Source organism: Nostoc sp. 'Peltigera membranacea cyanobiont' 210A, assembly GCF_002246015.1.
In the GTDB taxonomy this organism is placed as follows: Bacteria; Cyanobacteriota; Cyanobacteriia; order Cyanobacteriales; family Nostocaceae; genus Nostoc.
The window spans coordinates 57,672-115,116 of record NZ_NOLJ01000012.1 but is presented as its reverse complement, the minus strand read 5'-3'; the positions used below and the strand labels follow the sequence as shown (position 1 = coordinate 115,116).

Annotated in this window: 59 protein-coding genes, 1 tRNA gene and 2 pseudogenes (2 of these 62 only partly in view); 35 read left to right on the top strand and 27 right to left on the bottom strand. The window is 41.3% G+C overall.

What is annotated here, in order from left to right:
• The 9 genes from CDG76_RS30680 to CDG76_RS37855 form a co-directional block, all read right to left on the bottom strand.
• A protein-coding gene (locus CDG76_RS30680) for a hypothetical protein (protein WP_223265454.1) crosses the window boundary here: on the bottom strand, positions 1-1,189 show its 5' portion. The gene continues 902 nt to the left of window position 1, outside the view; only the first 1,189 of its 2,091 coding nucleotides appear in the window; it begins with the start codon at positions 1,187-1,189; its stop codon lies off the left edge, out of view.
• A gap of 4 nt (positions 1,190-1,193) precedes the next feature.
• Complete coding sequence (locus tag CDG76_RS30675) at positions 1,194-1,610, bottom strand: hypothetical protein (protein ID WP_094352620.1); 417 nt, start codon at positions 1,608-1,610, stop codon at positions 1,194-1,196.
• Positions 1,610-1,939 carry a hypothetical protein gene (locus CDG76_RS30670; protein ID WP_094352619.1) on the bottom strand — a complete coding sequence of 110 codons (330 nt, stop codon included), beginning with the start codon at positions 1,937-1,939 and terminating at the stop codon, positions 1,610-1,612. Before CDG76_RS30670 ends, CDG76_RS30675 begins: the two co-directional genes overlap by 1 nt.
• A 363-nt stretch (positions 1,940-2,302) precedes the next feature.
• On the bottom strand, positions 2,303-2,449 hold the full coding sequence (locus tag CDG76_RS37860; protein WP_190241034.1) for a hypothetical protein: 147 nt from the start codon (positions 2,447-2,449) through the stop codon (positions 2,303-2,305).
• Between the two features lie 32 nt (positions 2,450-2,481).
• Complete coding sequence (locus CDG76_RS30665; RefSeq protein ID WP_094352618.1) at positions 2,482-5,088, bottom strand: AAA family ATPase; 2,607 nt, start codon at positions 5,086-5,088, stop codon at positions 2,482-2,484.
• 165 nt (positions 5,089-5,253) lie between these two features.
• Positions 5,254-5,592, bottom strand: coding sequence for a hypothetical protein (locus tag CDG76_RS30660; protein ID WP_094352617.1), 339 nt, complete (start codon positions 5,590-5,592; stop codon positions 5,254-5,256).
• Positions 5,589-5,801 (bottom strand): hypothetical protein, encoded by a 213-nt coding sequence (locus CDG76_RS30655; protein WP_094352616.1) that lies wholly within the window; start codon positions 5,799-5,801, stop codon positions 5,589-5,591. The genes CDG76_RS30660 and CDG76_RS30655 overlap by 4 nt, the downstream gene beginning before the upstream one ends.
• Positions 5,798-6,031: a hypothetical protein gene (locus CDG76_RS36680; protein WP_143854197.1), complete on the bottom strand. Its 234-nt coding sequence runs from the start codon at positions 6,029-6,031 to the stop codon at positions 5,798-5,800. Before CDG76_RS36680 ends, CDG76_RS30655 begins: the two co-directional genes overlap by 4 nt.
• A gap of 6 nt (positions 6,032-6,037) precedes the next feature.
• The gene (locus CDG76_RS37855) at positions 6,038-6,205 is read right to left on the bottom strand and encodes a hypothetical protein (protein ID WP_190241033.1); all 168 of its coding nucleotides are present in this window, start codon (positions 6,203-6,205) and stop codon (positions 6,038-6,040) included.
• 50 nt (positions 6,206-6,255) lie between these two features.
• Here CDG76_RS37855 and CDG76_RS30650 point away from each other — a divergent pair, with 50 nt between their 5' ends.
• On the top strand, positions 6,256-7,368 hold the full coding sequence (locus CDG76_RS30650) for an IS630 family transposase (protein ID WP_094347467.1): 1,113 nt from the start codon (positions 6,256-6,258) through the stop codon (positions 7,366-7,368).
• 186 nt (positions 7,369-7,554) lie between these two features.
• On the opposite strand, the gene CDG76_RS30645 is transcribed toward CDG76_RS30650, so the two are convergent.
• Complete coding sequence (locus CDG76_RS30645; protein WP_094352615.1) at positions 7,555-8,067, bottom strand: hypothetical protein; 513 nt, start codon at positions 8,065-8,067, stop codon at positions 7,555-7,557.
• Positions 8,068-8,382: 315 nt separating this feature from the next.
• On the opposite strand from CDG76_RS30645, the gene CDG76_RS30640 reads away from it, so the two are divergent.
• From CDG76_RS30640 to CDG76_RS30590, 13 genes are all read left to right on the top strand, one after another.
• Complete coding sequence (locus CDG76_RS30640) at positions 8,383-8,637, top strand: helix-turn-helix domain-containing protein (RefSeq protein ID WP_094352614.1); 255 nt, start codon at positions 8,383-8,385, stop codon at positions 8,635-8,637.
• A gap of 441 nt (positions 8,638-9,078) precedes the next feature.
• Positions 9,079-9,381, top strand: a complete 303-nt coding sequence (locus tag CDG76_RS30635; RefSeq protein WP_094352613.1) for a hypothetical protein — start codon at positions 9,079-9,081, stop codon at positions 9,379-9,381.
• 95 nt (positions 9,382-9,476) lie between these two features.
• Complete coding sequence (locus tag CDG76_RS30630; RefSeq protein WP_094352612.1) at positions 9,477-9,845, top strand: hypothetical protein; 369 nt, start codon at positions 9,477-9,479, stop codon at positions 9,843-9,845.
• An 88-nt stretch (positions 9,846-9,933) separates the two neighbouring features.
• Positions 9,934-10,164 carry a hypothetical protein gene (locus CDG76_RS30625; protein ID WP_094352611.1) on the top strand — a complete coding sequence of 77 codons (231 nt, stop codon included), beginning with the start codon at positions 9,934-9,936 and terminating at the stop codon, positions 10,162-10,164.
• A complete protein-coding gene (locus CDG76_RS30620) occupies positions 10,157-10,348 on the top strand; it encodes a hypothetical protein (protein WP_094352610.1) in 192 nt (63 codons plus the stop codon). Before CDG76_RS30625 ends, CDG76_RS30620 begins: the two co-directional genes overlap by 8 nt.
• Positions 10,338-10,499, top strand: coding sequence for a hypothetical protein (locus tag CDG76_RS37850; RefSeq protein ID WP_190241032.1), 162 nt, complete (start codon positions 10,338-10,340; stop codon positions 10,497-10,499). The genes CDG76_RS30620 and CDG76_RS37850 overlap by 11 nt, the downstream gene beginning before the upstream one ends.
• Positions 10,496-10,618, top strand: coding sequence for a hypothetical protein (locus tag CDG76_RS39270; protein WP_262984377.1), 123 nt, complete (start codon positions 10,496-10,498; stop codon positions 10,616-10,618). The genes CDG76_RS37850 and CDG76_RS39270 overlap by 4 nt, the downstream gene beginning before the upstream one ends.
• Entirely contained in the window at positions 10,608-10,970 is a 363-nt protein-coding gene (locus CDG76_RS30615) for a hypothetical protein (protein WP_094352609.1), read from the top strand. Before CDG76_RS39270 ends, CDG76_RS30615 begins: the two co-directional genes overlap by 11 nt.
• The gene (locus CDG76_RS30610; RefSeq protein ID WP_094352608.1) at positions 10,967-12,217 is read left to right on the top strand and encodes a hypothetical protein; all 1,251 of its coding nucleotides are present in this window, start codon (positions 10,967-10,969) and stop codon (positions 12,215-12,217) included. Before CDG76_RS30615 ends, CDG76_RS30610 begins: the two co-directional genes overlap by 4 nt.
• Positions 12,183-12,401 carry a hypothetical protein gene (locus tag CDG76_RS30605; protein WP_094352607.1) on the top strand — a complete coding sequence of 73 codons (219 nt, stop codon included), beginning with the start codon at positions 12,183-12,185 and terminating at the stop codon, positions 12,399-12,401. The genes CDG76_RS30610 and CDG76_RS30605 overlap by 35 nt, the downstream gene beginning before the upstream one ends.
• Before the next feature lie 77 nt (positions 12,402-12,478).
• Positions 12,479-12,760: a hypothetical protein gene (locus CDG76_RS30600; protein WP_094352606.1), complete on the top strand. Its 282-nt coding sequence runs from the start codon at positions 12,479-12,481 to the stop codon at positions 12,758-12,760.
• 7 nt (positions 12,761-12,767) lie between these two features.
• Complete coding sequence (locus CDG76_RS30595; RefSeq protein WP_094352605.1) at positions 12,768-13,385, top strand: hypothetical protein; 618 nt, start codon at positions 12,768-12,770, stop codon at positions 13,383-13,385.
• Positions 13,376-14,524, top strand: coding sequence for a tyrosine-type recombinase/integrase (locus tag CDG76_RS30590; protein WP_094352604.1), 1,149 nt, complete (start codon positions 13,376-13,378; stop codon positions 14,522-14,524). The genes CDG76_RS30595 and CDG76_RS30590 overlap by 10 nt, the downstream gene beginning before the upstream one ends.
• Before the next feature lie 45 nt (positions 14,525-14,569).
• Here CDG76_RS30590 and ylqF read toward each other — a convergent pair whose 3' ends face one another.
• The 3 genes from ylqF to CDG76_RS30575 form a co-directional block, all read right to left on the bottom strand.
• The gene (gene ylqF / locus CDG76_RS30585) at positions 14,570-15,451 is read right to left on the bottom strand and encodes a ribosome biogenesis GTPase YlqF (RefSeq protein WP_094352603.1); all 882 of its coding nucleotides are present in this window, start codon (positions 15,449-15,451) and stop codon (positions 14,570-14,572) included.
• A gap of 31 nt (positions 15,452-15,482) precedes the next feature.
• Positions 15,483-15,866, bottom strand: coding sequence for a glyoxalase (locus tag CDG76_RS30580; RefSeq protein WP_094352602.1), 384 nt, complete (start codon positions 15,864-15,866; stop codon positions 15,483-15,485).
• A 177-nt stretch (positions 15,867-16,043) separates the two neighbouring features.
• Positions 16,044-16,622: a Uma2 family endonuclease gene (locus CDG76_RS30575; RefSeq protein ID WP_094352601.1), complete on the bottom strand. Its 579-nt coding sequence runs from the start codon at positions 16,620-16,622 to the stop codon at positions 16,044-16,046.
• 634 nt (positions 16,623-17,256) lie between these two features.
• On the opposite strand from CDG76_RS30575, the gene CDG76_RS30570 reads away from it, so the two are divergent.
• A complete protein-coding gene (locus CDG76_RS30570) occupies positions 17,257-17,640 on the top strand; it encodes a hypothetical protein (RefSeq protein WP_190241031.1) in 384 nt (127 codons plus the stop codon).
• A 152-nt stretch (positions 17,641-17,792) separates the two neighbouring features.
• Here CDG76_RS30570 and CDG76_RS30565 read toward each other — a convergent pair whose 3' ends face one another.
• The 3 genes from CDG76_RS30565 to CDG76_RS30555 all read right to left on the bottom strand — a co-directional run bounded on the left by CDG76_RS30565 (position 17,793) and on the right by CDG76_RS30555 (position 22,169).
• Positions 17,793-20,327, bottom strand: coding sequence for a GUN4 domain-containing protein (locus CDG76_RS30565; RefSeq protein WP_094352600.1), 2,535 nt, complete (start codon positions 20,325-20,327; stop codon positions 17,793-17,795).
• 537 nt (positions 20,328-20,864) lie between these two features.
• A tRNA-Arg gene (locus CDG76_RS30560) sits at positions 20,865-20,937 on the bottom strand.
• A 44-nt stretch (positions 20,938-20,981) separates the two neighbouring features.
• Complete coding sequence (locus CDG76_RS30555) at positions 20,982-22,169, bottom strand: murein hydrolase activator EnvC family protein (protein ID WP_094352599.1); 1,188 nt, start codon at positions 22,167-22,169, stop codon at positions 20,982-20,984.
• Between the two features lie 159 nt (positions 22,170-22,328).
• Between CDG76_RS30555 and CDG76_RS30550 the strand changes: the two genes are divergently transcribed.
• Positions 22,329-22,637, top strand: a complete 309-nt coding sequence (locus tag CDG76_RS30550; RefSeq protein ID WP_094352598.1) for a hypothetical protein — start codon at positions 22,329-22,331, stop codon at positions 22,635-22,637.
• Between the two features lie 326 nt (positions 22,638-22,963).
• Entirely contained in the window at positions 22,964-23,608 is a 645-nt protein-coding gene (locus CDG76_RS30545) for a DUF4439 domain-containing protein (protein ID WP_094352597.1), read from the top strand.
• 72 nt (positions 23,609-23,680) lie between these two features.
• On the opposite strand, the gene trmFO is transcribed toward CDG76_RS30545, so the two are convergent.
• Positions 23,681-24,997, bottom strand: coding sequence for an FADH(2)-oxidizing methylenetetrahydrofolate--tRNA-(uracil(54)-C(5))-methyltransferase TrmFO (gene trmFO, locus CDG76_RS30540; RefSeq protein WP_094352596.1), 1,317 nt, complete (start codon positions 24,995-24,997; stop codon positions 23,681-23,683).
• Positions 24,998-25,382: 385 nt separating this feature from the next.
• Here trmFO and CDG76_RS30535 point away from each other — a divergent pair, with 385 nt between their 5' ends.
• Positions 25,383-25,637: a hypothetical protein gene (locus tag CDG76_RS30535; protein ID WP_094352595.1), complete on the top strand. Its 255-nt coding sequence runs from the start codon at positions 25,383-25,385 to the stop codon at positions 25,635-25,637.
• Positions 25,638-25,970: 333 nt separating this feature from the next.
• Entirely contained in the window at positions 25,971-27,242 is a 1,272-nt protein-coding gene (locus tag CDG76_RS30530; RefSeq protein WP_094352594.1) for a ribulose bisphosphate carboxylase small subunit, read from the top strand.
• Between the two features lie 487 nt (positions 27,243-27,729).
• Here the strand turns inward: CDG76_RS30530 and CDG76_RS30525 are convergent, their stop codons facing one another.
• From CDG76_RS30525 to CDG76_RS30515, 3 genes are all read right to left on the bottom strand, one after another.
• Complete coding sequence (locus CDG76_RS30525; protein ID WP_094352593.1) at positions 27,730-28,479, bottom strand: hypothetical protein; 750 nt, start codon at positions 28,477-28,479, stop codon at positions 27,730-27,732.
• Positions 28,480-28,841: 362 nt separating this feature from the next.
• The gene (locus CDG76_RS30520; protein WP_094352592.1) at positions 28,842-29,237 is read right to left on the bottom strand and encodes a hypothetical protein; all 396 of its coding nucleotides are present in this window, start codon (positions 29,235-29,237) and stop codon (positions 28,842-28,844) included.
• A gap of 1,224 nt (positions 29,238-30,461) precedes the next feature.
• Positions 30,462-30,746, bottom strand: coding sequence for a hypothetical protein (locus CDG76_RS30515; RefSeq protein ID WP_094352591.1), 285 nt, complete (start codon positions 30,744-30,746; stop codon positions 30,462-30,464).
• Positions 30,747-31,056: 310 nt separating this feature from the next.
• On the opposite strand from CDG76_RS30515, the gene CDG76_RS30510 reads away from it, so the two are divergent.
• The 5 genes from CDG76_RS30510 (at position 31,057) to CDG76_RS30490 (ending at position 33,910) form a co-directional block, all read left to right on the top strand.
• Positions 31,057-31,362, top strand: coding sequence for a hypothetical protein (locus tag CDG76_RS30510; RefSeq protein ID WP_094352590.1), 306 nt, complete (start codon positions 31,057-31,059; stop codon positions 31,360-31,362).
• Between the two features lie 2 nt (positions 31,363-31,364).
• Entirely contained in the window at positions 31,365-31,583 is a 219-nt protein-coding gene (locus tag CDG76_RS30505) for a hypothetical protein (protein ID WP_094352589.1), read from the top strand.
• A 692-nt stretch (positions 31,584-32,275) separates the two neighbouring features.
• Positions 32,276-33,373, top strand: coding sequence for a Gfo/Idh/MocA family protein (locus CDG76_RS30500; protein WP_094352588.1), 1,098 nt, complete (start codon positions 32,276-32,278; stop codon positions 33,371-33,373).
• Between the two features lie 7 nt (positions 33,374-33,380).
• Positions 33,381-33,626, top strand: coding sequence for an HNH endonuclease (locus tag CDG76_RS30495; protein WP_094352587.1), 246 nt, complete (start codon positions 33,381-33,383; stop codon positions 33,624-33,626).
• A gap of 38 nt (positions 33,627-33,664) precedes the next feature.
• Positions 33,665-33,910, top strand: a complete 246-nt coding sequence (locus tag CDG76_RS30490) for a hypothetical protein (RefSeq protein WP_094352586.1) — start codon at positions 33,665-33,667, stop codon at positions 33,908-33,910.
• A gap of 297 nt (positions 33,911-34,207) precedes the next feature.
• On the opposite strand, the gene CDG76_RS30485 is transcribed toward CDG76_RS30490, so the two are convergent.
• Positions 34,208-36,925: a DUF3536 domain-containing protein gene (locus tag CDG76_RS30485; protein WP_094352585.1), complete on the bottom strand. Its 2,718-nt coding sequence runs from the start codon at positions 36,923-36,925 to the stop codon at positions 34,208-34,210.
• Between the two features lie 534 nt (positions 36,926-37,459).
• Here CDG76_RS30485 and cax point away from each other — a divergent pair.
• The 3 genes from cax to CDG76_RS30470 all read left to right on the top strand — a co-directional run bounded on the left by cax (position 37,460) and on the right by CDG76_RS30470 (position 41,176).
• Positions 37,460-38,551 (top strand): calcium/proton exchanger, encoded by a 1,092-nt coding sequence (gene cax / locus CDG76_RS30480; RefSeq protein WP_094352584.1) that lies wholly within the window; start codon positions 37,460-37,462, stop codon positions 38,549-38,551.
• A 307-nt stretch (positions 38,552-38,858) separates the two neighbouring features.
• Positions 38,859-40,007, top strand: coding sequence for a serine/threonine-protein kinase (locus tag CDG76_RS30475; protein WP_094352583.1), 1,149 nt, complete (start codon positions 38,859-38,861; stop codon positions 40,005-40,007).
• Entirely contained in the window at positions 40,004-41,176 is a 1,173-nt protein-coding gene (locus CDG76_RS30470) for a DarT ssDNA thymidine ADP-ribosyltransferase family protein (RefSeq protein ID WP_094352582.1), read from the top strand. Before CDG76_RS30475 ends, CDG76_RS30470 begins: the two co-directional genes overlap by 4 nt.
• A 246-nt stretch (positions 41,177-41,422) precedes the next feature.
• On the opposite strand, the gene gndA is transcribed toward CDG76_RS30470, so the two are convergent.
• Positions 41,423-42,853 carry an NADP-dependent phosphogluconate dehydrogenase gene (gndA, locus tag CDG76_RS30465; protein ID WP_094352581.1) on the bottom strand — a complete coding sequence of 477 codons (1,431 nt, stop codon included), beginning with the start codon at positions 42,851-42,853 and terminating at the stop codon, positions 41,423-41,425.
• Between the two features lie 216 nt (positions 42,854-43,069).
• On the opposite strand from gndA, the gene CDG76_RS30460 reads away from it, so the two are divergent.
• On the top strand, positions 43,070-43,807 hold the full coding sequence (locus CDG76_RS30460) for a Ycf66 family protein (protein WP_094352580.1): 738 nt from the start codon (positions 43,070-43,072) through the stop codon (positions 43,805-43,807).
• Positions 43,808-43,860: 53 nt separating this feature from the next.
• Here CDG76_RS30460 and CDG76_RS38745 read toward each other — a convergent pair.
• From CDG76_RS38745 to CDG76_RS30450, 3 genes and pseudogenes are all read right to left on the bottom strand, one after another.
• Positions 43,861-43,965: pseudogene (locus tag CDG76_RS38745) on the bottom strand (retroviral-like aspartic protease); the annotation flags it as partial.
• Between the two features lie 307 nt (positions 43,966-44,272).
• A complete protein-coding gene (locus CDG76_RS30455; RefSeq protein ID WP_094352579.1) occupies positions 44,273-45,298 on the bottom strand; it encodes a GGDEF domain-containing protein in 1,026 nt (341 codons plus the stop codon).
• Positions 45,299-46,253: 955 nt separating this feature from the next.
• Entirely contained in the window at positions 46,254-46,454 is a 201-nt protein-coding gene (locus tag CDG76_RS30450; protein ID WP_069067838.1) for a heavy-metal-associated domain-containing protein, read from the bottom strand.
• A gap of 244 nt (positions 46,455-46,698) precedes the next feature.
• Between CDG76_RS30450 and alaS the strand changes: the two genes are divergently transcribed.
• From alaS to CDG76_RS30415, 7 genes are all read left to right on the top strand, one after another.
• Positions 46,699-49,341 carry an alanine--tRNA ligase gene (gene alaS, locus CDG76_RS30445; protein ID WP_094352578.1) on the top strand — a complete coding sequence of 881 codons (2,643 nt, stop codon included), beginning with the start codon at positions 46,699-46,701 and terminating at the stop codon, positions 49,339-49,341.
• A 567-nt stretch (positions 49,342-49,908) separates the two neighbouring features.
• Complete coding sequence (gene trpB, locus CDG76_RS30440; RefSeq protein WP_094352577.1) at positions 49,909-51,144, top strand: tryptophan synthase subunit beta; 1,236 nt, start codon at positions 49,909-49,911, stop codon at positions 51,142-51,144.
• 31 nt (positions 51,145-51,175) lie between these two features.
• The gene (locus CDG76_RS30435) at positions 51,176-52,333 is read left to right on the top strand and encodes a class I SAM-dependent methyltransferase (protein WP_094352576.1); all 1,158 of its coding nucleotides are present in this window, start codon (positions 51,176-51,178) and stop codon (positions 52,331-52,333) included.
• Between the two features lie 134 nt (positions 52,334-52,467).
• Positions 52,468-52,755 carry a hypothetical protein gene (locus tag CDG76_RS30430; RefSeq protein ID WP_094352575.1) on the top strand — a complete coding sequence of 96 codons (288 nt, stop codon included), beginning with the start codon at positions 52,468-52,470 and terminating at the stop codon, positions 52,753-52,755.
• 427 nt (positions 52,756-53,182) lie between these two features.
• Positions 53,183-53,710: a CAP domain-containing protein gene (locus tag CDG76_RS30425; protein ID WP_094352574.1), complete on the top strand. Its 528-nt coding sequence runs from the start codon at positions 53,183-53,185 to the stop codon at positions 53,708-53,710.
• A gap of 432 nt (positions 53,711-54,142) precedes the next feature.
• Positions 54,143-54,691, top strand: coding sequence for a CAP domain-containing protein (locus tag CDG76_RS30420; protein ID WP_094352573.1), 549 nt, complete (start codon positions 54,143-54,145; stop codon positions 54,689-54,691).
• Between the two features lie 89 nt (positions 54,692-54,780).
• Positions 54,781-55,410 (top strand): ribonuclease D, encoded by a 630-nt coding sequence (locus tag CDG76_RS30415; protein WP_094352572.1) that lies wholly within the window; start codon positions 54,781-54,783, stop codon positions 55,408-55,410.
• A 516-nt stretch (positions 55,411-55,926) separates the two neighbouring features.
• Here the strand turns inward: CDG76_RS30415 and CDG76_RS30410 are convergent.
• Together CDG76_RS30410 and CDG76_RS37845 are read right to left on the bottom strand one after the other, a co-directional pair.
• Positions 55,927-56,373, bottom strand: a pseudogene (locus CDG76_RS30410) (rhodanese-like domain-containing protein); the annotation flags it as partial.
• A gap of 966 nt (positions 56,374-57,339) precedes the next feature.
• Positions 57,340-57,445, bottom strand: the 3' portion of a protein-coding gene (locus CDG76_RS37845; protein WP_190241030.1) for a hypothetical protein. It continues 71 nt past the right edge of the window; only the last 106 of its 177 coding nucleotides appear in the window; its start codon lies off the right edge, out of view; it ends in the stop codon at positions 57,340-57,342.

Sequence of the window (57,445 nt, the reverse complement as noted above, 5' to 3'; positions counted from 1 at the left end):
AAGCACTTTCTGCAATGCCTTGCGCCCTAGCAGATGTCACCTGCGCTGCTCCTGCTTGCAATTTAGCCGCTTCGCCTATACCTTTGGCATCAAGGGCAATATTTTTCACTTGTGCTGTGAGAGCTTCATTAGCACCGATACGGTTTTGAAATCCCAACAACTTACCGAGAACACGGGACAGGTCGCTACCTAATGCCACTACAGCGTTTTCTACAGCATCAATGCGCTCACCAAGCACGATCCTTGTTGCCATGCCATCAAGAATCGTGAAAATTGTACCGATGACATTGAAAATCTGTAGCACTTGTCCCGCAAGTCTTCCGGTAGCGGCTAGTGCTCCTTTGGAGATACCGACCGCTTCCGCAGCTGTCACTAGCGCATCACCCACGGCTTTTTCAAGTGTTGCAACAGCGCGTCCAAAAGCGTTTAGTTTCGCGCCGAAACCATTCACTACTCCTCGTAAACCAGATATCTCTGTTGATAGATTCAGTGCGTCCCTACCAGCAGTGGCAGCTTTGGTGCTTGCGGTTATGGATTCAGTTACAGCTTCCGCTGATTTACTAATAGCTTGATTAGATAAGCCCTTCGCTAGTTCCGCCTCTCTCTTGGCAGCAATAGCGGTGTCCTCTAAAGCTTTGAACTTCCCCGCATTCTTGCGCTCTATGGTCGCCAGTCGTTCGGCTTCGCGGGTATTTTTTGTGTTTAACTCCCTAAGTTCTGTGTCAGCTAGCTCAAGGGATTTATTCACACGATTTAATCGTGCTTGCTCCCCTTTTGCTGCTGTCAATTCCTGTTGGGCTAGCCTCATCTGTCGAGCATATTCGGCAGCATTCCTCTCCGCCCTGGTAGCGGTTTCACTTACTCCTCTTTGTTCAATCTCTAGTAATTTTTGTTTTTTCGTGTTCTCCACTGCTTCCAGAAAAGCGTCGGATGCCGTTTTTCTAATGGCTTCCACCTGTGGTTGTAATTTGTTGGTAATCACTACACCAGCAGCAGCTACAGCAGTAAATAAATCTGGTTGTAGTGAAGCTTTTATTGATGTTTTCAGAGCATTTTCATCAATATTTTTAACACTTGAAAGTCGAGCATTGATAGCATTTATTTGCTGCTGTAATTTATCACAGCAATCACATTTACCAGCACAATTCAAGGCTGATTGCATACTTCCAATTATGCTGGAGGTACTCATATATTTAGTTGCAGCTTCTATTCTTTAATTGATTTGATAATCCTTGAATTTGCGCCCAATCGCTATTAGAAATACATTTACCGCTGCATCCAATTCCACAAGCGACTTCGCATTCTTCAAGCGTGGTATAAATACCTGGAGTGGAATAAACAGAAGCCATAATGCAAGCCCCATTGATGCAATCATGGGGTGTTGCTACTGGAGTAAAATTTTTTAAACTGAAAGAAGGAGTTACATTTGCCCCAACCCAATTTGGGTACATCACCCTCCCGTCAGCGGCGCTTAATATGCTCCATTGATTGTTATTAAGAGCAAAATAAGGATTATCGTCGCTGTAGCCCACAAGATTTGTGCTATCAGGCGAGAATACCGCAGGGGAATAAACAACAGTAATAGCCCAGGTTCCTGATTGTCTTGGCATTAGTAATTATCAGGATCGACTTCCGTGTCGGTGTCCAGCGCGGACATAGAAACTACAAGTTGCTTGGTTCTGTAATCCACATTTTGCGTCCCCCGCGTAACAGAGGATGAGTAACCCTTCAAAATTGTTAAACTTTGGTCGAGATTTGAGTCAAAGCTTTCTTGAGTCAAGTTTGACTGAGCTTTTAGCAAAATTCCTATCAACAAGCTTTCAGGAGTATTGTTTGCGGATGGTGTTAAACGGGGTAAATCCGCCTTAAGAATTGTCAATGTTGTGGCGGTTTGAGTTGCGCCTTGTCCAAGAACTTCTACTAAAGTTGCCTTCACCATAGAAACGGATTTATTTATGAAGTGAATAAATCCGTTGTATGCCTTAATAAAAAAATCGTAAATGTTCCACTTTTATGTAATTTCGGAACATCTTCACGCAACAAACATATTGCTATGCCTGAATTCTAGAAAGATTACTGTTTTTCTTCATTTAAAATATACCGGTTTAACCATTGAGCAGGGTTAAACCGGAAGTCATACCCCCAAAAAGATTTCTAACAGCCTGAGTAGCTGTACTGATTTTGATAGGAAAATAATTTATTCAAATCTTTAAACTAGGGCGAATTTGATGAAAAGTTTGCCAAGAGTTCAGTATTATCCGCGATCGCAATCCTCTACGTTCACTCACAAAGCGATCGCGTTTTACTTTGTCTGAGCGTCAGCCTTCGCAATATTTTGTAGAGCCTGTTTAGCAATCTGGCTCAATTTCTTACTCTCATCAAAGAAATTGTCGGCGGCGGCAATTTCTACCAATGCCTGATACATGATCTGAAAAACTGATTGTTCCATTGTCTGCGATCGCTCTCTGCCAGATTATAATGTCAGGCTTTGTCAGGTTTGCTTAGTTTACTGGGTTTGACGTAGTAGGTTCGATTGGCACTGGTTTCTATTTGATATTGTCTTTTCCCGGAATCGTACCCCACTACCATGACCAACTCTCCGCCATACATAGCAGGTTGAGTTAACATCGGCTGCCAAGTTAATACTGTGAGGTCGGATAGCTTCACGCAAATTACATCTATATCGCCAGCAAGAATTACTTTAGCCTCTCCTTTGGTGACAATTATTTCCTGGATTTTGGCTTTCTTGTTGTGAAGAGAGCAGTGGCAGATATCACCGCTCTGGAAGCTGGTAAAGCTACGGGTGTTTTTTGATGGAGAGCATTTCTCGAATTCACCGATCGCAAAAAATAATCCAGATTTAGTCCTAATGGATTTATCAGACATTCGTGCAATGGTTTCTTCTCGCCCAATCAGTTCTGGTCTGCCGGAGCAAGCAGTAATACGGATTGTGTCTTTAAGTTTAAAACCCAGTTCTGATAGTTTTTGCTGATGTAGTACACCACTGTTGTCATCGAGGCGATCGCGTTCACCTCGGATCACCTCGTGATCACCTTGCGATCGCCTTACCGGATCACCTTCTGGATTGCTTACTGCCTCTGCGTTTGCGGCGAAGGTGATCAGGTGATCTGTCTGAACATCGATTTTTTCTTCTGATTCGGGATTTGATAAAATTGCAATTTCTGATGTACTTAGATGATCACCTTCCAAATTCTCTGGCAAGTTTTGAGTTGAAACGCTTTCTGTAGAATGGTTGGTATTGTGGTTGGTAAGGTGATCCGCCGAGGTGATCATAGAGGTGATCACAGGTGATCCATCGTTTTTATACACATCATTGATTTCACTGTTCGACTCAGCCTGATAAGCATTTGAGTCATTTTCAGAGGTGATCCGCGTAGACGATGTTATTGTTACGCTTGGTAACGATTTTTCTGTACTACAATTTTCGGTATCACGAGCGATGTAATACAGCTTCTTCGTACCACTAAGGCTTCTCTCGTCAAGGTTTACTAGTCCATCTCTGGCTAATTGCGATAAACACCGCCGTGCGTTACCAGAGGTAGTGCTGATATAGTGAGCTACTTCTTCAGCTTCAAATTTCTTGTTGGCGTGTTCCTGCAAAAATTTGATGATCCGGTCTTTAGTGGAATTGTCCGGCGAACCTAATTCTTGTCCCACTTCCTCTAACAGGGAGAAGCTAAAGTCTTCTTCGTTGAAGAACAGGCGATAGCTTGTGGGGAAGCGGCGCGATCGCGATTTCTCGATCGTGAGAATTTTCTCTTGGGGGTTGGCGCTGGGGTTGGGGTCTTTCTCCAGTTTGATAACTTCTGAGACAGCATTTCTAACTGCTGTCGTCCCCCTAGACCCTCCGTTTTTGTTGGTGTGGTGAACAATGACTACGGTTATCCCTGTTTCTGCCGCGAACTTGTTTAGCTCCAGGACGGGGCGGGAATATTCTGTTCTGTTTTCGTCGTAAAGGGAGTAGCGATTAACAAAGGTCAAGGAGTCAATCATCACGATCGCAGGTTTAAATTCGGCGGCATCTTCGTACAGAGTCGGCATGGCGTCTGTGTTCCAGCCAAATCTGACTCCTGTTTTGTTACGAACTTGGGTTCCTGGTTTAAAGCCGCGCTTGTTGAGCGCCTGGAGCATATCGTGTTTGGATTCATCTCCCTGGTAGATAAGAACGCGGCGGCTGTCGGCGGTGGCAGGAAATCCATTCCAGTTTTTACCCTCGGCTATGCAGTGCAGTAAATCATAAAGAAATTTGGTTTTACCAACGCCACCATCGGCGATTACTAGTGCTGTGGTTGCCTGTGGAAGTATTCCGCCCAAAAGCCACTTTCTTCCCTGTGTGCCTACTTCCTCCTCAAGTTCATCTAAGGTTTTTCGTGACTCAACTGTGGCACACAGCGATTTCATGTAGAGGTCTTCGAGGTCTTTAACTCTTCTGCCAGGACTAGCATTAGCTAATTCTTGAAGCTTGTATAGTTTCAGACCAGGATTAGAGGTTTTGAGGTAGATGTTTTCTAGTTCACTAATTAGCTGGTTGTAGTGCCAGAGTTGATTTTCTTCTTTTGTTGGCGCTACTGGTGCTGAGAAAAGGTCTTTAATTTTATTTTCAAATGCTACAGAAACATCTGCCCATTCTGTCTGGGTATCGTAAGCCAATTGTTCGAGTTCATTAGCATCTATTATTGCTTTTCTACGCCAAGCATTTTCAATAACTAAAAACGCTAAACTATCAATGTTGACTGCACTAACAGTTCTATCGAAAAGGCTAGCTAGCTTATTTCTGCCACCAATTCTTGCTAGCAATTCATGGTCTGATAGCCAGCTAGTAACGTGCAACAAGTCTGTTGGCTGCCCTCTCTTGCAAAGTCTTAGGCAGGCTTGGTAAATATCCTTGTGTGCGCCGATAAAAAAGTGTTCTGGCTTTAATCTATCTTTGATTCTATAGATTGCATTCGGGTCAAGAAGTATTCCACCTAATATCCCTTCTTCTGCTTCAATGTTGCATGGTGGAAGCCTGTTATTATCAGGTTTAAAGTTTGGTTCTTCAGTGTATGTATAGGGAACTACTACCATCGTTCTGTCCCCCGATTAGCTAGCTTTGAATTATTTAATGTGGTAGAATGTGAGAAAGTAACGGTTATTTGACCGCTTAATCTTATTAAGTATTTGTTCATTTTTTATTGTTTATTTTGGTTTTGATTCATCAACTTCTAAGTTGGTGAATTTTTTTTTCGAGAATTAAAACGGGTCGATCGCAATTTGAAGGCAGCCATCAATCCACTGGTTAATCCCGCTAACGCTAGAAATTGAATTAGCTGATTGTCGCAGCGATGCTAGCTCGGCAGGAAATCCGCCGGTGGCATCCCAGCAAGGGGCGTTGATGTAATGCTGGCAATATTCGGCGATTAAGCTGATTTCTTCGGGGGAGAGTTGGTGAGATCCAAAAAATCTGAAAACTGCATGGGGCAATTCTCCTGATGTTTCGTCCTTCCAGTTCAGGGGGAAGCCCATCGGTGGGCGGTAAACATTAGGAATTCGCTTTGGCTGGTAGATAGTTACTCTGATTTCGTCGCTCATTGGTCATTAGTTACTGGGGTATCGGTTAGTTGCAGGTAAAGGAGAAAGTTATCTAATTCGTCCTCGGTCAGCAGGAGGCGCGATCGCACTCCGTAATGTTTCTCCAAATGCTCTCGACCTTGAGCTTTTGTCCAGCCCAATCGCTGCATTTGAGCGTCTGTCTGGGTTATTAGGTTGTCAAAGTTTGGGTATGTTGGTTTCTCGGTCATTTAATTGGGTGGAGAGAACTGATGATGTTGTATTCAGCAAGGATTCTGGTACACGTGCCATCCTCCGAGGGGACGCGTCCTTTGGCTGATGCTAGCTCGGTGGACAAAATATAAGTTAGCTCCAGGGTGGACAACAGGTGATGGTGCAAAGCGTTGACTGTGCGTTCTAATTTCTCAATTCTCTGTTGGGTTGGATCTTTCCTTTTGGTAGTCGGTTGGGTGTTAGTCATTGGTCATTAGTTAAGAGTTGGGCTTTGGGGATTCCGTTTTTTGCCCTTGATATGTGCCGCCGCTTCTCTGAACCGATTTACTAGCAAGGGGTTCTCTTGGAATAGCTCTGGCAAGCTATGCAATGTAATTGCTGCTAGGAATGTGGCTTCATCTGGTGTTAAGCTGTTCCACATTTAAATTGCATAAATGGTAAAATAGATATATCCGTGTCTATAGCGTTATCATGCCTGCTAAAGGGTTTCTAGCTCAATCTCAAAAAGACAATTTACAAAAAGCTTTAAAAGATAGCGATCGCTCTCAATTTATACAGAGAATATTGATGTTACTTCTGATGAATGATGGAAAAACTTATCAGGAGATAAGTGAATTTTTAGGCTGTTCATGTAGAAGTGTAGCATATTGGTGTGTTCATGGTGATCCAGACAATTTAGAAAGTCTAAAAGATGGCAGGAGAAAAGGAAATTACCAGAAAGCAACAAATGAATATATTGAATTATTAATGGAAGTTATTGACAAAGAACCAAGTGAATTAGGCTATGAATTTGGACGATGGACAACAGCAAGATTAGCTACATATTTAGACAAAAGAACTGATATTAAGTTAAGCGGAGAACAAGTCAGGAGAATATTAAAGCAAAAAAAGTATGCTTACCTTTGGGCAAAATACAGTCTAGAGGATAAGCAAGATCCGATAAAAAGAGAGGTCTTTAAAGAAAAACTGCTTGGATATCTAGAAGCTTCAAAGTCTTGCCCTGAAAGGTTACAAGTCTGGTTTTGGGATGAGAGTGGTTTTAGTCTCAGGGTAATTAGACGTAAAAATTGGAGCAAAAAAGGTTCGAGTAAAAAAGTAACAGGTCAGAGGAGTCGCGGGCGTGTAAATATAATGGGAGGAGTAAGATATCACGACAGCAAGAGAATGTGTTATTTCATTGAGAAAGGGAATGGTGAAATTTTTTATGCGCAGTTAAAAAAATTAAATGAATTTGTGAAAAAAGAATGGGTTTTAGCAGGAAATCTAGAATCTAATTTTTCCGAGAATGGCCCAGTAATTTTAATTATTCTGGATAACGCTAGTTACCATAAAAAGAAAGTAATTATAGAGGCAATTGAGAAAGAGTTGCCAAACATTCAACTATATTTTCTGCCGGCATATAGCCCAGATATGAATTTAGTAGAATTGGTATGGCATTCAGCTAAAGAATATGTAGCCCACAGGTTATTTAAATCAGTCGATGAACTAAAAAATTTACTTGATAAGCTGTTAAATCAAGGAGAATTAATTATTAAATGGGGAAGAAAAATTAAGAATAAGGGTAATATTACTATTGCAACTTAAATGTGGAATAGCTTAAGCCTGCGTCAACAGTGCGGATGTAGTCGATTAATTTGTCTAGCGCAGTAATGGCTAGAATCCTTGTGTCAACGTCCTTTGCTGAGATTTTGTATTTTTTAGTCATTCGTCATTCGGTATTCAGCATTCAGCGATCGCAGCAGAAGTAAGAAGTGCGATCGCTTTGGTTAATCAAGCACGCCGATCACGTTTTAAATCGCCAATAACTTTTTCTAAAATCCAGTTATCTAATCTGTCTGGGTTTAATTGCTGCTGACGTGTAATTAACCGATTAGCAGTTTCTTCGTTGCCATTGAGTAAATTAAGAAATTCTTTGTACATTGGACTATTCTTGGATACTCCTTTTGGCTTGCTAGCCTGTCTTTTCGTTGTTTTCAGGTCTGGCAATGTAAATTGTGGTGGAGGTGGGGGTACTAGTTGTCGAATAGGTTCACCCTTGGGCTTTGATTTATCTATGCCGTGTTCTTTGAGTAGCAATTCGCACCCTGCTAAGTCTTGTTCATAAAGCTCTATAGCTTGCTGGTATTTGGCTATAGCTTCCTGGTAGCCTTCTACCGCTTCCTGGTATTGGTCTACAGCCTGTGTAAACAGTATTGTAGATTGTGCATATTTCCCTAAAGCCTTCTCTTGTCTAAGCAGCCAGAAGAATGCAACAAATAAAGCAATCGTGAGTAGAATTTCCATAGTGAATTGAGTTGGTTCTCAATCCACCATGCGGGTATTCTCCAGACGAAAGCATCGGAGGATACCCGCATCTTTGTTAATTTTGCTTATTTGTCCGGTCATAGTATTTTTTACTCGTTTTACTAATTGGCACGATTGAATGAGCCAAACCTCACTGTAGTAAGCGGTCGCTGAAATATAGGCATCGCCGTCTCTGATTTGTTGTGAGATTCTAGAAAATGAGCGGCGATATTGACCGCTCATGTTGTTTATGGAATTGGCGCTTTTCTCAACAGGTTTTAAAGACCGCTTGATTTGAGCGCCTGTTATGATATTATGACTGTAGAACAAAAAAAGCAACAACTGCCACCTAAATCAGTGTTAAAAGCGCTTAGAGAAAATGCAGGATTGTCACAGGAGCAACTCGCTGTCTACCTTGGTATCGCTGTTTCCACTCTCCGAAGATGGGAAAACGAAGGGATGGAACCCTCAATGACTAGAAACCAATGGCAACTTTTTTGTCAGAGCGTTGGCGTATCGTTTGACGCACTGCCTCAAAATTTAGCTGCTCCTGCTGAAGCTACGGCCTAAGTAAAAGGAAGAAACCTAAAGTAGACCGATACAAGGCTAGTCAGGGCATACTCCCTGAAATATTGTCCTGCGAATTTCCGCTTCCTAGATTCAAACCGACAGAGATAGCAGCCTGTAGCCAATGAGGCAATGAAAGACCTGCTAGGGGGAACGGACAACCGACAACTTACAAAGGACAACCAAAAACTTACAACACGTAGCTTCCATCCATGCTGAATGTTTCTTTTGCAACTGTCTTTACCCGTAAGTCGTAGCGTCGCTGGGTTAGCAGAACACGTAGCTTCCATCCATGCTGAATGTTTCTTTTGCAACTGTCTTTACCCGTAAGTCGTAGCGATCGCAGGGTTAGCGGTTCCCATTAAAAATCCAGAGCGATATGCCCTGGATAATCCTAAATTCGACTCGATCGACAAATAAATAAACATTGAAAGAGTGGACGAAATGACTGTAACAGAAATCATCACCCACATCGGAGACCTTAACCGCACCCAGGCTACCGGCTTAATCTGCCTAATTTCCCTGGCAGTGCGGGAAAACACCACTGTTGCCCACCAGTATGAAGAAATTGGCTTTGAGGACATCCCTGAACGGATCGTTACCCTGTGCTATCAGCTTAACGATGACGAGCTACTCGACTTGATAGGACGAATCACACTCGCCTTAATTATGGAGAAAAACACCGCAGCGCTGGACGAAGAAAACGCCCAACTGCTTGTGCAGCAAGCGATTGACGACCAAAATTAACCCACTTTGTTGAGCGACCATTAACGCACTATCGAGCCACACATCACCAATTAGTGACGCACTATCGATTAACTATTAAGGACTTGTGACCCACTATGACCGACCAACAGATAACAGATCTAGCCATTACTAACGGCAAATCCGCCAACAATGCTGAACCTAGAGCCAGAAGACAGAGACAGTGGAAAGAGATGGAGGTAGATCCACTAGCCGAGGGTTTTGAAGTCCATCAAGCTGATTACGTAGTCGGAAAGACTCAAGTCGGCTTCGATACCTTGTCCCCAGGTCAACTGTTCTCTCGAACTAAAAGCGGCAAAAGCCTTTACGTGAAACTCAACGACGGACGCGGGGTTTGTCTTGATACCCGTCAGCCGATCGAGGTCAGCCCCCAAAGGCGAAAGACTTGGCAAATATGGCTAGTAACCAATTTCAACTCAACCACTGCAATCAAAACCGATTTTTAAAGGCGATCGCCCATCTACCAGGATTGCGATCGCCCACCAACGCGATGTAGTCTCCACCGCAGCAAAAACTAAACATCATCCAAATTATATGACTCAACGACCAAATCCCAGCAACGAAATTCATCATGTCGGCTTCCCAGAGGGGCAGCTACTAGGCAATGGTGCATCTGCCCAGGAGTGCGCTGAAATCTCAGCCGCTTATCTCCAAGGGAAGCCGCTACCCGTTAGCGATAACGAAGTTGTCAACCGAATCAATGACCGCCTTACCGAAACTAGCGGCTATGGGCAGTACAGCGACTGGGGGAAAAGCAATGACTAACAAAAAACTTAGCGACCTAGTTGCTGAAGTCTCACTGAAAATTTCCGAAGTATACATTCATCCTGAGTACCAAGAGATAGATTCCAAAGGGTATGAATCAGATGCAACGCTGGGCGACGCTTACCAGGCAATGGTTGACCTGAATGCCCAGATCGAAAAGAAGGAGAAAGCAGATGGCGAATAGTGAAACTCCCAATCCTTGGATAGAAGGGGCTAAAGCTATTTCCCAAGAATTAAAGAATCAGTCGCCAGAAACACAAGCAGAGATTTGGCGACTGAGCAAGAAAACTTACCCTGAAACCTGGAAAGCCATACGTGAGAAGGAGCAGCAGTGAATCAAGCAATCATTCTTTTTTGCACCATAGCATCTCTAGTAATTGCGATCGCCGCCCTCTGTAAACAGGAGAGCAACCGCCCTTTCTACCTCAAAATCGAGGTGCAGTATGGGAGATGAGCAAAAAATAGTAGTTGAGGTTCCGAGCGATCGCGGTCACTATTCCCCAATCTCCATTCCCCATTCCAACAAACTGGAGGAATTTAAAAAGGGGTGGGCGGACGCGATCGCCCTCCCAGACAATCTGCCAGACTTAGCTTATACCCTTGCTTCTACAGTGGCGATTCCCGCCTTGTTAAGCAGCTGCTGGGTAAGTGTACCCATACCTGGTTTTATCCGCCTGGGGGTGTTGGGGGTGTTAGCGATCGCTGGAATTTTCACCCTTTACTTGCGGCAAGCCGTGCCAGAGGTCAAGGATATTCTCCTGCTCCGTGTTGGGTTAGTCGCTGTGGGGATATTGCTAGGGATATGAGCAGCGACTTGCACCCCTCCCAGCTACACCAGCACTTGCAAATGTACGCCTGCGCCAAGTGGTCATTCTGGGGTAGTCTGGCTGTCAGCTGTGGCTTGTTGTTCCTGGGGGCAAGCCAAAAGCCAGAGTCTAAGCCGTGGATACTAGCGGCCTCAGTTGGCACTTTAGAAGTAGGTCGCAGACATCGCCAAACAGCCAAACTCCTGCAAGAATCACTCGGTGATATCGACCGAGCATCACGGGTCAATTTCCAGGCGTGGGCAAGGAACAACACTCAGCCAACAGCACAATTGGCTGTTACTGTTGGCAGCATCGATGTGAACTGGAAACCAGAGAACCTGATTACAGACCCAGTTGAGTACATCCAAAAGAAGCAAAAACACGTTGCGTTGATTGGTGGCACTGGCGACGGGAAGTCAACTTTTACCCAGTACCTATCCTCCAAAATCGGTGGTCGTGTCGTTGTCTATGACAGCGACGCTAAACCGGATGATTGGTCATGGCTAGATCAAGCCGATGTCATTGGCAGGAAGGGGAATTTCAAAGCCATCGACACCGCAATGGGTAAAGACTTAGAAATTCTCGAAGACCTAGTTCAGCTTAGGGGTGAAGGAGGGGACAACGTGATCGCCGGTCGGGAACGGTTCATGATCGCTGAGGAATTCCCGATTTTGGTGGACGAGTGCGGCAACTCTAGACCGTGGATAAAACGCCACGCCAAACGGGGCAGGCGATATAAACAGTTCATTTGTGCGCTAGCTCAAAACGATACGGCGGAGAATTTCGGGTTAGAAGGTGACAAAGACACCCTTTACAGCTGCTTTTGTTTGGTGCGTTTGGGGCAGTTTGGGCGCGACTACGCCAGGACTAAACTTAAAGATCCTCAACTAGAGCAGTGGTTGAAAGCTGGTGGTAAAAAAAGGTTTATGGTCGATGACTGCCCTTGTGAACTTGACCTGAGCAGTTGGGGAGCAGGGAGCAGGGAGCAGCCGGAAACCTCCGGCGGGGGAAATGAGGAGGTGCAAGAGCAAGCTAAACCCATGAATGAGTTTGAGCAATTTATCCTTGACTGGGGTCAACAGCACCCAGGTGAAGTTTTAAAAGCTGCTCATCTCAGTCGAGCTACGCGGTTATTCGACAATATGCAGCCAGACGAAATACGGATTTTCTTCGTTTCTATGGCTGATAGGGGATTGGGGGAAGTGGAAGGAAATGGCGATCGCTTGGGCTGGAGGTGGTCAAAGTAATGTCTACAGCTTGCCTACAGTCCGTCTACAGGCTGTAGGCAAAGCTTTACAGGTAAATTATCGATTAAATGAGCAGTACTTGGGTGGAAGTGCGATCGCTCACCATATCGCCGACAACCAATCAATAGTGCGTCTACACCATCTACAATTTTTTAGCCCCAAAAATTCGGCTGTAGACGGCTGAAGTTTTTATTTAATAAGCTTTCTGGCAACTGTAGACCAAATTTTCAACCTCTAAAATTTTGGATTTTCAAAGAAAAAATGATCAAAGTCAGGTTAAAAATATTCCCGCCCGAAGAGATTGAACAATACCCACACACCATCAAAAATGTTCTCTTACAGGCACTGCCACGAGAAGGCGACAGATTTGATATTACAGGGAAAACAGGAATACCTAAAGCCTTTGGAATATTAGAAGATCACGATGGTGATTCCGTATGGAACTTAAAAATCCGCGAAATTGAGCATAGCTATGATGCAGATGAAGCAGAACATTCTATTGAGGTTCACGCAGATTTAAACTTAGACACCTTTCGGGCTTAGAACAAAAATGAGTGAATGCCCAATTGGTTTAATTTGTAGCGATTTCGAGTGCGATCGTCGCATCCGCCGCACCTTGTGCTTCAACTTGGCTAAACCGTGGCCATTACCTTATTGCTGCTTTGTCATTGATCCTGAATGGCGAGAAAATAATGGATTTCTGGTGGAGATGCCAAGTTATGCAGAACACGATTCTTGTAAAGAAGAGGATATCGAAGATACTGAACGTTACAACCACTGGGTTGAAAGCGTTCGGCATGGATTCTATGAGGGGGGATGGTGGGAAGCAATCAAACTTCCTTACAAATCTCTGATAGACGGCGGGCTGATAGTTGTTAAACGCTTGAACCTAGATGCATCAGTCACTTTCGCTACCCCCTACAATTTTGACAACAACGGACGCTACCTGTATCGTCATTTCAAGGGATTTGAGCCACCAGTTCCGATACACGGCTACCAAAAAATTTACGGCAAGCTGTCAACTGAATTTTCCGATGAAGACTACCCAGAAGGAGAACGCCCACTCGAAGACTACCCTCTACTTTACTTTTGGCATTTTGTCGGTTTTGAACAGGAATTGTCCGAACTGTATATCCAAGATACGGGAAGGTCGATTAGATGGCTGTAACCGTCGATCCTAAGACGCAAAAATTAAATATTCGCTTTAGGGTTAATGGTCACAGCAAGCAATTTTATCTATCTACTGGGCTTAAAAATTTGCCTAAAAATAGAATAATTGTAGATTCTCGCTGGGAAGAAATTCAGCGAGATATCGCATTAGGACGTTTTGATTTCACGTTGAAATCATATAAATTTGGAGATTACCAAAACATTGTAGTTCCAGTAGAGAAAGAACCTTTAGATAAGTTATGGGATAAATTCTTAACTTTCCAATCTCAACATTTAGAGCCTTCAACGCTAGAAAGTGATTATAAGCAAATAACTAAAATTGTCGTCGAGCTATCAAATGAACCAATCGAAGATGCTCCAGCAATCAGAGATTGGCTGCTAGCTAAATATAGCTACCATACTGCCTATAAGACACTTCTGGCTTTTTCTAGGTGCTGTAGATGGGCTATTGACTCATGCTTAATTAATTCCAACCCTTTTGAAAAGATCCAGTTACCAAGTCCCAAAAGCTCCAGCGACGAAAATAACAAAAAAGCTTACACCCTAGAAGAAAGGGATCTAATCATCTCTGCTTTTGAATCCCACTCAAAATTTTCACACTACAGTGTTCTGATTAAATTTTTATTCTGGACTGGATGCCGACATGGAGAAGCGTTTGCTTTGACCTGGGGTGATGTGAGCTGCGAATGCACCCGAATCTCTATTACAAAAGCCTACGCCTCTCGTGTTCGTGTCCTCAAGGGAACCAAAAACAATAAACGGCGTGTGTTCTCCTGCAAGCACGGCTCAAAACTGCAATCCTTGCTTGCAGAGGTTAAACCAGATTCCCCAGATCCAAAAGAACTGATTTTTAAAAGCACTACTGGGGAAAGGCTGAACTCAAACATTTTAGATAAATGCTGGAGGGCACACGATGCCGGGGGATACCGCTATAGCGGTGTGGTAATAGAGTTAGCAGATCGGGGCATAATTCCCTACTTAAAGGCTTATAGCACTCGGCACACTTTCGCCACTTGGGCGATCGCTTCTGGAGCATCACCGGAAAAGGTGGCCTACTGGATCGGTGACACTGTTCAAACAGTTTTGAAGTACTATTGCCACCCAGATGTCACCAAAGCTGAGTGCCCAGACTTTTGAATACTACTCACCTGCTACTCACAAACGGCTGAAAATGCTTGTAATCTAATTAGGTGGCAATTCCAAACTCATTTCACCCAACAACCCCTTGCGAAAATCTGTTAAAAGTTGCCTTGCTGCTCGCTCTACATCACCTTTGTAACGATGTTCTGCTAAGGCGTGTAAATAGGTATCTCCGGTGTCTGATGTTGAATCGAGTTGGTAGCGAGACTGTAATGGTTTTTTTGGTAATAAATCTCCTGCTACAGCTTCTAAATAGTTGAGTAAATCCACTAAGGCTGCTGCTACTAGCTGGTTATCGTAAGATGCTTCACCGATATCATCACAAATAGCTAATTTCAAGGCTGCATCTTGGTCTTCTAATCTTAGAGGGATGACACCAGGAGCATCTAGCAATTCTAAATGTTCGGAAATTCGCACCCAGCGTAGTTGGCGAGTTACCCCAGGACGGGCTGCACTTTCCACGACTCGCTTTCCCAACAGGCGGTTAATTAAAGCTGATTTACCGACATTGGGAAAACCAATCACCACAGCCCGCACTGGACGGGGTAACATCCCGCGATCGCTTCTTCTTTGATTAACTTCTATCCCAGCGGCTTGCGCTGCCCGCGCTACTTCTGCTATACCTTTACCATGTTGAGCGTTGGTAAAATAAGGGACTTCTCCTTGACGTTTAAACCAATCGATCCATAGCGATCGCATTTGTGGCGTAATCATATCTACTCGGTTAAGTATCAACACCCGTGCCTTACCTTCTACCCACTCACCTATTTGGGGATGGTGAGTCGCTAAGGGAATCCGAGCATCTCGTACCTCAAACACCACATCTACGCGCTTCAGTTGTTCTTTGAGCTTCCTTTCAGCTTTTGCAATGTGACCTGGATACCATTGAATCAGGTTTAATCTATAGTTTTGAGTTATAGCCATAGTTAATTACCAAATAAATTATTATCACTTATCAATTATCATTCACTATGGCTTGATGTAAAATCAGACGATTGCCATCAGGGTCATAAGCATATATTTCTCTGCCGTGGGAAGCAATGGAAATGTCTCCTGGTGGAGGATAGCCCAAAGTAGTTAGGTAAGCGATCGCATCTTCTAAGTTACTTACTTCTAAACACAAACTTATCTTACTTTTCGCAATCGCTTCAAATTCCGATTCGTTTGTGTTTTTTGGTTTAAAAATACCTAATCGCATACTAACTAAATTAAACTCAGCATAGACGTTCGGAACCAAAGTAACTGGCTTTTGCTCCAGCAATTTGGTATAGAAATTCACTAACATCTCAAAATTAACCGATGCTATGGTGACAAATGCGTTAGTGTACTGAAAAACCATATAAGCTTTGAGTTATTTGATTTTGTTGGTGAAGAAGTGCGATCGCGATTAAATTGTAAGTATAGTTCCAGTATCCCACCTCAGCAGGGCTTTTGATGTTTAAAGGGAGTGTCGATGGTTTAAGCAAATTTAATAATGTTTAGTGATTGTAGAAATAAAATCAAGATAATCAGTCATCTATGCAAAAATCTGCTGTAAATTTAAAACAAAACCAGGGAGAACATCTTCACCCGATAAACTTGTGGGAGATTGTAAAACTTTTGGTGCAAGATTTGGACGATAAATTATTACTTGTTTATCTTTAGGATTAATTAACCAACCCAGTTGTAAGCCATTTGCTAAATATTCCTCCATTTTGGCTTTAGTATCTTCCACATCATCAGTTTCAGAAACTAATTCCACTGCAAAATCAGGACACAAAGGGAGAAATTTCTTTCTTTGTTCTGGAGTAAGAGCATCCCATCTTTCTATCCTTATCCAAGAAGCATCAGGTGAACGAGTTGCCCCATTTGGCAATTTAAAACCAGTAGAAGAATCAAAAGCTTTTCCCAATTTATTTTGATTGTTCCAAAACCATATTTGACCTAATAAATCGAAATTACGGTTTCCCGTTTCTCCCCCAGTCGGTGACATGATAATTAATTCCCCTTCAGCAGTTAACTCTAGTCGTAATTCTTTATTCACGGCTACAATCTGTGCAAATTCCTCATCAGTAAATTGCAGATTAGAAGGTAATTGTAAGGTTAAAGCAGTCATAATTAATTGCGCTCCACAAAAATCCTAGTTGCATCAAACCCATGTCCTGCTAATAGGGAAGATTTAGCCTCTACTTCTACTTTAAGAATTCCCTCCAACAAATGCCCCATTATTTGATTTTTTAAAACAATTTTGGGGTAGGTAATAGGGGTGAGAGACTGAATGAGAAAACAAAATCTCTAGTATAGTCTGACTGGAACAAGCCTCTAGGCTGGGAACCCATTCTGGAAGGGCTGCCGCCTCCGATCTTCTTGACAAGAGGCAGAAGCCTACTTTAAATACATTCTTAGCCTCCACGCTGGGAACAAGACAACACAAGCCTTTGGGCTTTTTTTAGTACCATTCGGGTGAGAGACTGAATGAGAAAAAAAATCTCTAGTATAGTGTTATATCAATCACCAGATACGTACACTAATTTTTGTATTCCAGACTATCCGTTGCCATTCTTCTCATAGGGTAAATTAAGTTTATCCCATGAGACAAAATAACCTCTCGATTTTGTGGTTAGTCTTGTAAAGGTAACGAGCGCGGAGGGATTTGAACCCCCGACCCACAGAACCGGAATCTGGTTAAGAACGATATAACTAGCATTTTCTCAGTTTTCTCTGACTTCACTAGGCAAGTTGAGAGAAAGATGAGAGAAAATCAGAAGCAAGTCACACCAAGCGATATAGCCAATCATCTCATAGGTTATGAACGTTTGCTAGACTTCTTTAAGGAAGCGCAAAACCAAACACCTAAAGGAATAGGACTCAAAAAAGACAGTAAAGCTAGTGGTACTTATATCCTCCTACAATTCAAACTCGGTGATAAGCGTGTTGCTAAAGCGTGTAACTGTGCTTTTACGATGGATGGGATAGCTAACGCACTCAGAAAAGCTAAACAAGTTAGTGAAGCATTAGGGAAGTTTAGCAGTGAGACAGAGTTTTTAGCTTGGTATGATGAACACATATTAGAAAAAAACCAAGTCAAGAATCAGGGTAAGCGCATCTCAAACGCTATTGACAAGCGGGTTTAGAGATATCATCATATTGGGATAAGCAAGCAGCAAGAATAGTCAGCATATAGTTATTATCCATAGCAGCTCGATTCGATTTTTGGCGATTACTACAGTTATGAACAATTTTGCTCATAAGGTGTGTTGAGTAAGTTGAGAAACCTAGAGAATAATTACTGTTTTGAAATATTGCCAATACCACAAGCTTCCAAATGGTAAAAAAAAGTAATCAATCTGTCTCTTCTATTTTCAAACCAGACATCATTAATACCTGCCCACAGACAACTAGGAAGATGTCCTCTTAGTGCAATGTCAATGCCAATATAATAATGACAATCATCTGAATTACGCCAGAAGTAGTTACCATTATTATTACGGGTTCTCCATCCTACTGATACTCCAAATTTATCTCGTATTTCACCATTAAATTCTTTAGTTCCACCTAAATTTTGATAAATTTCCTTTTGTACAGAGAATCCAAATTTTCCTTTACTGCAATTTAGCCAAAGCTTATCAATTGTATTTAAATCTATAGCTGGTATTTTAACAATTCGTTCGTTATTCAACTCTGTATATGCTCTAGCATCCTTCACGATTATATTAAGTCTTTTATCATGATTAGTAACTGCCAAACACATGAGTTTTGCTGTTTCTATATCAGCTTCTTTCCATTTATTTTCTGCTAATAGTTTCTTCAAATTACTATAATCTACACCCACAGATGATTCCATGAATGCTATAAATCTTCCATCATTTTTTAGGTTCTCAAAGCTCGGACTAACTTTTATTATTTCTTGGGACTTTTCTGGATTTAATGTTATAGCTTCTTTTAGATTTTCTAGAGCAAGTTCTGAATCTTCCATCCATATCATACAGGTAGCTTTCTGTATAAAAAACTGATATATTTCAAGACTAGAAGAATAGATTGATATAGCTATATCACAAATTTCAATTGCTTCTTGGTATCTTTCTAATTTATAAAGAGAAAAGCTTTTTGCAGACAAGATATTAAAAGTGTTATAACCTTTAGAAATAGCATTATTACATAGTAAAAGTACAGTCTCATGTTGTTCTAGACGATATCCTAGAAGCATTATTTTACTTTCCAAAGGCATAATAAGTTCACTATTAATTTTAAGAGATTCATCAAAGGCATGAATTGCTTCTTCATACTTACCTAATAACACTAAAGCCCAACCTTTATTGCACCAAGCTCCGTAATAATGGGGATTTAAGCTGACAGCTTTATCGTAACAATGAATAGCTTCTATAAGATTTTTAATATTTTTACTCTCTATTCCTTGTCTATTAAGTTCTTCTGCTTGTATAAAATATTGATATTTAATAAGATTTATTTTATATAAACTATTAATTAACTTAGAAATATCCTCATAACAATTTTGGAATAGAATTTTGAATTCCTCATTTAGTTTTGTTTTTGCTATATCATATTTGTTAATAATTTCCTCCATTCTCTTTTGTTCCTTATTACCAGCAAACCACCCTCCAACAGCACCACCAATTACACCCCCTAATCCTGGTATAATAAGATTACCAATTACGCCCCCTACAATTACTTCTGTAAATTTAATTCTTCCTGTAAGACCATCTACGGCTCCTTCTACGGCTCCTTTAAAGAAGGCTTTTAACTCGTTTATTTCTTCAGGAAAATTAAAATTTAAAACTTCCTGTATAGCTGTTTCCATCTGTTTAATTGCATTTTTTAGATTAGAAAACCTATAATTTGAAATATCATAAAATATTCTTTCTACTTGGTTTATATCTAAAGTGATACAAAACTTATCTTCTAATGTTCTTACAATTTGCTTTTCTATTTGCCTTATGGACAGCTTGATATCTTCTTGTAGAGTAGAAATATTAAACGCATTCACTATCCCATGAATTTTATTTTCTTCTTCTTCAGCTTTGAACCTAACTGATAGAGGTTCATATATTCTATTTTGTAGAAATTCATAATATAGATAGTTTGATAACTTGACAGAATCTATATTTTCAATTTGACTGAGGCTTACGTTTATGATATCTTTAGCTTCAGTCTCGTTAATTGAGACTAAAGCTAAAGATTCTACTATTTTTTCTGAGTTATTAGTTAGTAAATTATAGTTAATTTCTTGATGCCATACTGGAAAATCTTCATTAGTTTGTTTGCTATATACTATTAATTTATTAATAGATTCGATGGTTAAGTTTTCCAATTGATTAATTAGTATTGGGACTATTAATTCTTGATTTATAGCTTCTTGTGCTTCCAGCATTACTCGCAAGCAACTATCTTTTAAATTTACTTTTGCTATAATGCCTTGCTTTTTTAAGCACTGATTTATCACAATAGTTATTGATTGAATATCACCAGACTTAGCCATTTTAAATAGTTCTTGTCCTGGTGCTTCTACTAAATCAAACAATTCATGCCAATCAAAAAATACTTCTCCCGGTCGTTTTCCATAAACTTTAATACTTTTGATTGCAGTAGCACCCAAGTTTGTGAAAGACTTACGGAAGTATTCAACTATAATGTGTTGTGGCGGCAATTGAATTGCTTCTATAAGAATTTGTAAGCAGTTATCTTTTAAATCAACTTGAGCAATGATACCTTTAGGCTCTAGTTGTCTGTTTATTATAGTCGCAATAGCTTTTGGATTGCCTTGTTTAGCAAGTTGCAGTATATTAGGTTTTGGTTGTGCCATAACACCTTCTTTCTAGGTAGTAAATGTCTTATATCTTATTTTTCCCAGTTGCAGTCGTTAAATAACGCATGGAAAGTAGAAATTAGACATTTTCTAACAGTTATGCCTTCTTATTAATTAGGAGTCCCGTTTCCTTTAGATTCCCTAGCAAGCATAAAAAGTTCGATGAAAATATACTCAAGTATCTAAGGTATGCAACTTTTTGCACACTAAAGTACATACCTATAAATATAGGTGATAGCACTCTAACGCAGAGACAGCACCACTATAAAATCAACCTGACCCACAAAATTTAAAAAAAGTCCAGTTTGGTATAAATTATATTAAATATTTTCTAGCAAGTTCTTAGGAATTATCAGAGACAGGTTTTATAAATTAATTATAAGCAAAAATTATATTACCAAGTCTAACCTATAATTTTTATGTATTCCATCTATCCGTTGCAATTCTGTCTGATAGGGTAGATTGGTTTTATCCCGTGAGAGAAAACTGAGAGAAAATGACCTCTCGATTTTGTGGTTAGTCTTCTAAAGGTAACGAGCGCGGAGGGATTTGAACCCCCGACCCACAGAACCGGAATCTGTTGCTCTATCCACTGAGCTACGCGCCCTTAATCTTCCATATTATAGCACGTCTGTGATAAGATTCGCAGCTTTAAAGATAATTAGCTGGGTCTACAGGCGTACCATTCCGACGAACTTCAAAGTGGAGGTGAGGGCCAGTTGAGAAACCTGTAGAACCGACAGCAGCGATCGCTTGTCCGCGTTCAACTGCTTGTCCCTCAGAAACATACAACTCGCTGGTATGACCGTAGAGTGTAGTCATGCCATTACCGTGATCGATAATTACCGCTCTGCCATAGCCACCATACCACCCAGCAAAAATGACTCTTCCCGAATCCGCAGCTCGTATTTTACTACCATAGCTGGCGGCAAAATCTAACCCGGCATGAAAGCGACGATAGCCAAGAATTGGGTGTACCCGCCAGCCGAAGGGACTGCTAGTAGAAGCATCGCTAGGATATGCCATTACACCAGTTCCCCGAATGATGATACCTGTTCGGCTGTTGGTTTTTGCTTGGGCTTCTGCTACCTTTTGTTGAATCAAGACTTCCAGATTTTTAGATTCTCTTTCTAGCTGATTTTGCGCGGCTTCTAAGGCAAAGCGATCGCTATTCAGGCGTTGAATCAATTCTGATTGTGATTGTGCCTGGGTTTGATAATCGGCTTTTTGTGCTAATAGTTGTTCGCGAATTAAGCCGATTTCGTTTTTTTGCTGTTCTACTTCCGTTTTTTGTTTATCAATTGAGTTTGCTTGGGTGTTGAGTTTTACCAAAATTTTCTGATCTGCTTGAAACACTAACTTCAACTGATGACGACGGCTGAAAAAGTCGCTGATATTTTCACTTTCGAGCAAAACTGCCCATCCCGCAAAAGCAGGCGATCGCTGAAGATAACGCAATCGTGCTACTGTTGCGATTTGCCGCTCCTGATATGAACGTTCTGCCACATCTAAATCAGTTTCTAACTGCTGGAGGTATTGGGTAGCAAGTTGTAATCGTGATTCGCTCTCTAGAAGATAGCTATCTGTCGTTTGCAGATTTTGCTTTAAACCAGTGAGGTGTTTTTGCGCCTCTTGTTGGAGATTATTTAAGCGATCGCGCTCTCCAACTACACCCTGACGCTGCTGGTTCATTTGTTGCTGCTGTTGTCGCAGAGTATCAATAGACCCTGTAGACGTTGCATCGGCTGGAATTAATGCCAAACAAATCCACAAAATACAGCAAAATGCAATAGATAAACAGCAATAAATCTGCTTTTTTTCTAGAAATCGCCCTCTCATAGTGCGAACCTAATCAAAACGATACTTTCAAACACTATGAGGATTATTCCCAAAATCTAGTTCACCCATGCCAACACATTATTAAATTGGTATGCCAAGTTGTAACACAAGGATTCCAGCTATGTCAGCATTGAGCAGGTATGTCAGCGGGTGAGGTGTATGAACGCACGTATAGCAATTCTCTTAATTACCTTGGTTTTGCCAGGTTTGGCTGTGGTGGGAGTATCGTTGTATTGGTTTAATCTCGATTATGCAGCACTGATTAAAGCTGAAAAGTATGTGGAAAAACTGGTAGAGGTTGGAAAAGTAAATGATAGACAGTTAGAGTATGCCTATCATCGCACCTACATTCATCGCATCAACGTATTTGCCGATGGTACCTGGGGATTGCTGGGAGGTGTAATTACAGCGCTAGGCATACACGGATTAGTCACTATTAATATAAGTAAATTAAACGATCATAAATAATACAAAGTTACTTTTGTTCGCTATTCAAAGAAAAGCGAATAATCTGACTAAATGCCTGACTATATTGCGTTTCGTTAAAAATACAAAAATAGTATTTATCCATATTTAGTGTAATTGCTGACACCATTACCAAAATAAGTTACAAATGAGCAGTCATTGACTTGGAAAGTGAACATCTAGTCAAGACACATTAGAACTATTCGTTGGGCAAAATTATTCTTTTTCCAAAGGTAATACTTGCAGCCAAGGTTATTCATGCCCTGGCTATTCCCTCATTTTCATATCCGCATCAAAAAAACCGTAATTTCTTTAGGAGACACTAACTTATGGACTATCAAAACCCTTTCAGCAAAAAATCCTCCCGCCGTGGGGTAATAGTGAGTGGAGCAGTTGGTGGCATAGCGACTGTGTTAGGTTTGCCGCTCATTGCCCAAAAAGTTGATGCTCGGACAACAATTGCTGGGCGAAACGATGTAAAAATTCTGAATAATGCTCTTTATTACGAACATCAGGCAATTTGGGCTTATGGTGCTGCTGCTGGCAAACTAACTAATACTGAAGTTGGTAAAGCTGTCTTAGCTTTGGCGCTCCGCAACCAAGCTGATCATAAAAAGCATCGAGATGCTTTAGCAGCTACGATCACCAGTTTGGAGGGAACTCCAGTAAAAACAAAGTCTAGCTATGATCTTTCATCTTACATCAAAAGGGGTGAGGGGAACTTGGATAGCGATGTGAATATTGCCAAGCTGGCTTTAGCTTTGGAGACTGATGCGGCGATCGCCTATACCCAGGAAATTGCTAAGTTGAAAACTCCAAAATTGATTACTGTCGGGGCAAGTATCGGTTCTACTGAGGCTGCCCATGCTGCGGCTATTCGTGCCACTTTCAAAGCACTTGGAGTAAATCTTGAAATCGTACCAGCGTCTTTTGTTAGCTCTGAGAATCGTGAAGCCTGGGTACTGAAGGTATAGATAGGGAGTGGAGAAGGTGGGGCCCCCTCTGGGGATAAGGGGTAATGGGGAAATCTCAATGCCCCATTCCCATTAATTATGATTAGCTTTCCAGTTTGCCAAATCAGTTAAAGAGCGATCGCGGTAACGTCCATAACGCTCTGGTTTACTTTTTATTTTCATTCCTAAATCGGGAAAAATCCCAAAGTTAGGCGGCATTGGTTGGAAATGCTTCGGCGAAGCGGAACTAATAAATTCTAATAATGCACCCATCATTGTTGTTGGTGGTAAAACCAAAGCTTCTTTACCCAAAGCTAATCGCGCTGCATTAATTCCCGCCAAGCAACCACCCGCAGCCGCAGCAGTATAACCTTCAGTACCAATCAATTGTCCTGCGGCTAATAATGTCGGACGCTCTTTAAATTGCAAGGTAGGATGCATTAACTGGGGAGCATTAATAAAAGTGTTGCGGTGCATTACTCCCAGCCTGACAAACTCTGCTTTTTCCAAACTGGGAATTAATTGAAAGATTCGCTTTTGCTCACCCCAACGCAGATTTGTTTGAAATCCTACCATGTTCCACAGCTGACCAGCTTTATCTTCTTGTCGTAACTGCACCACAGCATAAGGACGTTCCCCTGTGCGAGTATCTGACAATCCCACTGGCTTCAGGGGGCCGTAGCGCATGGTATCTTCTCCGCGCTGGGCTAGTTCTTCTATGGGTAAGCAAGCTTCAAAAAATTTCGCCGTTTCTCGTTCAAAACCCTTGAGTTCTGTTTGTTCAGCTTTACAGAGTTCTTCCCGAAAGTGCAAGTACTGCTCTTTATTCATTGGGCAGTTGAGATAAGCGGCTTCACCTTTGTCATAACGTGATGCCATAAAAGCAATGTCACGATTAATCGATTCTCCCACGATAATCGGACTCGCTGCATCAAAAAAGCTGAGGTATTCCATCCCTGTAAAGCGTTGCAAATCTTCTGCTAGATCGGGACTAGTTAAAGGCCCGGTTGCTAAAACCACAATCCCTTCAGGAATTGCAGACACTTCACCCCGGCGAAATTCAACTAAAGGATGACTCGCTAAAGTTTCAGTTAAATCTTGGCCAAATTGTCCCCTGTCTACAGCTAGCGCCCCACCAGCCGGAACGGCGTGTTCATCAGCTTTCGAGATGACAATCGAACCGAGTTGGCGTAACTCTTCGTGCAATAATCCCGCCGCGCGATCGCTTGCCATTGCCCCAAAGGAATTACTACACACTAATTCTGCTAAATGTTCTGTATGATGAGCCGGACTAAATCGCTTTGGACGCATTTCATGCAGAATTACTGGCACTCCAGCTTGCGCTATTTGCCAAGCTGCTTCTGTCCCAGCTAGTCCACCTCCAATTACTTGTATCGGTTGTGTTTCCATAGTTAAATTTTAATTCCCATATTATAAGTATCCATCAGCATTACAGAAGTAAAATTAAATCAAAAGTGATGTTAAACCACAACCAGTGCAAATAAAGTATTGGGCCAATTGTAACGTTGAGACTACACTCTCAAGTTTTTTACAATCGATTCTGCTGTCACACCAAAAGCCATCGTCAGCAGTGGGCTAAACATTTTCCAACTGGCAAGCTGCCAGGAAGTGCGATCGCGTCCTCAGCCCTTGTCTAATTGGATTAATCAAAAAAGTAGCAAAATTAGTCATAAAACTAGGATGTTTTGTATAAAACCTTGATTTCTCCTTTTTCTAGGTGATACATTAAGTACATATTCAATGATTAGTTATAAAGGCGTAATTGAGGTGATTTATGACTAAAAACAAAATTAAAGATAACGTCGCTTTAAATCTAGCTCCAGTTATGTTTATTGAAGAAGTAACAGATGATGAAGAATTGAAAAGTGTATACGGTGGCGTAACGCCTCCTGTTTCACGACTAACCCCTGAAATTATTGCTGCTCTTGAAAAGCGCGGTATTAAAGTGATTAACGATTCTAACAACCCAGATATATTAACAGAAGAGGCGTTATCTGCTTTAAAAGAAATTTTTGCTAATCAGACGTAGTAGATACAAACGATTTCCATTAACTGTAGCGATATACAATACTAGAGCGTGTTTGAAAACACGCTCTGTTCTCAAAAATAGGCTAATGTAAGTAATCCTGGAATTATACAAATGGCTCATCAAAGTCATTTGATATTGTAATCAAATTTTTGGCACTACCAAATAACAGCAGTTTTCACTCCTTCCATGCTTGGGCGCGCGTTCAACTGTGGCAGCAGACAATCAACCCAACAAATTAACAAGCACAAGCTTGTCTGAAAGAAAAGCGATCGCTATCCCCAAAAAAAAATTAACATTAACCTTAGAAGTGTTAATTTTTCATCGTATAAACTCATGGGTTACTACATCGCTCCCCGCTTTTTGGACAAACTTGCTGTCCACATTACCAAAAATTTCCTGAAGCTTCCTGGCGTACGAGTTCCCGTGATCCTGGGTATTCATGGACGCAAAGGAGAAGGTAAAACATTTCAATGTCAATTAGTCTTCGAGAAAATGGGTATCGAAGTAACTCACGTATCTGGCGGCGAATTAGAAAGTCCAGATGCGGGAGATCCAGCGCGGTTGATTCGGTTGCGCTATCGGGAAACAGCTGAACTGATCAAAGTACGCGGCAAAATGTGTGTACTGATGATTAACGATTTAGATGCCGGTGCTGGACGCTTTGATGAAGGCACTCAATATACTGTAAACACGCAGTTGGTGAATGCCACACTGATGAATATTGCTGATAATCCCACAGATGTGCAGTTGCCGGGAAGCTATGATTCCACACCTTTACATCGTGTGCCGATTATTGTCACAGGTAATGATTTTTCTACTCTCTATGCACCGTTAATTCGGGATGGACGGATGGAGAAATTCTACTGGGAACCAGATAGAGACGATAAGGTAGGAATTGTCAAGGGGATTTTTGAACCAGATGGATTGTCACAAAAAGAAGTTGAACAGCTAGTTGATACTTTTGTCAATCAGTCTATTGACTTTTTTAGCGCTTTGCGATCGCGCATTTATGACGAACAAATCCGCAACTACATCCATAAAGTAGGTTTTGAGCAGATATCCTTGAATGTGGTTAACAGCACTCAAGGGCCACCTGAGTTTAAAAAGCCAGATTTCAGGCTGTCTCACTTAATCGAGTCTGGTAACTTCCTGGTTGGCGAACAAAAACGGGTGGAAAGTTCCCATTTGGTTGATGATTACAATCGACTCAATCGAGGTAGAAATTCTCAATCCGCACCACCTGCTGTGGTAACACCAATTAGTCAGCCGTCAAATGGCGCAACCAAAGAAGTAAAAACTAATCAATTCCAGAAACAGGAAGCATCAAGTGCCCATTTGACACTAGACACACAAGCTCAAATTAGACAGTTATTATCTCAAGGTTACAAAATTAGTATTGAACACGTAGATGAGCGCCGCTTCCGCACAGGTTCTTGGCAAACTTGTGTTCATAGCCACATCGATGCCGAGTCTGATGCCATCTCAAATTTGGAATCAACTCTGGCAGAATATAGCGGTGAATATGTGCGCTTAGTAGGTATCGATCCTAAAGCCAAGCGGCGGGTGGTGGAGACAATTATTCAGCGTCCAAATGGAAACAATTAGGGGCAGATGCAGCAGAATCCGGGAGTTAAAAATCGGAAGTTAAATCGACGCTTAGAAACTGCATCTAAACAGACTAAACCCGCCCACGCGGGTTTAAAAAGCTTTATTTTCTATTAGCTCATACCATTTCTGGGTAATTATACCAATTTGAAAAAAGAATGCAACAAATAGACCATTTGTAGAGACGCGATTCATCGCGTCTTTACCCAAGGATATGTTGTTGCAATCATTAATTAAATTGGTATTAGCTGCTAAAGAGATGGTGTTTTAGCTATAGCAACGCCAATGCTGTTCGCTTAAGGCAAGAGACGTGATAAATCGCCGTCAAGACAAAGTTAATCCTAAATCATTTGTGAACAACGAAAACCCCAACCTCTTGGAGAAGTCGGGTATCTAAGACTGCGAATTAGATTGCCAAATTTTTTGTTAATTCTTAAACAACTGGAAACAATATGTTTCCTTAATTTGAAAGCTGAATTTTTCCCTTTTACCTACAAGTATTGGCTGAAGCTGAGGTCATCGTTCTTAAATCGCTTGTAAATGCGGCTGTGTATTGATAAGGTGATGAACCAGAGCAATTCATGGAATTTGTATTAGTACCACGAGGAGTCCACCAAGACTGAGCTTTCACAGTTAAATTTGCGCCATTCCATGATAGATAATTGACAAGTAAAGAGTTAGTTTGTCCATTATCTGACTTTTTAGAAGAGAAAAATGTGGCATAATCAACCTGGCCATTAGCTGGATTAATCCGGGCTATAACTGCGGCTTGTGGCCCGCCTCCATAACCATAGCTAGGCAACCACCGACCACTGGCAAAACGGCGAAAATCATTACCTGTCTGACTGCCTGTAGAAGAGTAAATGCCATATAAAACATCACTTCCATTCCAATACAATCCGTAACCTGTACCATCGTCGCCTGTTGTCTCGTAATCATCACGACACCATGCTTTTATCCCATTATTAAAGCGGATAGTTACAGGGTTTTTGTTATTTGAGAATTGCTGATAACCAATGTAAATTCTTGCTGTTCCATTAACTACTTTGGGGCCATTTTTAGCTGCGATTGTCGCTTCACTATCATTGCAACTGAATGTCACAGCTTCACCGATCGATGTATTTATGGTTTCAGCTAAAACTGGAGCAGTTTTTTGTGTGAGAACTAAGTCACCTACTAAAATTACAGACAAAGAAATGCCCGCAAAATACTTTTGTAATTTGCCAGAATAAATCATGTTATGAATCTGCCAAGACAAGGAACGGAAAACACCGTATCACTATAAACTCTAATCAGTATTTAGACAAGTAAAATGCTTGAAAACACTACGTAGCAAGACTCTCAGTACTGGAAAATATTAGTTATGACTACAAAATGCCCGATCCAATATGCATGATCATGCATGATAGTAGCTGTATATAATTATTGTTTATCAAAGAGCATTAGTAAATATAAAAAATTGCAATAGGTTATGCTTTACCATAAACAATTGCAGTAATATAAAAAATAATTTTAATCAGCCAAGTGCCTTTGTTCGTTCCCTACATCCCTTGTAAGAACATTGTTTTACCTGTGTTTTATGCTTTTATCCGGGCTGTATTAGGTAGTTTTAGGATTTTTATCTGATGCTTCTCCAGCAGCAGCTTTCAAGCGACTCAATCTGCTTTTGCGAATCCGTTCACTATCGCGAACCCCACCCGCCATTTCATATTCACTGCTATCTTTGCCATATTTAAAAGCAACCCCTCTTACCATCTTGTCTGTAAGATTACTGAGAGTTTTTTCCATCGCATCAATTTTAGTTTTAGAAGAATCAATTACAGTTAACGCAGTGTTATAACCATCAAGCATGGTTCTTAGCAGTTCAATTGCTTGACTCAAGTTTTGCAAATCGCAATCATCACCAAAACTCATATTTGAATCAATTGCTTTTAGTCCAGCGGATCTCAACTCAGCTTTTTCGAGAACACGGGATGTACGTTTTTTACGAGACATCAATAATATTCCTTAGAGAGGTTTCTAAAGCTACTTTGGCTTACTAAAGCTGTTTTTTGGTTCAGTAAAATTAGTGATAATTATATTTGTCAAAAAAATCTTAACGAATCTGAGTAATTTCTCTTAATTTTCAGTTTTTACCTGTTTTTCTTTGCAATTGCTTTAATCTTGATGAGAAACATTGCAATGTTGATGAGGAATATTGCAATGTTAATGAGGAACGTTGCAATGTTGATGAGGAATATTGCAATGTTTATGAAGAACATTGCAATCTTGATGAAGAATATTGCAATGTTGATGAGAAACATCACAATGTTGATGAAGAATGTTGCAATGTTACAGCAGTTCTCAGGTGTTTAGACCACGAATTAGATGGAGAATGTAGAGTAGGCTTGCCGTGAGCGTAGTCGAACGGGAGTGAGGAGTGGGGTATGAAACAGCAGGAGGAGACAAAAGCAGTTATTTTGTTGATACTGCCAGGAAAAGGCATAGTCTGGGAAATATAGGACTCCTATTTGATTTTTGAACAAGACTCAGTACGGATCTATGCCTTCTTTCCTGTTCCCTATTCCCTATTTCCTGTTCCCTGCCCACGCAAGTAAATTCAGGAATCAAACCGGATTCCTATATAGCAATCCGATTTTATTTCTGTTCGCGCAGCGTGGCGTAGCCATACTTATTTTCATAGGAGGCAAGAGCAAGAGGCTATAGGCAATAAGCGACAGTCAAGAAGCCTCTTTGAGTTGTACTGAATTTTTTCGTAAATCAAATATTGATTTGGCTACTTAGCAAGCATTGGCAGTAATTAAATATAGTAAATCTAATTACCGTGAATAAGTTTTATTTAATACAGCCAGATATTTATAAGATACTTGTTTTCTCATAAATATTTCAATAAGTGGTCAGACAAAAATATTTACAGTCATTGCGATTGCTTTATTTTGCAACTCTTGGAAACGCTACCGCGTAGCAAGATCCCCATAGGGGTACGCTCCCGCAATGACATTGTGTAATTAATTCTGTCTGACTACTTACTGCTCCACTCATGCCATTTATATTCCCAATACAAAGCTTTCAGAACGAAGACAAAGTAATACTTAGGTACTATCATAGGGCGATCTCAGTGCGCCAGTTGTGTAAGTCTTGGCTAAGTATAAATACTTTTCCCCAACACATCCCCAATTAGTGTAAGTCGTCCCCAATCATCCCCATATTTATCCCCACTTACTCTTCATTTATTTTTGGAGGTTCTTCTAAAAAGCTAGCAATTGGGGGAGGGAATTCACCGTTATTGAGTAGTATTTCAAAGCATTCATCTTCTGAAATTCCGTGTTTTTTAGCTTTGTAGGCTAGTAGCTCTTTAAACGCTCCGATATTTCTTCTCATATAGAATGAAGTTATTGAGGCTAAATTAGCCCTTACAGATCGCTCCATTAGCTTTGAGACTACCAAAAACCAATCTTTATCAAAATCTGATAAATCTATTGATCCGACATTTAATTTAGCCATTTTTTACTTCTATATTACACTTGTTTGATACTGGTACATTTATGTTATACTGGTGATATAAGTTACTTGTACAAGCTTTTTAATATTTTTTAATACATATAGCGTTAGTGTTAAACCTATATAACACTGGTATATTATAGAAGTAGACAAGTATACAACATCTGACCAGACAGGTATACGCTACAAGACTAGACAGAGGATAGTAACTTGTCTTGTAGCTACTTGAACGCGTCTTAGACGTGTCTAAGACTGTCGCTTTGTTGTCCGTTCCTTGTCTTGTCCACAGTTTGACCTACTACTAATAGAGACAATGTTAGCCACTGACCAAGACAGAACCGCTAACGATTCACTTGATGAGCCTGAATATACCCGAACAATTATTGCTGGGAAATTAAAGATATCAGCAAAAACTCTTGTTCGTTATTTAGCATTTGGTGCTGATTATATTGCTGCCTTGAAAGCTTATGTATCGGATGACGACCCTTTGAACGGTAAACGAATTTTGGAGTCTAATATCAAATATTTAGAAGAAATTCAATATCTAAAGTTACATTATTTGCCTTTGCGAGTAAGTGAGATTTTGAATCATAAATATACACTACTGGAGAGTGCTTGATTATGAGTATTTCAGAACTTGTGACATTTTTGAACGGTGTTTCTTATATTCTGGACTCTGTACAAGATTCACCGGAATTAAAAAGATTGGCCAAATCAAGATATTACTCGACAAGTAATAATCTAGTTTTGGCTGACATTCAGCTAGTAATCGAAGAAGTATCTAACGGATTAGCCCAAGCTAATAAATTTGAATTAGATCAAAAACTATTAGAAGAATAAATCATACAACTAAAAAATTATGCTCTCAAACATCGGATTTGCGTTATCGATGTCATTGAGATTTTATCTTGCAAATTTACCAAGAAAGGCAGAGGACAGAAGGAAGAAAATATAATTTTTGCCCTCTGCCAAAAGGGTTTAAAGCCCCTAAATTTATTTATGAAAAAAAAATATGTATTTCGAGACGCACAGTGCAAGAAATACTACGTCCCTATTGAATCCCCTAAATTTATTTATCGGGTTTCCCTTCTGCCTGGTTGTTGAGCGTAGCCGAAACACTGCCCCACTTCTCTACGAGACGCTCCGCGTAGCTTGCTTCCCCGTTCGCGCAGCGTGCCGTAGGCAAGGGGTACGACTACGCTCTGTTACCACGCCAACGACTACGCTCTGTTACCACCTGCCTTCTGCCTCCTCAACAAAATTGCTTTATTGCTTTTACCATAAAATCATTCTTTTCGGCTATTGTTTGCGTAAGTCTTAAGATGATTACAATAGAGAATTATCTGATAAATCCACTTGTACATAATAGGACTTACGCAAAATCATGATAAAACGAACCACAAAGGACGCAAAGGACACAAAGGAATAAGAGTTTCAGAGAGTTATTGCGTAAGTCCTACATAAAAAGCTATTGCTTTTTTGAGGTGGAATTATTAGGGTTTAGCTAAGTAATTAATGGGAGCAAAAATGATATGATTGGAATTGCGATCGCAGGCACTGGATTTGGTCAAAAAGTCCACATCCCTGGATTCCAAGCACATCCTCGCACTGAGGTAGTTGCTGTTTATCACCGAGATATTAATAAAGCCAAAGCCATAGCAGAATCCCATAATATCCCCCAGGCTTCCGACTCACTTACAGATATTGTGGCCTTACCAGAAGTGCAAGCAGTCAGCATCTCTACACCGCCCTTTTTGCACTATGAAATGGCAAAGACTGTACTCCAAGCGGGAAAACATTTATTACTAGAAAAACCGACAACTTTAAATGCAGTTGAGGCGAAAGAACTTTATCAGTTAGCTAAAGCAAAAAGCGTTATTGCAACTGTAGATTTTGAATTTCGGTTTGTACCAGCATGGCAATTGTTTGCAGAATTATTGTCAGAAGACTATGTGGGTGAGTTACGCTTAATTAAAATTGATTGGTTAGGTTCTTCTCGTGCTGATACTTCACGCCCTTGGAATTGGTATTCTGATAAAGATAAAGGAGGCGGTGCGTTGGGATCTTTGGGTTCTCACGCCTTCGATTATATTCACTGGCTATTTGGGCCAGTGCGTAGATTAAACGCTCATTTAACTACTGCTATTCCTACACGAATTGACCCGATTAGTGGGGAATCTAAGGCAGTGAATACAGATGACAATTGTATATTAACGCTGGAATTAGCCAATGGTACACCTTGCCAACTTTCTATCAGTGCGGTTGTTCATGCAGCAAGAACGCATTGGGTAGAAGTATATGGCGATCGCGGTACATTAATAGTGGGCAGTGAAAATCAAAAAGATTATATACATGGTTTTCGTGTTTGGGGTTCCCAGCCAGGTAAACCTTTAACAGAAATAGAAATACCGAATCGGTTAATTTTTCCCAACAATTATGCTGATGGGCGCATTTCGGCATTTATCCGCGTAGTAGACCAATGGGTGCAAGGAATTGACCGAAATCAGGAAATTACACCATCACTACGCGAAGGAATTTATTCTCAGTTGTTGATGGATTTATCTCATGAATCGCATCAAAAATCAAGTTGGTTAGATGTACCTAGTTTAGAAGAATTTCTGAGTAACTAGAAAACAAATGAGCAAAACTCCCCGCATTCGTATCCCGCCGGAAGTCAAAAAATATGTTTTTCAACGCGACCAATATCAATGCCGAAGTTGCGGTAAAACTAATGTAGAAACTAACCTCAGTATCGATCATATTATTCCCCTCGCTCGTGGGGGTCAAAATGATATCAGTAATCTCCAAACTCTCTGTTTTACCTGTAATCAGCAGAAAACAGACAACATTGATCCACGTTTCCGGCGATATTTTCAGCTTTAGGTTACGATGGTATCGGCTATTAGTTTCTCTTCATTTCTATGTCTCAAAATCACAATAGCAATTCCCGAAGATTTCCCAACATTAAAACTACAATTATCTACTTCTTCGCTATCACAGCTATGTTAGTAGTAACCTTCCCCTGGTTATATGAGATTAAAACTAAAGCTGGGATTGATATATCACCTGGACGCCATGCAGGAACATTTTTTGAAAAACATACCCGTGGACTGTTTAAGTGTGAGTGGCTTTATCCCTACCATTGCGATCGCTCTCACGTTAGGTAAAGAAAGTTACAGCAGATTCAGAATTTAGAAGTCACAATTCAGAAGTCAGAATGGGCTGCGCCCCGCTGCGCTAACAGTAGTAAAACAGGGTGCATTACCTGGACTTAAGACGAATCGTTGTGTACTTCACGAACTTGAAATTGACTGTAAAAAGCAAAGAGGATAATTATCCCCTTTTCTTTGTGTGATATAGCGGTTCTCAGTTGAGTCAGGTACAAGAACCCCACCCCTAACCCCCTCCCCGCAAGCGAGGAGGGGACTATGATGTACCTCATGTGATTAGAAAACGCTATATATCTATCCCAACTGATTGGAGATTGAACTAACATCAACAGCTAATTTTTTACCTAACTTGAGCAACTGAAGACACTGATTATCTCCTTCATTCCCAACGCTAGTAATACACACTGGTGCTATCTGACTTTGCAGACAACTAAAATATAGTTCCTGCGATCGCTGTAGGGAAATATCAATATTTAGTTGATCCCCGACATCAATCAATCGCTCCAATAGTTGGATATCTGCATTAAAACTACCATTGGCATCGTTCAACAATTGCCAAAGCGATCGCGCAATTAACTGTTCTAACATTTGCTTCCCGTCGGGAATATTCAGCCGACAACGCAGATGTTTTGCTTCAGTCGCGATCGCCTCCAATTCTAAGATGTGATTCCAACTCTTTTGGGGATCGGCAATCTCTTGCTCAAGCGATCGCAATGTCATCAGACAGCGATGCCCTAAAGCAATATCTGCTGCTACCTGCAATTCTTGCGGTACTGCGATTTCATCACGATGAAACGCCATCAGCACACCATAATTATCACGGTAGGCTTGGGTATACAACTGTCCTAAACGTGTCAGTGTTTCCTGACTCAGCAGCCCCATAATCCGATGACGTTCTTCAGCAAATAGATTCTGTAAGCTGAAAGCTTCTTCTCCAAATAGCTGTGTCATCGCCAAGATCGTATGAGCCGCACTAGCTTGTTTTAGCGCCCCAAACAGCTTTTCTTTTAATTGGCTGTAGTTACGCCGCCCGGTAAATTGTTGAATGCCGCAATGAAAATCCCAGCCTCCTAAATGCAGAACCGCAAATACCAAATGCTCACTTTCCCAAGTAATCTCTGATACTAGCTTTAAATTTCCTATAGCCAGAGTTAGCGATCCCATCCGTTGCATTTGGTAATCTAGCTCATTGGCAGCATAGCAATAAACCTTTTTGTGGTAACGCTGAGACTGTTTGTCAGCAGCATCTTTTCTCGGTAGGGAATTGTGTGTCTCTGCTGGTTTCTGATTACTAAACAGGGAAGTAATAGCGTAATGGGCTGCAACTTGCTTAAAGCCAAGTTGGGCAGTTAACACGAGTTGCCGATAAATTTCCGCACCGTGTTTGAACTGATCCACATTACTGGGGGCTAAACCAAGACGTTTGACAAAGCCCTTTTCCAACTGCACACCTGCTACATCCCCTGCCAATTCCAAAGCACGGGCGGCATAGCGCAGAATTTGCGTCCCCTCTGGACGGGAAATTTCTTCAAAAAACCAACCGCAACTAGTGAACATTAACAACGCGTGACGTTGCATTTCCAATAGGCGTAGAGCGTCTACTTGTTCGGCTGCGGTTAGTTTGTGGGTTTGATGACGGGAGAGGAAACGGTTGACATTGCCAGCAGAGCGATCGCGCATTACTTGGATATATTCATCTCGCGCTAGCCAAGGATCGCGAAATAACTGTCTACCATGTTCTTCATACACCTCAGTTAGTTTATCCCGCAGCCAATTTAGGGCATCCCGCAGTGGACGACGCCATTTCTGATGCCAAACTGAGCCTTCCCCACCACAACCACAGTCATCTTCCCATCTACCGACACCGTGGGCGCAACTCCAGGCTGTGACTGACTTTAATTCCACTTCCCAACTGGGAGAATTTAAGCTCAAGTAGTGGGCGAAGTTCGTCACCGTCCAACCCTGTTGAGGAAACTCTTTGGTAAAGGCGTAGGCTAAAGTTTTCTCTGTTCCCTTTTTGTGGTGTCCAAAGGTTTCCCCATCCGTCGCCACAGAGATTAGCTGTGCCAGACGATGATCCCCACGTACTGCCGAACCAATCCGGCCGGCAAAGTGACTGGAATTATAAACGACATCACTAAAACCCATATCCCGCGATATCGGGCCATCGTAGAAGAAGATATCAATGTAGGGTAATTCTTCTGTATTACTATCGTTGGGGCTAGTGGCAACCGCACTTAGAGGTGAAGATGAAGTGTCTAGTGTGGGCTGCAAATAACAACGGTAGGGACGCGTGGAATCAATCTGACTACCGCCGACTTCGATCCATTCAGGATGGGGACGATCTGGAGTAGGCAGGGGACGGCAACGCAGTGCTTGAGACGGTGCCAGGACAATGAAGCGAATACCCTCAGCAACAAGAGCCTCTAGGGTGGCGTAGTCTACAGCCGTTTCTGCTAGCCACATTCCTTCGGGATCGCGGCCAAAGCGGGAGCGGAAGTCTTCTTTACCCCAGCGAATTTGGGTACATTTGTCGCGCTCATTCGCCAGAGGCATGATGATGTGATTGTATACTTGCGCGATCGCATTACCGTGACCATGCAAGCGATCGCTACTTTTGGCATCTGCCTCTAATATTCGCTGATAAACTTCCACATCGTAGCGTTCTAGCCACGACATCAGCGTTGGGCCAATATTAAAACTGAAATATTCGTAATTATTGACGATCCCCACCACTTCACCTTGGTCATTTAAGACTCTGGCAAAGGCGTTTGGACGATAGCATTCCCAATGAATCCGCTCATTCCAATCATGGAAAGGTGCAGCGCTCGGTTGGCGTTCAATTGCGTCCAGATAAGGGTTTTCCCTTGGTGGCTGGTAAAAATGACCATGCACCGTCACATAAACACCATTAGCCTTTCTTAGGGGATCGGTTTCTTTGGTGTTATTGGGATCTGAATGTAATGTTAACGTTGAGCCAGAGCTAGCTGGCATTTCAGCAGCAGAAGTCATGTATATTTAATCCAAAACAAAAAACTTGCAGTTGCACCAAAAACATTGTGCGTAAACCTTTCTACAATAGTTTTCACACAAAATCCGGTATAAACAACAACTATGAAACCCAACCAAATTTTTGACAAAGCAGTTTTATTGTAGTGGGAAATCTGCGTTATCGCACAGCCCTTTCCCTGAAGGCTTAAAATAATTAGCCATTGAACAAAGCCTTAGTTAGGGGTTTTTTCTTCTTTAGCGCCAATCAAAATTTTAATTGTCTTTTAATACATTAAACCCCATTTTTGATGTAATATTTTGGCTCAAATTCATACTTTTGCAACAAAAGATTACAACAACTCATTATATCGCAATTTTGCGTTACAAAACATCCGCAGCGTTGAATGGAAAACAAGTACAATCTCTGAATGGTTCTACAGGCGGTTGAGAGTACCATATCGGAGTGCTGAGTGAAAGTTAATTGTTAATTCAACACTCCAAATTTGAAACTTAGGATTGCTCGCTGTGAATGATACCCTCAACTTAAGACAACAAATGTCAACCAAAAACATTATTCTTTTCGCTTTACTACTATTTATCCCGGTTTCTGTAGCAGCCCACTTTCTGGAATGGGGAGAATTGACAGTTTTCATTACAGCTGGATTAGCAATTCTGCCTTTAGCAGCTTGGATGGGTACAGCGACAGAAGAAATTGCTGTCGTAGTCGGGCCATCATTGGGGGGCTTGTTAAACGCCACTTTCGGCAATGCTACAGAACTAATCATCGCCCTAGTAGCCCTGAACGCTGGGTTAATCGATGTAGTCAAAGCTAGTATCACGGGATCGATTATTAGCAATTTGCTACTGGTAATGGGTTTTTCCATGCTTTTGGGAGGACTGCGCTACAAAGAACAGACATTTCAGCCAATTGTGGCGCGGGTGAATGCTGCTTCGATGAATTTGGCGGTGATTGCCATTTTGATGCCAACGGCGATGAATTACACTTCTCAAGGAATTAACGAAGAAACAGTGCAAAATCTTTCTATTGCTGTTGCCGTCGTATTAATCTTGGTTTATGCCCTAACGCTGCTATTTTCGATGAAAACCCACTCCTATTTGTATGATGTGGGTGTAGCGGAGACAGAAGAAGAAGAAACCCCTCACGCAAAACCAAATATGATGTTGTGGGTTGGCGTGCTGCTAGTATGTACCTTACTAGTGGCAATTGAGTCAGAAATGCTAGTAGATTCCCTAGAAGTGGCCACATCTCAGCTAGGTTTGACGGCGCTGTTTACAGGGGTGATATTGGTTCCCATCGTCGGTAACGCGGCTGAACACGCTACAGCAGTCACCGTGGCAATGAAAAATAAGATGGATCTTTCCCTTTCGGTAGCTGTGGGATCGAGTATGCAGATTGCCCTATTTGTCGCACCCGTGTTGGTGATAGCAGGGCGGATATTAGGTAAACCAATGGATTTAGATTTCAAACCCTTTGAATTAGTAGCTGTGGTTGTGTCAGTGTTGATTGCCAACAGTATTAGTTCCGATGGTAAGTCCAATTGGCTGGAAGGCACTTTATTATTAGCTGCTTATACAGTATTGGGGTTCGCCTTCTACTTCCACCCAGTGATGGAAGGTATGGGGTAGTACCGCAAGGCGGAAGTCAGAAAGAGGAAAAGGGGCAGGGAGCAGGGAGCAGGGGGGAAACCCCATAAATAAATTTACTTTCTCTGTACCTTTTTATTTCTGCTCAAAAGTTTGTAGTAAGGAATTTAGTCCTTATCTTCTAAGCACGCTTTGTGCTTAGTACAAACCCTCAAAACAAGCTTATTGTACTAGTTAGTAGTGCGACGCCGAATAGCCCGTCGTAGAGATCGCTCATATTTTAACGGATTCGCAAAAGTCTCCACCCTTAACGCCAGTAAAATAAAGAGATATAAGAGCGATCGCCTGTATGAGCTACTGCCTTAATCCCCATTGTCCCAAGCCGGAAAATCCCAATCATGTCAATTTTTGCGTGACTTGTGGTTCCAAATTACTCCTCAAAGAACGTTACCGTGCTATCAAACCAATCGGACAAGGTGGTTTTGGCAAAACCTTCTTAGCTGTGGATGAGGATAAACCCTCAAAACCACGCTGCGTAATTAAGCAATTTTATCCCCAATCCCAAGGCACTAACACGCTGGCAAAAGCCGTAGAGTTATTTAACCAAGAAGCGGTGCAGTTAGATGAATTGGGTAAACATCCCCAAATTCCCGAATTACTGGCATATTTTACCCAAGAAGCTCGGCAGTATCTTGTACAAGAATTTATCGACGGGCAAAACTTAGCCCAGGAATTAGCACATAGAGGTGCTTTTAGTGAAATAGAAATCTGGCAACTATTAAACGATTTATTATCAGTATTGCAATTTTGCCATGCTAGACACGTAATTCACCGCGATATTAAGCCAGAAAATATTATTTTACGCCAGAGCGATCGCAAACTAGTATTAGTGGATTTTGGTGCTGCTAAATCTGCCACTGGCGCTGCCTTAAATAAAACTGGTACTAGTATTGGTAGTCCAGAATATGTAGCCCCTGAACAAATGAGAGGTAGGGCTATTTTTGCCAGCGATATTTATAGTTTGGGGGCGACTTGTATTAATTTATTAACAGTGCGATCGCCCTTCGATTCTTATGATACTAACAACGATACTTGGGTATGGCAGCAATACTTGCAAACTCCCGTCAGTAATGAGTTGAGTCGCATTCTCAACAAGATGCTAGAAAGTATTCCAATTCGACGTTATCAAACAGTAGATGAAGTTCTCAAAGACTTCAATCAACAGCCGAAAGTAGCAGCTATGTCAGCGATACCGCCAAAACCTATCCCTCAAGCCCCACCAAATTCTCCACCCAATTTTGTATCGAAATCTCCTAGTCAACTGGAGCGGGAATTAGAAGAAATGAAAACCCAATTTATGGGTAACAGCAAACCTCAACCAAATAAAACACAACCACCAAATCCTACATCTCAGCCTACTAGTAAAAGCAAAATAGATGAAGAATTAGAAGAATTAAAAGCCAAATATCTTGGGAAAAATAACACACCAAATCAATGAGAAAGCCAGATATTAAAAGCCTCTATTACATCACACATATTGAAAATCTGCCCTCGATACTTCAAAGAGGTATATTATCCCACAAAAAAGTTGAGGAGTTAGGAGTTTCATATACACCAATCTACGATAGTGGAATTGTTAGCAAACGTAAAGACAAGTTTACACCTGCAAAGAGTAGTTTGTGGGAGTACGCTAACTTATACTTTCAGCCACGTAACCCAATGATGTATCGGGTGGTTCATGAAAAAGACAAAAGAGATATTGCTGTTATTGGAGTCAAACCCGATGTACTTGCAGCAGCAGGAGGACTAATTACAGATGGAAATGCTGCCAATGATCCAACTCAGTTTTTTGCTATTAAGGAAGGAAGAGAAATACTTCAGAAACAATGGAAAATTATTCAAAATGAGTGGTGGAATGATCTTGATGGTTCTAAACGAAAAATAATGGCTGAGTGCTTGGTTCCTAAGCAAATCAGCCCAGAACTTGTTCATTCAATTTTTGTAGCAGATTATAAGGCTAAAGAGCGAGTCGAAACAATTATCGGTTCAGCTAAAATACCTGTTGTTCCTGAACAAAATATGTTTTTCCAACCCATATCTGCCAGCCGTATTGGGACTAATATTTCCTTGATTGATGGGGATATGTTTTTTTCAAATATGCAAACTTTGACGATTAGTGTTAATCTTCAAGGCATAATGGGCAAAGGATTAGCATCACGAGCAAAATATCAGTTTCCTGACGTATATGTAGTTTATCAAGATGCTTGCCGGAATAAACAGCTTACTGCTACAAAACCCTATCTCTATAAACGTGAAGCTTCTTTAGACCAAGAACTAGCTGATCTTAGCTTTCCTCTTGTGACCTCCAATGCTGTAAAGTGGTTCTTGTCGTTTGCTACTAAAAGACAATGGCGAGACAACTCTCGTTTAGAGGACATTGAAGGTGGCTTAGACTGGGTTAGAAACAATTGTCATGAAATTGGTATTCAGTCTTTAGCAATGCCAGCTTTGGGTTGTGGTTTAGGCAACTTAAATTGGGAGGAAGTAGGACCGCTAATGTGTCGTTCTTTGCATAATATAGGAATTCCGGTTGCAATTTATCTTCCACGGGAACATCAAATTGATTCCAAATATTTAACTAATGATTACTTGCTAAATCGCTCTTGATTCGCACGTTTCTTAATCGCCTAATTACTGTCCGTCCGCTCATTTTTGACATCCAATCGTATTTCATAAAACCTATATTTGATAAGGTTTTTAATTTTTGTAGGGAATTTCTAATCTCCGTTTTTATTCACCTTTTATAGTTAAAATGGGCTACTAAATGTCTTTGGTAGTTTTCACAAAAAAGTGACTCTAATATCTAGAGTCACCTGCAAATAAAATAAATTGAGACTTTAGAGGTACAAAAGCTTACTTCCCAGCTTCAGCAATAGGTACCCATTCAGTGTGGAAACTTCCAGGCTTATCAAGACGCAGGTAGGTATGTGCGCCGAAGTAGTCGCGTTGTGCTTGAGTCAGATTTTGAGGCAAGCGATCGCGGCGATAGCTGTCAAAATAATCCAAGGATGCGCTAAATGCGGGTACTGGAATTCCAACTGTTGCAGCTGTCGCAATCACTTCCCGCCAAGCAGTCTGTCTGTCAAGAATTGTCTGCTTAAATTCGGGAGCTAACAGCAGGTTAGGCAAAGCTGGATTTTCGCTAAAAGCCTTCTTAATCTTATTCAAAAAGCGAGCGCGAATAATACAACCACCTTTCCAAATCCGCGCCATTTCGCCCAGATCCAAATTCCAGTTATATGTTTTTGAAGCTGTGGATAGCAACGCCATCCCTTGAGCATAAGAACAGATTTTTGAGCAATAGAGAGCATCGCGTACTTTATTGATAAAGTCCTTGGTTTGCCCATCATACTTGCCACTAGGGCCTGTAAGGACTTTAGATGCTGCAACCCGCTCCTCTTTAATAGAAGAGATAATCCGGGCATTAACTGCTGCTGTAATTGTGGGAATAGCAACTCCCAATTCCAACGCAGTTTGTACAGTCCAGCGTCCAGTTCCCTTTTGACCGGCTGCGTCAACAATCAAATCCACCAGGGGTTTATTTGTTTCTGGGTCAATATATGGGAAGATATTCTTCGTAATCTCAATCAAAAATGAATCGAGTTCATCGGTGGTGTTCCATTCAGCAAACACGTCATGTAGCTGACTGGGGTTTAATCCAGCGACATTTTTCAGCAAGTCGTAGGCTTCAGCAATTAGCTGCATATCGCCGTACTCAATACCGTTGTGTACCATTTTGACATAGTGGCCAGAACCACCAGGGCCAATGTAGGTTACACAAGGGCCATCATCGACTTGGGCAGCAATTTTGTTGAAAATTGGTGATAGAAACTCGTAAGAGCTTGTTGTACCTCCAGGCATCAGAGATGGGCCATTTAGCGCTCCTTCTTCACCGCCACTGACACCCATACCAAGATACCGAAGCCCTGCGGGTTCTAATTCCTGAGTGCGTCGTTCTGTATCTTCAAACCAAGAGTTGCCACCGTCGATAATGATATCGCCTTCGTCTAACAAGGGTTTGAGTTGAGCAATCACCGCATCCACTGGCTTACCAGCTTGCACCATTACTAGAATTTTGCGGGGACGTTCCAATAAGGCAACGAATTCTTCTAGAGTAAAGGCGGCTTTGACGTTCCTTCCTGTAGCACGCTGCGCCATAAACGCATCCGTTTTTTCGCGGGAGCGGTTGTAAACTGCAATTGGGAAGCCATTGCGCTCCACGTTGAGAGCGATGTTCTCACCCATAACGGCTAATCCAATCACACCAAAGCTTTGTAGTGTCATAAAAAATTTCTGGCTAACTCTTGCAGATCCTTTTACTTTAAGGGTAGTCCGATATTTTCCCTTCTCTCCTAAAGAAGACCTTAAGACTTGATATAAATGACAAAAATCCACAAGTAACAGGGATAATTGATTTTAAATTGTATCTAAATCAACAATTGACTAGCAAAATTTGCAAAATTGAAATAATCAAAGGACGCAGTAAGGAGTAACCAAATAATGCTGGCATTTGTCCTAGCTTTGGTAGTGGGTCTTGGTAGTTTAGCCATTTACATAGCAGCTTTCTTTTTCCCAGAAATCCACCGCAAGAATGACTTTATCTGGAGTGGCGTAGGATTGTTCTACGCTTTAGTTTTATGGGTGTTTGCACCACGCATTACTGGGGGTTTGTTGCTCGGTCATGTGGCTAGTGTTGCTCTTTTAGTCTGGTTTGGCTGGCAAACTCTATCATTGCGTCGGCAATTGACTCCACAGGCACAACAAACCCAAGTACCCAGTGCTGAGACGGTAAAAACTGGCATTCAAGAACAGGTGAATAAGTTATCCCTTCAGGAACGGCTGGGCCAGTTGCAAAAAGGTCTTGGTAGCACTTTCGGTGGCGCGAAAGACAAGGTGCGGCAGACTGTGAGCAAAAAGACACCCACAACCCCCAAACCTGAAGATATTATCTCTGTAATATCAGAGAAACCTGCTGTTGAGATTATTGACAAAACTATTGTCATACCAGAACCACCAGCAGAGGAGACAGTTACTACCGACACCGAAGCAAAAACTGAGATTGTACCAGAAGCGATTCCCCCACATCCCCCATCTCCTGAGTTGGTGGAAGCAGCGCAACCAGATTTTGAAATTGAGGAGAAGCAACCGATTCCCGTAGAAGAAATTGCGCCGGATGCGGTACTCGCTCCCCCAGCGGAAACGCCACCTGAGCAAATACCACCTAATCAAGGTAGCTAAATTCTGTGAAACCCACCATTAACCTAATATAATGTTGGGTTTCACTATTTCCATCAGGCTATTTTAGGGCTAATTTCAAACGCTAATTCAGAACGATAGAAGCACACATCAAACGCTAAAAAGAAATTCATGTGTCCTAAAATCAATGGGGCGTTTCTATCTCTAGACCTGCGTATGTAACTTGAACAGTTGTCATAATATCTAAAATCCTGGAAAGACTGTGCTTTAGGGGAAAGGCTGGAAGTATAGCTAAATCAACGGATTGCAGCAATCCATTACCCTAATTTTCAGTATTCCCAAACCTATGAACTGTCTAACTAATTATCAATATATTTATGTAGGATACAATGTATGAATAAAGACTTTAATTCAGGCGATCGCACTTTTGAAAGTAAGATTAGTATCCAAATAAATTGTTAATCTGAGCCGTTCATGATTCAATGTCTGATTAAACTCTCCTCACTTTTACGAAGAAACAGCTTTCAAATGTGAGCCATGATGAGATAGGTAGTTCGAGTTAATCACCCGATTACGCCCAGAAGTTTTAGCCTGTAACAGACATTGATCGGCACGATATAGCAGACTCTCTCCTTTCTCATCATCCTCAGCTTGTAGAGAAGCTGTACCCAAACTAATGGTGATATTAATTGTCAGTTTATTGTTGAGTGCAAATGGTTCGTCGCTGACTACGCGATTGAGACGACGGGCTACTAATAGTGCTTCCTCATCGGTAGTGTTAGCTAGAAGAATTACAAATTCTTCGCCACCATAGCGGAATGCTGTATCTTGACAACGTAGATTATGACGCAAACGTTGACATAATATTTGCAAGATGCGATCGCCTACTAAATGCCCGTGAGTATCGTTAACTTTCTTAAAATGATCTACATCCAGAATAATCAAACTCAGGGAAGTTTTTTGGGCCCTGGCTCTTTGAATTTGTCTGGGCAAGTCCCATTCTAAAGCACGACGATTATTTAATTCTGTCAACGAATCTGCTAAGGCGATCGCAGATAACATATCATTTGCGCGAATCAAATCTCGGTATTTTTGTGCTTTCCGCAAGCCAACTGTCAATTGAGCAAGTATTAGTCCATGATTGGCAATCAACTCTGCCAAGCTATAATCTGTTTTTCCTTCAATAAGATGCCAAATATATGCATCGGCTCCTTGCTTTAATGCCGCAGCACTCATCTCTAATTCTCTATGCCAACCTTTATTTTTATCAGTTAGCTGTTGGGAACGATCCTCAAACAGAATACAGTATATCCACGATAGTTTTGTCTGGTCTTTCAACCAAGCGCACAGTTCCATGCTGCCATCCAGGCTAGCTTGCACAAGTATTATATCGGGGGCTGTTGTTTGAATCTGCGATACTGCCTGATTCAGATTGTCTATAATTTCTACACTAAAAGCAGTCGCATAACGGATCTGATCTGGAAGTGTGGCGATAAAGTTATTTTTTCCAAAGACCAGAATAGAAATATTCATTGCTTTATTTTTTATCCTATTTAAATTTTAAAGAATTAGATTGAGTAACTTAATGCTTTTGCCTAATACTAAATATGATGTTCTAGGCTAAGTTAATTTTTTGATATATATTTTTCAAAACACCAAACTTTCACTATTTTTCTAAGGTTAATCTCCTTTTACGGCTTTAAATTTACTACTACATTTTCTGAAATATCTGCTTCTGACAACTAATGTCTTCTTTACACTTTGTTTTTAAAACAGTAAAAATACTGAATATTATATAGATGTATAAAAATGATTACTGTAGTTTCTTAAGTGCTATTTTTCTGATGAAATTACCCAAATAAATAGTTCGTAATAACCGTCGGATTAGGCAGTTAAATTTCTTTTCAAGTAGAAAAATAAAGAAAATATAAAGTTTTTTCATCAAATTACAAAAGCTCAAATTGCATGGTTGAATTAAAAATATTATTTCCGATAGAACACCTCAGCCTTTTTATTTGGAAATCAGGTTTTGATCGAGTATCAAGGTAGGAGTGAAATTTCAAAAAATAATGCAAATCAAATAGACAGCAAAACTCCTTTCAACTATGGTTAGTAGCTTTTTTTCACCAATATTGCCTACATTTATAGAGCAAAGTTATAGGGTGAAAGATTCATAATTTAAGTGAGTTATGAATCTTTGTTTAACAACGTTTTGGCAGGGGAAATAAAAGGTTTCTGCCTACGCTTTATAACTGTTTGTTTGTTTATTTATTTAGTTAATTCATTCATATATTTTTTGTTTGCTGCAACATCATAAATCCAGAAAAAAAAGCTAAATAAAAAACTTTATGTTAAATATCTGCCCCTAATGTGGGGATGTGGGGAAATTAGTTACATTCCGCGCGTAGAAGGGCAGAAAAAATAAAAAATTTTGTTAGTGTCGCCTGAGATATTAAAATCTAAACTTCTGTGACAAGTTAGAACTGATTCAGTAACCTTCAACAGTGTAACCAGCAGCAACAATCACCTGTTTGATTGACTCCTCTGAAGCTGCGGATTCCACTATGACAGTTTTAGCGTTAACATCAATATCCACTTTGGCATCAGGTTCCATAACGTGGATAGACTCAGTAATTGTATCTGCACATCCCTCACAAGCAATATTTGATACCTTCAGTTTTAGTGCCATTTGTTACCTCCGAATGGAAAAATTAAATTATTTCTTAAGGATTAATCTTAACCATTAAAACCCAATTATGCATCCCACTAGAGCTAGATAACGGTATAAAAGCGTCCTAATCTCTGCATTTTGCTTACCGACTGGCACAATTCGCTGGCAGTAATATGAAACAAAATGCAAGAATATATAAAGCTATTGATGAAAATACACTTACCCAGTGCCGCTGCGCCCAAGCCTAAAGTTAAAAACACCTATGTCTTCAAATCCCCACTACCTAAGCGGTAACGAAATTCGCAACATATTTCTCGACTTCTTTGCCCAACGGGAACACCAAATTCTTCCAAGTGCCTCCCTCGTGCCAGAAGACCCAACCGTGCTGCTGACGATCGCGGGGATGCTACCATTTAAGCCAATATTCTTAGGGCAGCGCACGCCAGAATTTAAGCGGGCTACGACTTCGCAAAAGTGTATCCGCACCAACGACATCGAAAATGTCGGACGCACCAAACGGCATCACACGTTTTTTGAGATGCTGGGTAATTTCAGCTTTGGTGATTATTTTAAAGAACAAGCGATCGCTTGGGGTTGGGAAATCTCTACACAAGTCTTTGGCTTTTCCCCCCAAAATCTCGTCGTCAGCGTTTTTGAAGATGATGATGAAGCTTTTGCAATTTGGCGCGATCAAATCGGTGTGCCGGTAGCAAGAATTAAACGCTTGGGTGAAGATGATAACTTTTGGGTATCTGGCCCGACTGGCCCTTGTGGCCCTTGTTCCGAAATTTATTACGACTTCCACCCAGAACGCGGTGATGAAAATATAGATTTAGAAGACGATTCCCGGTTCATTGAGTTTTACAACCTCGTCTTCATGCAATATAACCGGGATGCTTCCGGGAATTTAACGCCACTGCAAAACAAGAACATCGACACCGGCATGGGTTTGGATAGAATGGCGCAAATTCTCCAAAAAGTACCCAATAACTACGAAACTGACCTGATTTTTCCAATTATCCAAACAGCAGGGCAAATTGCTGGTGTTGATTACCACAGCAGTGATGAAAAAACTAAAACTTCCTTAAAAGTCATTGGCGATCATATTCGGGCTGTTATCCACATGATTGCTGATGAAATTCGCGCTTCCAATGTGGGACGGGGTTATGTGCTGCGGCGGTTAATTCGGCGGGTGGTGCGTCATGGGCGGTTAATTGGGATTTCTGGCGAATTTACTACCCAAGTTGCTGAAACTGCGATCGCTCTTTCGGAATCAGCTTACCCTAATGTGCGCCAACGAGAAGCAGCAATTAAAGCTGAGTTGCAACGTGAAGAATCGAATTTCCTCAGAACTCTGGATAGAGGCGAAAAACTTCTAGAAGAAATCATCCAAGAGGTGAAACAGCGAGGGGAAACTCAAATTAGCGGTGAAAGTGCATTTACTCTTTACGATACATACGGATTTCCCCTCGAACTGACTCAAGAAGTTGCCGAGGAAAATAATCTAACAGTCGATGACGCGGGATTTGATGCCGAAATGCAAAAGCAGGTGGAACGTGCCAAAGCAGCACATGAAACCATCGATTTAACTGTACAAGGTTCCCTCGACAAACTAGCAGAACACATCCAAGTCACCGAATTTATCGGCTATACCCAACCTGCTGCAACTGCGAAAGTCGAAGCGATATTAGTAGAAGGTGTTTGCCAAGAGGAAGCAGAAGCGGGGACACAGGTGCAAATTGTCCTTGACAAAACGCCATTTTATGCTGAATCTGGGGGACAAATCGGCGATCGCGGTTATATCTCTGGTGATGGTATTGTTGTTCGGGTAGAAGACGTTAAAAAAGAATCTGATTTCTTTGTTCACTTCGGACGCATCGAACGCGGTACACTGCGCGTAGGCGATAATGTTACAGCCCAAATTGATCCGGCTTGTCGCCGTCGCGCCCAAGCTAACCATACCGCAACGCACCTATTGCAAGCGGCATTGAAGAAAATTGTTGATGAGGGCATATCTCAAGCTGGTTCTCTGGTTTCCTTTGATAGGTTGCGCTTCGACTTCAACTGTCCCCGCGCGTTGACAGCAGAGGAAGTCCAACAAGTTGAAGAACAGGTAAACAGTTGGATTGCTGAAGCCCATGCAGCAAAGGTGGAAGTATTACCTTTAGCAGAGGCGAAAGCTAGGGGTGCTGTTGCCATGTTCGGGGAAAAATACGGCGAGGAAGTGCGCGTGATTGACTTCCCCAGCGTATCAATGGAACTATGCGGTGGAACTCACGTAAGTAACACTGCTGAAATTGGCGTGTTCAAGATTATCTCGGAAGCTGGCGTAGCTTCTGGAGTGCGGCGGATTGAAGCCGTTTCGGGGCCAGCAATCCTAGATTATCTGAATCTGCGGGATAAAGTAGTTAAAGATTTGAGCGATCGCTTTAAAGTTAAACCCGAAGAATTACCAGACAGAATTACAAGTCTGCAAAGCGAACTGAGAAATAGCCAGAAGGAATTAGAAACCTTAAAGGTACAGTTAGCGATCGCTAAATCTGACAGCTTGCTACAAACAGCAGAAAGCGTAGGCGACCATAAAATTATTGTCGCCCAATTAGAAGATGTCGATCCAGAATCATTAAAAACCGCAGCCGAACGCTTATTGCAAAAAATCGGTAACGGTGCAGTGGTACTGGGTTCTGTTCCTGAAGAAGGAAAAGTGAGTATAGTTGCAGCTTTTAGTTCAGAAGTGAACAAAAAAGGTTTGCAAGCTGGTAAATTTGTAGGTGCGATCGCTAAAATCTGCGGCGGCGGTGGCGGTGGAAGACCGAACTTAGCCCAAGCCGGCGGACGCGATGCAAGTAAATTACCAGATGCGTTGGCACAAGCAGAAAGTGAATTAAAGTCTGCTTTGGGTTAATTTCTTCCTGACTTCTCGCGTCATCTGGAAAAGAAGAGGGCGAAACCTAATCCCATTCCCGACGCGGGAAGAAAACTACAGCGTACTCAATACGGTTCGGTTAAGGCAAGAGACGCGATGAATCGCCGTCAAGACAAAACGACTGATTATTGTAGAGACGGCGATTTATCGCGTCTTTGTGATGATTTATCGCATCTTTGCGATCTAGAATTTTCATCAAAAAACCTTAACCGAACCGTATTGCATTGTTTCTACTGACAATGCCATTACACCTCTTGCATAAATAAAAAATAAAGAACCCCACCCCGCATTTGAGTAAAGCAAACGCTCCCCTCCCCGCAAGCGTGGAGGGGCTGGGGGTGGGGTGTTAGGGACTTTTGCACGAAGTCTATCATTTCCGCTGACAATGCCATTACTCTCATTCTCATCTTCTGCACGAGAATAACAAAAGCCTCACCAAGCTAAGTTTTTAGGACTATTATTCTCCCATTCCCAATTCCCCATTCCCCAGATATGCTTCAGACTTTTCTATAATAATTAAGTCATTCCCGTCATCAAAAACAGCCTGTGACTACCACTCCCCTATCTCCAAATTCAACTGCTCAGGTTCCAGATACGCTAGGTCGCTTCGGACGCTTTGGCGGTAAGTATGTACCTGAAACGCTCATGCCTGCCTTGGCTGAATTAGAAACAGCTTATCAGCAATACCGCAATGACCCTGGTTTTCAAGCAGAATTACAGCAGTTGTTACGAGACTATGTAGGACGTGCGACACCATTGTATCTTGCTGAACGCCTGACTGCTCATTATGCCCGACCCGATCGCACCGGGCCACAAATTTACTTGAAACGTGAAGATTTAAATCACACTGGCGCTCACAAAATCAATAATGCCCTTGGTCAGGTATTGTTGGCGAAACGCATGGGTAAGCAGCGGATTATTGCTGAAACGGGTGCCGGACAACATGGAGTTGCTACAGCCACAGTGTGCGCTCGTTTTGGGCTGGAATGCATAATTTACATGGGTGTTCAGGACATGGAACGCCAAGCTTTGAACGTTTTTAGAATGCGGCTGATGGGGGCAGAAGTGCGTCCAGTGGAGGCGGGAACCGGAACTTTGAAGGATGCTACATCTGAAGCCATCCGCGATTGGGTGACAAATGTGGAAACAACTCACTACATCCTGGGTTCGGTAGCAGGGCCTCATCCTTACCCGATGATGGTACGTGATTTCCATGCAGTAATCGGCGAAGAAACCCGCGCCCAAGCAATGGAAAAGTGGGGTGGATTACCTGATATTCTCTTGGCTTGTGTCGGCGGTGGTTCCAATGCGATGGGACTATTCTATGAGTTTATGAATGAATCTTCTATACGCTTCATTGGAATTGAGGCAGCTGGGGAAGGTGTCAATACCGAAAAACACGCAGCTACCTTGACAAAAGGGCGAATTGGTGTATTGCACGGAGCTATGAGCTACCTACTGCAAGATGAAGATGGGCAAATCATTGAGGCACACTCAATTAGTGCGGGGTTAGATTATCCCGGTGTGGGGCCAGAACATAGCTATTTAAAAGATACTGGTCGCGCTGAATACTATAGTGTGACGGATGCAGAGGCTTTGGCGGCATTTCAGCAATTATCGAAATTGGAAGGGATTATCCCGGCATTGGAAACAGCCCATGCGATCGCTTATCTCGAAACCCTCTGTCCCCAGCTAACCGGCAGTCCTCGGATTGTAATTAACTGCTCTGGACGTGGTGACAAAGATGTACAAACGGTAGTCAAGTTATTGTATCCAGGGTAAATCTACATAAAATATTTGGGAAAAAACAATAATGAATCGACAATTTCAACACCCAATGTTACCGCAACCCACTCACGACGAGTTGGCACGCCAAAACTTTGTGCAAAGTCTGAAAATGCACGTTTTCAGGAATATCATTCCTGGTAATAAAGAAATTTATGAAAAACTAGCCAAGCCAAAGTTTGAACAAGAACATCAGCGTCCTCCCCAGAATCGTTACGAAATTCGGGAAGTAATGCAGCACGAACCCTATTATCGCTGGACTACTGCCCTGAAGCGCATCAATCAGGAAATGTTATGGGATGCTGTCAATGCCAACGTTGACAGACAACTGCCAGAGTTGATAGAGCGTGCCAAAGATAAGGGTGGTGAACTGGGTACTTTAACCCTCGATCCAAATTTTCAAATACCTACTTATCAAAAGGCTGTAGACATTCACTGTATGCCAGGAGGATATCACAGTGAATTCACTGCTGATGATGTTGCAGCCGGTGCAACCTACGATCGTGGCGCTTACGTTTATGGACTCGGTTGGTTGGGGCCGCTCAATGATGATATGGGGCTATCTATAGTCCAAAACTACCTTTTAGCAGAGTTTCCCAACTTTCAACCGAGAAAAATCCTCGATATGGGATGTTCTATTGGCAATAGCACATTACCCTATGTAGATGGTTTCCCAGATGCGGAAGTCCATGCTATAGATATAGGCGCATCTATACTGCGTTATGCTCATGCAAGAGCCGAAGCCTTAGGAAAACGGGTACACTTCTCTCAGCAAAATGCTGAACATACTAACTTCCCCGATGAATCATTTGACTTAGTGGTTTCTCACATTTTGCTGCATGAAATCCCCCCGTCATCTGTGCGTAAAGTTATGCAAGAGTCTTATCGTCTACTGGCTCCTGGTGGCATGATGATTCATCTAGAAGCACCCCTGTATCATCACATGGATCTTTATACACAGTTTATGTCTGATGGGGAAACCGTTAACAACAACGAACCTTTCTGGAGTGCTGTACGCGATTTAGATTTGATGCCGCTAGTTACTGAGGCTGGTTTTTCAGCAGATAAGACATTCGAGAAATTTGTCCCGAATGGGGCATGGAAAGCAAAAGAAACTAATGGTATATTTCCAAATCGTAACTCAGCCACCCAAGGCACTTGGTTTGTGGTTGTTGCAACTAAGTAAGCAGAGAAAGTTTCGTAATTCGTAATGGGCTATGGCCTGCTACGCTAACGTAATTCGTAATTGAGAAAGTCAGATTTTATCTGGCTTTCCTCGTTTTGTATGTCTAGTCTTATTTTTGGAGAATTGGTATTAGGATGACAAAAATAGCCAAGGGTAAACGACCTGTTTACTTAGAAAATCCGCAAACTGATAAATTGTTAGCGATCGTCATGGCTTTGACTGGTGAGGTATCCGTGCTGCATGAGCGGCTAGACACCATTGAACGGTTGCTAGAGGTGAAAGGTATTTTATCGGCTAGTGAGATTGAAGCTTACGAGCCGGATGTAAAAGTAACCAAGGAACGGGAACAGTGGCGTACAGAATATATTGCACGGGTGTTGCGCGTGGTACAGGAAGAGTTAGAAACCCTCAAACAAAGCTAGTTTAAATTACGTAGAAATTTTGCTGAATCAATCCAGCCATTTTTATCCGACATTCCGTATCTTGAACTGTCACAATCGGTTTTTACTGTTTTTTTGACATAAAAAAGCTATTTAAAATACTTAAGTACAGTAAAATAGCTGAATTAATGAAGATAATTAAGCATAATCTGAAACTCATAAATTACAAAAAATCTAGTAATTACACTATGTGGTAGTCTAAATGCAGAATCGGAGATAAGAAGAATCATACTAATGGTAGAAGACAACTATTGGTTAAATAGTAACATTTTTGCGTTAAATCGTGAATTTAAACGTCTACTAGTAGTTTTTGAGCAAAAAAGCCTACAAATAGAGCTATTTAGACCTATAAGCAATTTGTCACATTGATATTAGTTGGTTACATTGTCTAAAAGTTTACTACCAACAAATGATCAAGCAAATAGTTTACAACGTTATTTTAGGCACTCTTGCTCTCAGTAGTGCAGCGATCGCTACTTCTGTAACAAATCCAGCTTGTACGTCAGCACCTTCAAATGTATCGAATAACACTAATCAAGTTGCAGCAAATAGCATGGACACTGCTGCTCTAGAACAGTCGATTTTTAACCAAATCAATAACTACAGAGCTTCTCAAGGGCTACCAGCACTGACTCGTAATTCTGCCATCGATAATCAAGTTAGGCTTCACAGTAAGAACATGGCTAATGGTACTGTTCCCTTTGGACATAATGGATTTTCACAACGTCTTAATGCAACCGGTGTTTCTTACAGTTCAGGTGCTGAAAATGTCGCTTACAACCAGGGACATAGCGATCCTGCTACAGTCGCTGTGCAAGGTTGGCTCAAAAGTCCAGGGCATCTTGCCAATATTAGAGGTAATTATAATTTGACGGGGATTGGTGTCGCCAAAAACAGTCAAGGCGCAATCTACTTCACACAAATGTTCATTCGCTGATAGGTTTGACGCGATGTGCAACTTAATAGTCTGACCTCACTTCCATTCCTCTCTCCTGCAAAGAGAGAATAGGCCTTGAATTCTACCCATTCCTTATTATTAGGCAAGGAGATTAGGTTTGAGTAAAAATTGCACACAGCGTTAGATTTGGTAAAGTTTAGGTTTTTTCTCAAATTTCCCAGACTTTAACCTGTTACTAAACCTTTTGCTTGATAATTTATGAAAATCTGAAATTATTAGCAAAATTAACCGTGATTTTGATGAAGCTGACCTATTGAAGTACTGACAATTGAAAATGATTGTTTGTGTTACTTGTCAAGGATGTAGCCAAATTGCCGAAATTCATCATTACTTAATAGTATTGTGGTATATATCCTTGGAACAATAAGGTAGAGTAGAAGTCTTATATCTCTACACATTACGCAATTCTCCATGTTCCGACAAACTGCTTTTGGCATCGCTTTAAGTGCGCTTGTCCTTGCTAGTGGATTAACGACTGCTCCGATACCAAATCATACTTCTACAAATACATCCACCCGTAATAAGCTGTTGTCGCTTTTTTCTAGTCAGGTTGCAATATCGACTCCTACTTTTAAAACTACTGAGTTAGAAAAATCAGTATTTGACCAAATTAATCGATATCGGGTTTCTAAAGGGCTGCCAAAGTTGACTTTAAATACAAATTTAACTCGACAGGCCAGAATTCATAGTCAAAATATGGCTAAAGGCAAAACCCCATTTAGTCATCAGGGATTTGAAGGGCGAGTCAAAGCTATCCCGATTCGCTACAACAGTGCAGCGGAAAATGTTGCTTTTAACCGGGGATATAGCAACCCCGTAGAGGAAGCTGTTACTGGCTGGATTAAAAGTCCTGGACACTTAAAGAACCTTAAAGGAAATTACAACCTGACTGGAATTGGTGTTGCGACTAATAATCAAGGCGAAGTCTACCTGACACAAATGTTTTTTCGCACTAGGTAGATTTAATTTCTGATTTTTTTGCTCAATAATAATGTAGTGTCTGACAAGACTTTTTTCTGCTGGACACTGCTATTATTTTTGAACAATTGATGACATTACCAGATTTTCAGGTGAGCGATCGCGACCTCAGTGACGCAACCCTTAGCCAGTATTTAGAATCTACAGCGATCGCAGTTGATACAGAAACGATGGGATTGTTGCCACTGCGCGATCGCTTGTGTCTCGTCCAGCTGTGCAATCCTGAAGGGAAAGTGACTGCAATCCGCATAGCCAAAGGGCAAACTGACGCCCCCAACTTAAAAAAACTTTTGGAAGCAGTGAATGTTGTGAAAGTGTTTCACTTTGCTCGATTTGACTTGGCCACTTTGCGAGCCAATCTGGGGATTCAGGTAGGGCCGATTTTTTGTACCAAAATTGCTAGTAAATTAGCCCGTACTTACACAAATCGCCACGGACTCAAAGACGTTGTACAAGAGTTAGAACAAGTGGAACTAGATAAAAGCTCTCAAAGTTCTGATTGGGGTAACGCTGTTAGTTTATCTGAAGCTCAACTAAGTTATGCTGCCAATGATGTGCGCTACTTACTTAGTGTGCAGCAGAAGTTAATACAAATGCTCAAACGAGAAGAACGTTGGCAAATTGCTCAAGAATGTTTTGAGTTTCTACCAACAATAGTTTCCTTAGATTTGTTGCAATTCAAGGATCTATTTGAACACTAATCGAATAGAGAATGGGGAATAGTGACAAGAAATTTTTATCGCTCGTCAATCCCGACTAGTTATATGTCAAGTTGAAATTGATAGATAAGCAAGTTCGTAGTAAGGACTAAAGTCGTTATTTTCCAAGCACTAAAGTGCTTACTACAAACCCTCATTCTAAGTTACAGCAGATTTAAAATTAGTGAAGTAAGCAACGATTCGTCTCAAAGCCAGGTATGTATAAAGCCTGTTTTACTTCTGGATTCTGACCAGAGGCGGAGCGTCTCCGGCTCCGCTCCTGAATTCTGAATTCTGCTGCATTTTTGCCTAAGAGCCAACATTGGAATCATTGCTGTCTGTAGGAGTTTTAGATTCACTAGCAGCTTCCTTGAGGTTACTTGCTCCCTCTTTAATGCCTTCCTTGAGGTTACTTGCTTGCTCTTGAATGCCTTGTTTAAGGTTACTGGCTCCTTCTTGAATGCCTTCCTTAAGGTTACTTGCTCCCTGTTTAATGGATTCTGTGGCGCTAGTACCGCCCTTTTGCAGATTTTCTTGGTGGTTTTTTAGCCGATCTACAACATTGTAGTCATCTGCACCTGGGGGAGTTTTTGATTCAACAATCCCTTCTGTTGGGCCACCGATCGCTTTCCATGCGGCAAGACCACCTTTGAGTTGGGAGACATGCTCAAATCCATTAGAACGCAGTTGTTGTGCGGCTTGGGCAGTGTCTTGTTCGTTGGTACCGTAAAGGTAAATGTCACGGCTCTTATCTAAAGAAGCTACTGCACGTTCTACCAATTCATCTGCTGGCATTGGCATTGCTCCCATAATGTGACCTTCATTGTAGGTCGAGCGATCGCGCACATCCAGAATTGTGAAAGCTGGTTCACCCCATTCCAAACGACTCTTCAGGACATGAGCATCAGTTTGTGCTTCTATTGGTGGTTGTGGGGGAATGATGCCGCCTACTAAATTATTGACCATAATTTTTCCTTGCTGACGATATTAATAGTAATTTAGCCAACTGAAGATATTTAATTGATCTTTCTCTGGTATGAGTATTCTTAAACTCTCTCCTCAGATAGACTGAGTATTTTCCAGAAAATCAACCAATTAATCAATTGTAAATAATGCCATTTTATAGTACTGAGAGACAATATTTATTTAAATATAATCCAATATATTTAAATAAAATATTTTTGATATATATTTTAGTCATTTAGATATTTTAGGTTTTACGTAATTCTTCATGAATCAATAAAACATTAGTTTGAAATGAAAAACATTTAGTGATAAATATAGTAATTTATACCTTTTAAATCTCAGCGATCGCTAATAATAATCTCTCCTCAATCTCCTGCCAAACTTATAGATTTATATACAACAAATTAGAAGTTTGTGAGGTACACAAGCTAAATCTGTTACCCAAATATAAAGGGTGTTTTACTTCTGAATTCTGCTATCAGCAGTACTATTTAAACAAGCTCCCAGCAATTTATTGACATCATATTATATTGCTAGAACAATTCTTTTTGCCATTGCTTTTGTCTGTTAAAGCTGGTTTTGACGCCCTATATACCTTCTGGCGATGCTTTCAGTCCTTGGCTTGTCATAGCTCAGGTTGAAACTTGTAGTATAGTATATGCTTAAGAGGGCAGCTATATGTAAATGCACCAGGGTAGATTTTCGTAGACCTTCTTCAAGAGAACATACCTATTGGTTATAGTACAGTCGAGTAAGTAGGAGTTGAGAATCTAGATTGGCTGATAAGTTAGTTTGTGAGCCTTTGTAGAGACCTAATTAATCAGGGAGTGCGTTATCTCTTTTAAAGTTGTAGCAATTGCCGTCGCTTCTGGATGTGTCTTTTGACTATTTGCGATTACGGAGATGGTTTTTAATTACACTTATTCCAAATGTAAAAATTTAACATTATACAATACAAATTCAAAATTATGCAAAAATCATGCCATAATTATAAATTTTATCGGCATGATGATGGCTGAGGTTGCGATCGGCTTCATGGAAAATCAAATGTACACAAGTACTACAGTAGCGA

Coding starts and splice junctions, on each gene's coding strand:
- CDG76_RS30620 (WP_094352610.1), top strand. CDS start 10,157: ATGACTAACAAAAAACTTAGCGACCTAGTTGCTGAAGTCTCACTGAAA.
- CDG76_RS30630 (WP_094352612.1), top strand. CDS start 9,477: ATGACCGACCAACAGATAACAGATCTAGCCATTACTAACGGCAAATCC.
- CDG76_RS30520 (WP_094352592.1), bottom strand. CDS start 29,237: ATGTCTCGTAAAAAACGTACATCCCGTGTTCTCGAAAAAGCTGAGTTG.
- CDG76_RS30420 (WP_094352573.1), top strand. CDS start 54,143: ATGTTCCGACAAACTGCTTTTGGCATCGCTTTAAGTGCGCTTGTCCTT.
- CDG76_RS30500 (WP_094352588.1), top strand. CDS start 32,276: ATGATTGGAATTGCGATCGCAGGCACTGGATTTGGTCAAAAAGTCCAC.
- CDG76_RS30645 (WP_094352615.1), bottom strand. CDS start 8,067: ATGGAAATTCTACTCACGATTGCTTTATTTGTTGCATTCTTCTGGCTG.
- CDG76_RS30460 (WP_094352580.1), top strand. CDS start 43,070: ATGCTGGCATTTGTCCTAGCTTTGGTAGTGGGTCTTGGTAGTTTAGCC.
- CDG76_RS30475 (WP_094352583.1), top strand. CDS start 38,859: ATGAGCTACTGCCTTAATCCCCATTGTCCCAAGCCGGAAAATCCCAAT.
- CDG76_RS30490 (WP_094352586.1), top strand. CDS start 33,665: ATGTCTCAAAATCACAATAGCAATTCCCGAAGATTTCCCAACATTAAA.
- CDG76_RS30605 (WP_094352607.1), top strand. CDS start 12,183: ATGGCGATCGCTTGGGCTGGAGGTGGTCAAAGTAATGTCTACAGCTTG.
- CDG76_RS30425 (WP_094352574.1), top strand. CDS start 53,183: ATGATCAAGCAAATAGTTTACAACGTTATTTTAGGCACTCTTGCTCTC.
- CDG76_RS30430 (WP_094352575.1), top strand. CDS start 52,468: ATGACAAAAATAGCCAAGGGTAAACGACCTGTTTACTTAGAAAATCCG.
- CDG76_RS30660 (WP_094352617.1), bottom strand. CDS start 5,592: ATGAGCGACGAAATCAGAGTAACTATCTACCAGCCAAAGCGAATTCCT.
- CDG76_RS30610 (WP_094352608.1), top strand. CDS start 10,967: ATGAGCAGCGACTTGCACCCCTCCCAGCTACACCAGCACTTGCAAATG.
- CDG76_RS30655 (WP_094352616.1), bottom strand. CDS start 5,801: ATGACCGAGAAACCAACATACCCAAACTTTGACAACCTAATAACCCAG.
- trmFO (WP_094352596.1), bottom strand. CDS start 24,997: ATGGAAACACAACCGATACAAGTAATTGGAGGTGGACTAGCTGGGACA.
- CDG76_RS30670 (WP_094352619.1), bottom strand. CDS start 1,939: ATGGTGAAGGCAACTTTAGTAGAAGTTCTTGGACAAGGCGCAACTCAA.
- CDG76_RS30600 (WP_094352606.1), top strand. CDS start 12,479: ATGATCAAAGTCAGGTTAAAAATATTCCCGCCCGAAGAGATTGAACAA.
- CDG76_RS37850 (WP_190241032.1), top strand. CDS start 10,338: ATGGCGAATAGTGAAACTCCCAATCCTTGGATAGAAGGGGCTAAAGCT.
- CDG76_RS30510 (WP_094352590.1), top strand. CDS start 31,057: ATGTTAGCCACTGACCAAGACAGAACCGCTAACGATTCACTTGATGAG.
- CDG76_RS30470 (WP_094352582.1), top strand. CDS start 40,004: ATGAGAAAGCCAGATATTAAAAGCCTCTATTACATCACACATATTGAA.
- CDG76_RS36680 (WP_143854197.1), bottom strand. CDS start 6,031: ATGACTAACACCCAACCGACTACCAAAAGGAAAGATCCAACCCAACAG.
- CDG76_RS30565 (WP_094352600.1), bottom strand. CDS start 20,327: ATGGCACAACCAAAACCTAATATACTGCAACTTGCTAAACAAGGCAAT.
- CDG76_RS30505 (WP_094352589.1), top strand. CDS start 31,365: ATGAGTATTTCAGAACTTGTGACATTTTTGAACGGTGTTTCTTATATT.
- gndA (WP_094352581.1), bottom strand. CDS start 42,853: ATGACACTACAAAGCTTTGGTGTGATTGGATTAGCCGTTATGGGTGAG.
- CDG76_RS30675 (WP_094352620.1), bottom strand. CDS start 1,610: ATGCCAAGACAATCAGGAACCTGGGCTATTACTGTTGTTTATTCCCCT.
- CDG76_RS30625 (WP_094352611.1), top strand. CDS start 9,934: ATGACTCAACGACCAAATCCCAGCAACGAAATTCATCATGTCGGCTTC.
- CDG76_RS30550 (WP_094352598.1), top strand. CDS start 22,329: ATGAACGCACGTATAGCAATTCTCTTAATTACCTTGGTTTTGCCAGGT.
- alaS (WP_094352578.1), top strand. CDS start 46,699: ATGTCTTCAAATCCCCACTACCTAAGCGGTAACGAAATTCGCAACATA.
- CDG76_RS30650 (WP_094347467.1), top strand. CDS start 6,256: ATGCCTGCTAAAGGGTTTCTAGCTCAATCTCAAAAAGACAATTTACAA.
- CDG76_RS30435 (WP_094352576.1), top strand. CDS start 51,176: ATGAATCGACAATTTCAACACCCAATGTTACCGCAACCCACTCACGAC.
- CDG76_RS30590 (WP_094352604.1), top strand. CDS start 13,376: ATGGCTGTAACCGTCGATCCTAAGACGCAAAAATTAAATATTCGCTTT.
- CDG76_RS30635 (WP_094352613.1), top strand. CDS start 9,079: ATGACTGTAACAGAAATCATCACCCACATCGGAGACCTTAACCGCACC.
- CDG76_RS30525 (WP_094352593.1), bottom strand. CDS start 28,479: ATGATTTATTCTGGCAAATTACAAAAGTATTTTGCGGGCATTTCTTTG.
- CDG76_RS30570 (WP_190241031.1), top strand. CDS start 17,257: ATGAGAGAAAATCAGAAGCAAGTCACACCAAGCGATATAGCCAATCAT.
- CDG76_RS37860 (WP_190241034.1), bottom strand. CDS start 2,449: ATGGAACAATCAGTTTTTCAGATCATGTATCAGGCATTGGTAGAAATT.
- CDG76_RS30595 (WP_094352605.1), top strand. CDS start 12,768: ATGAGTGAATGCCCAATTGGTTTAATTTGTAGCGATTTCGAGTGCGAT.
- CDG76_RS30495 (WP_094352587.1), top strand. CDS start 33,381: ATGAGCAAAACTCCCCGCATTCGTATCCCGCCGGAAGTCAAAAAATAT.
- CDG76_RS30535 (WP_094352595.1), top strand. CDS start 25,383: ATGACTAAAAACAAAATTAAAGATAACGTCGCTTTAAATCTAGCTCCA.
- CDG76_RS30415 (WP_094352572.1), top strand. CDS start 54,781: ATGACATTACCAGATTTTCAGGTGAGCGATCGCGACCTCAGTGACGCA.
- CDG76_RS30515 (WP_094352591.1), bottom strand. CDS start 30,746: ATGGCTAAATTAAATGTCGGATCAATAGATTTATCAGATTTTGATAAA.
- CDG76_RS30640 (WP_094352614.1), top strand. CDS start 8,383: ATGACTGTAGAACAAAAAAAGCAACAACTGCCACCTAAATCAGTGTTA.
- ylqF (WP_094352603.1), bottom strand. CDS start 15,451: ATGGCTATAACTCAAAACTATAGATTAAACCTGATTCAATGGTATCCA.
- CDG76_RS30615 (WP_094352609.1), top strand. CDS start 10,608: ATGGGAGATGAGCAAAAAATAGTAGTTGAGGTTCCGAGCGATCGCGGT.
- cax (WP_094352584.1), top strand. CDS start 37,460: ATGTCAACCAAAAACATTATTCTTTTCGCTTTACTACTATTTATCCCG.
- CDG76_RS30555 (WP_094352599.1), bottom strand. CDS start 22,169: ATGAGAGGGCGATTTCTAGAAAAAAAGCAGATTTATTGCTGTTTATCT.
- CDG76_RS30580 (WP_094352602.1), bottom strand. CDS start 15,866: ATGGTTTTTCAGTACACTAACGCATTTGTCACCATAGCATCGGTTAAT.
- CDG76_RS30545 (WP_094352597.1), top strand. CDS start 22,964: ATGGACTATCAAAACCCTTTCAGCAAAAAATCCTCCCGCCGTGGGGTA.
- CDG76_RS30575 (WP_094352601.1), bottom strand. CDS start 16,622: ATGACTGCTTTAACCTTACAATTACCTTCTAATCTGCAATTTACTGAT.
- CDG76_RS30455 (WP_094352579.1), bottom strand. CDS start 45,298: ATGAATATTTCTATTCTGGTCTTTGGAAAAAATAACTTTATCGCCACA.
- CDG76_RS30665 (WP_094352618.1), bottom strand. CDS start 5,088: ATGGTAGTAGTTCCCTATACATACACTGAAGAACCAAACTTTAAACCT.
- CDG76_RS37855 (WP_190241033.1), bottom strand. CDS start 6,205: ATGTGGAACAGCTTAACACCAGATGAAGCCACATTCCTAGCAGCAATT.
- CDG76_RS30450 (WP_069067838.1), bottom strand. CDS start 46,454: ATGGCACTAAAACTGAAGGTATCAAATATTGCTTGTGAGGGATGTGCA.
- CDG76_RS30530 (WP_094352594.1), top strand. CDS start 25,971: ATGGGTTACTACATCGCTCCCCGCTTTTTGGACAAACTTGCTGTCCAC.
- CDG76_RS30485 (WP_094352585.1), bottom strand. CDS start 36,925: ATGACTTCTGCTGCTGAAATGCCAGCTAGCTCTGGCTCAACGTTAACA.